The organism is Rhodococcus sp. IEGM 1409 (assembly GCF_030056735.1).
Taxonomy (GTDB): Bacteria; Actinomycetota; Actinomycetes; order Mycobacteriales; family Mycobacteriaceae; genus Rhodococcus_F.
The window spans coordinates 344104-401774 of sequence record NZ_JASHKN010000002.1 but is presented as its reverse complement, the minus strand read 5'-3'; the positions used below and the strand labels follow the sequence as shown (position 1 = coordinate 401774).

The window sequence follows — 57671 nt, the reverse complement described above, 5'->3', positions numbered from 1 at the left end:
TGCGAGGACCTGTGATTCGCGCTCGGTCAGCGGAACCTGCTCCGTCACAGCAGTATCGGCGTCTGCGCCGACCACCGCCCGATCCACGACGCGGCGAAGCAGTTCCGGGGAGAACACGAGTTCACCCTCGGCGATCCGTCGAATGGCGCTGAGCAACTCGGTCGGTTCGGTGTCTTTCACCAGAAAACCCGAAGCCCCGGCGGCGAGCGCGGGATACAGGTGATCGTCGTCGTCGAAGGTTGTCAGCACGAGAATGCGTGCTCGCCGACCGGCCTTGACGATCTGCTGTGTGGCACCGATCCCGTCGAGCCCGGGCATCCGCAAGTCCATAAGAATCACGTCGGGATCCAGTTCGGCAGCGAGCGCTACCGCCTCGACCCCGTTCGACGCCTCACCCGCTACGGTCATGTCCTCGGCTGCCGTGCATAACATCCGCAAACCAGCGCGCACCAGTCGCTGGTCGTCCACGATCAGCACGCTGATCACGAGTCACCGCCTGAGGTAACGAGTGGAATACTCACGTGGACTTCCCATTTCCCGTCGCTGTTGGTGCCGGCAGTCATCTCGCCGCCGACCAATTCTGCACGCTCACGCATTCCCACCAGTCCGTGACCAGCATTCCGGGGAGACCCCCCGCCATCGTTGACCACCCTGACATCCACCCGGTTGTCATCACGACCGACCGAGACCGAGACGGAGCCCTTCCGATCGCCGTGTTTCATGACGTTGGTCAGCGACTCCTGAATCACCCGCAACAACGTCAGCCTGCCGATCGCATCGAGATCAGCTGCGCCCGACTCGACGTTCCCCTGAACATCGAAGTCCGCCTGCACCTCGAAACCCGCCGCACGCACACGATCGACCGCCGCCTCGATTTCAGCGTCGACGGCATCCGGCTCGACCAGAGCGACCTCGCCGAGCGAGGGATCACGAAGTGCGACCAGAAGGCGACGAATATCGGTCAGCGCATCCGACGCCGTCGCACGCACATCCGCGAGGACCTCACGCACGGCCTCGTCCTGGGGCGCCAAGACATGCTGAGCCACGCCGATTCTCAGGACGATCGACGCCATGTGGTGCGCAACCAGGTCGTGCAGTTCGCGGGCGAGGGCGCTCCGCTCCGCAGCGCGGGTCCGCGCAAGATTGTTCGCAGCCAATTCACGCTGCGAGCGCAGATACAGTCCGAGCAGCAGCGGCAATCCCACGTACGCAAGCACTTTCACAGCAGTGGTGACCGACCAGAGCGCTTCGTGAGATTCGAACCAGATCCCCGCGAGCACCGAACCGCACCAGCCTGCTGCCGAAACGGCGACCAACTCTCTGCGATCGGCCCGCATCGTGACATCGACAACGGCTACCGCGCCGAGATACGGGACAAGTTCCGACAGCCCCCAGGCGTCGGCGACGAACATCGGAATGGCCAGCGCCGAGATAGCCAGGGAGGCGAGGACCGGCCATCGACGGCCGGCGACGAAGACGAGCGCCGACAGGATCGAGAAGATCCAGTAGGTGAGCGGGACTCGATACTCCCCGGGATACGTGCTGGCGATCAACAGGCAAGGAACCACCACCAGCGGCACGTAGCGCTGTATCCGATCTGGCACCTCTGTCCGGTTCACCCGTCGAGCCTATGACGCGCATCATTTTGCTGTTTCTCGACAACAGACCTTACTGATGAGTAAGATAAGGATCGTCCAACGCCCCAACACCGAGAAACAGCTGGTGATCATGACCAAGCAAGACAGTGTTGCCCCCGACAAGAGCGCTCAGCGCAGCGAATCGGGCGCGCAGCGCGGCGGCGCCAAGGGTGCGCCCCGCGACACGTCCGCCGTCGGCCTGAACCCGATCAAACGCGACGCCATGGGCGCAGCCATGCGTGTGCTTACCAAGATCACCGGTTCGGAACTGGCCGAGAAGTTCAATCTGCGTCAGACCATCGATCGCGTGACCTACGAGGGCACCAAGACAGGCTTCAAAACCCTGGGCGCCGCTACTCGTGGATTCCAGAAGGTCTCGGGCAACGGTGCACCCAAGCGCCTCCCTGACAACCCGAGCAAGAATGCCGACTACTTCGACCTCACCCCGGACGACGATCAGAAGATGATCGTCGAGACCGTGCGCGAGTTCGCGGCCGAAATTCTGCGTCCCGCGGCCTACGACGCCGACGGTGCAGCTCAGGCACCCGCCGATCTCTCCAAGCGTGCGGCCGAGCTCGGTATCACGCTGATCAACGTTCCCGAAGAACTCGACGGAGCGGCCGCCGATCGTGGCGCGGTCACCAACTCTCTTGTTGCCGAGGCACTTGCGCACGGAGACATGGGCCTGGCACTGCCGATCCTCGCACCCAGTGGTGTCGCAGTCGCACTGACGCAGTGGGGCACCGACGCGCAGCAGAAGACCTACCTCCCGGCGTTCACCGGCGAGCAGGTCCCCGGCGCAGCAGTGGTGGTCAACGAGCCTCGCGCACTGTTCGATCCGTTTGCCCTGCAGACCAAGGCAGTTCGCTCCCCCAGCGGCTACAAGCTCAACGGCGTCAAGAGCCTGGTGCCGGCAGCGGCCACATCCGAGCTCTTCGTCATCGCTGCAGAACTCGACGGCAAGCCGTCCTTCTTCATCGTCGAGTCCGACACCAAGGGACTCGTCGTCGAAGCAGATCCCAGCATGGGTCTGCGCGCCGCCGGTCTGGGTCGCCTGATCCTCACCGACGTCGCGGTGTCGGAGTCCGCACTGCTCGGTGACGGTGACGCCGATCAGCGCAAGGCCGAATACGCCGACGCCATTCGCCTGGCCCGCCTCGGTTGGGCGTCCATGGCCGTCGGCACCAGCCAGGCAGTTCTCGACTACGTGATTCCGTACGTCAACGAGCGCGAAGCGTTCGGCGAGCCGATCAGCCACCGCCAGGCGGTTGCCTTCATGGTCGCCAACATCGGCATCGAACTCGACGGACTTCGTCTGGTCACGCTTCGCGGCGCTTCACGCGCCGAGCAGGGCTTGTCCTTCGCCCGCGAATCCGCTCTGGCCCGGAAGCTGGCTTCCGAGAAGGGCATGCAGATCGGCCTCGACGGTGTGCAACTCCTCGGTGGACACGGGTTCACCAAGGAACACCCGGTCGAGCGCTGGTACCGCGACCTCCGTGCCATCGGCGTTGCCGAGGGCATCGTCCTCATCTGACGCCGCTGAACTTCCAGGAGAACCACGATGATCAACCTCGAACTTCCCAAGAAGCTCAAAGCATCAGCGAACCAGGCACATCAGGTCGCGGCGCAGATCTTCCGACCCATTTCCCGTAAGTACGATCTGGCCGAGCACGAGTACCCCGTCGAGCTCGACACCATGGCCGCCATGGTCGAAGGCCTCTCCGATTCCGGTGGAGACATCGGCGGTGCCAGCGGCGGACGTTCCGACGCGAGCGCCAAGGGCGGCAACGCCAACGGCGGCAACATGTCCGCGCTCCTCAACTCGCTCGAAACATCGTGGGGCGACGTCGGACTCATGCTCTCGATCCCCTACCAGGGACTCGGCAACGCAGCGATCGCCGCAGTGTCCACCGACGAGCAGCTCGAACGTTTCGGCAAGGTGTGGGCCTCGATGGCCATCACCGAACCAAGTTTCGGTTCCGACTCCGCCGCCGTGACCACCACCGCGGTTCTCGACGGCGACGAGTGGGTCCTCAACGGCGAGAAGATCTTCGTCACCGCCGGTGAGCGTTCGACGCACATCGTCGTGTGGGCGTCGGTCGACAAGTCGAAGGGCCGCGCGGCCATCAAGTCGTTCGTCGTACCGCGTGACGCCCCGGGCCTGAGCGTCGCTCGTCTCGAGCACAAGCTGGGCATCAAGGCTTCGGACACCGCCGTCCTCCTGCTCCAGGATTGCCGCATTCCGGCAGACAACATCCTCGGCAGCCCGGAGGTCAACGTGGAGCAGGGCTTTGCCGGCGTCATGCAGACGTTCGACAACACCCGGCCCCTCGTTGCAGCCATGGCCGTCGGCGTCGGACGCGCAGCTCTCGAAGAACTGCGCGCCGTCCTGACCGAAGCCGGAGTCGAGATCTCCTACGACACACCGGTCTACAACCAACATGCAGCTGCAGCCGAGTTCATCCGTTTGGAAGCCGATTGGGAGGCCGCGTACCTGCTGTCTCTGCGCGCGGCGTGGATGGCCGACAACAAGAAGCCGAACTCGCTCGAAGCTTCGATGTCCAAGGCGAAGGCCGGCCGCACTGGCACCGACGTGACGCTCAAGGCCGTGGAGTTGGCCGGCACTTACGGTTACTCGCAGCGCCCGTTGCTCGAAAAGTGGGGCCGCGACTCGAAGATTCTCGATATCTTCGAGGGCACCCAGCAGATCCAGCAGCTGATCGTCGCACGCCGCCTGCTCGGAAAGTCGTCCGCCGAACTGAAGTGACGGTCCCGTAGGTCGGACACCAGAAAAACAACATCGCACACGCTCCGCCCCGCCACCTTCCGAGATGGCGGGGCGGAGTGCTCGGTCGCCATCCGGAAACTCCACCACCGAGCCGCGTTTGCGCATTAGTGTGTAATCAGTCCTACAACGACGCTCGGAAGAGGTTCACGTATGCCCGGATTGGTCACCAAGGTCACTGACACCATCGGCGCGGCGGGGGTCATGTTCCGAGCCGGACTCGTCCCATTTCCCCGCCTCGACCGCGGACTCAAATCCATTGCAGCGGTGGACAAATACGGACCCTTTGCCGGACCGGTTCACGCCCACGCCGAGAACGGCTACGACGCGGTTGCCATCGTCGACGAGCGCGGGCCCATCACCTACGCCGAACTCGAACGTCAGAGCAACGCACTGGTCCGTGCATGGCAGGCGGACGGCATCACGTCCGACTCCGTCATGGGCGCGATGTGCCGCAACCATCGTGGCTTGGTGCTGACCATGCTGGCTGCGGCAAAGAACGGAACCAAGCTCGTCCTCATGAACACGGGCTTCGCTCGGCCCCAACTCGTGGACGTCGCCGCGCGCGAGAAGGTGGTCGCCTTCGTCTACGACGACGAGTTCGCGAACATCGCCGATGCCTTGCCAGGCGACGTCGTCCGGTATCGCTCGTGGCCGGAGACGGACGCGTCCGCCGAAAGCTCCTCAGCGACGACTCTCGACGAGGCCATCGCCGGACGCACCACGTCCTCGGTGCAGGCTCCCGAGAAAAACGGTGGCTTCGTCCTCCTCACCAGCGGTACGACTGGAACTCCCAAGGGTGCGCCGCGTGGCCACACCTCGCCGCTCGCTTCGGCGCAGTTCCTCGACCGTGTCCCGTTGCGCCGTGGACAGACCATGATGATGGCCGCCCCGGCCTTCCACGGAACCGGTGTCTCGCAGTTCGCTCTCGCGTTGGCGCTCGGGCAGACCGTGATCATGCATCGAAAGTTCGACCCGGAGAACACGATCAGACTTGTCGCCCAATACAAGTGCGACAGTCTGGTAGTGGTCCCGACGATGCTCACTCGCATCATCGACCTCGGTCCCGCGGTGCTGTCCAAGTACGACACGTCGAACCTGAAGATCATCTTCTCGGCAGGTTCGTCGCTCTCGCCCGACCTGTGTAAGCGAGTCACTGCCTCGTTCGGATACGTCCTCTACAACCTGTACGGATCCACCGAGGTCGCCGTGGCCACGGTCGCGACTCCCGAGGATCTGACCATCGCTCCGGGAACCGCGGGCCGGGCTCCAGTGACGTGCCACGTCGAACTCTTCGACGAAAACAACAGGAAAATCACCACTCCCCACACGATCGGCCGAATCTTCGTCGCGAGCGGACTGAGCTTCGAGGGCTACACCGACGGGCGGGACAAGGAACGTATCGACGGACTTCTCTCCACCGGCGACGTCGGACACTTCGACGCCAACGGCCTCCTCTTCGTCGACGGCCGCGACGACGACATGATCGTTTCCGGCGGCGAGAACGTCTACCCGCTCGAGGTCGAGAACCTCCTCGCCGACCGGGAGGACGTCCTGGAAGCCGCCGTGATCGGAGTCGAAGACGCCGACTTCGGCCACCGCCTACGAGCCTTTGTCGTCGCCGCTCACGGCGCCGAGCAGAACTCCGACGAATTGAAAGACCACGTTCGGTCCAACCTGGCCCGTTACAAGGTTCCCCGCGAGATCATCTTCATCGACGAACTTCCCCGCAACGCCACGGGAAAGCTGTTGCGCCGCGTCCTCATCGAGATGGAGGTCAGCGAGGACTGATCGCAGTCACAAAGCGCTGAGTGTCCGGATCAATTCCGCCTCGTCGACGCGAGTGGAATGCCCGTCACGAATCACGACCTCGCCTGCAACCAACACCGTGTCGACGATCTGACGACTGCCCGTCGTGAGAATGGACGCACCCGGATCTCGTACCGGGAGGCAACCGAAGTCTCGTTCGAACCGAATCATGGTGAGGTCAGCGGGATCACCGACGGAGATTCCGCCGGACCTGGCGGGTAGACCGAGCGCTGCGTTCGCACCGCCGGACGCGATGTCGATCATGGCTCCGAAGCCGAACAGGTCGGCGCGGCCGCGCGCGGCTCGCTGCACGTAGGCGCCCGTGCGCAGCGTCTCCAGCATGTCCTGGGTGTCGTTGCTGGCCGCACCGTCCACGCCCAACCCCACCGCGATTCCCGCGTCGAGGAAGCTCGGGACCGGTGCGATTCCGCTGCCGAGGCGCATGTTGCTGACCGGGTTGTACGACACTCCGACGCCGCGCTCCGCCAACACTTTCTGGCCACGATCGTCGAGTTCCACACAATGGACCGCCAGCACCCGATCCCACAGAAATCCGTGGGAATCGAGGTAGTCGACAGCGTTCATGCCTGCATGTTCAGTACACATGGTGTTATCCGTCTGCGTCTCGAGCAGGTGGATCGAGACCGTCATGTCGCGAGACTGCGCGAACTCACGCACTGCCGACATCCCCTCCGTGGTCAGCGATCGCGGATTCGGTACCGCCACTGCCACGTCGACGCGGGAACCGGCCACGTCGTGCATCATCTGATCTGTATGTGCGAGAACATCTCCGAGTGGCTGCATCAGCCGTGGATCAAACCCCCACTTCCTCGTCGTGTCCGCCCTGTCTGCGGCCCCACGCCCCAACACGGCTCGAATCCCGGTGTCGCGCAACGCCCGGATCACGGCGTCGTGAACTTCACTGGACGGGTGCGGCCACATGTGTTCGACCAGGGTGGTCGTACCGCTGCGCAACGCTTCCAACGATGCTGCGACGGCGGCCGCGTATGCGCGCTCCGGCGTGATCTGGACGGACTCTTCCGCGACCGCGAGCAACCATTCGAGAAGCGGTGTCCCTTCGGCGATCCCACGCATCAGTGACTGTTGAAGGTGCGTGTGGGTGTTGACGAACCCCGGGATCAGATACGCCCCCGATCCGTCTACACTGCCCGCGCCGGCGCTCCCGGCGGAAACCTCGATCGATTCGACAACGCCGTTCGAGACGACAACATCGCGGCCGCTCAGCCATTGGCCGCCGCTGTAGAGCGTGACGTCCGTGACGATCGTGTCGGCCAAGTTCCGGTGTGCGGTAGTCATCGACAATTCTCCTGAAAGTGTGAGACGGAACGGGTGCGGATCAACGGGCGAAGTTCGCGCGCACTCGCTGGTCGATGTAGTCCTCAGCGGTGATCGGAGGGTACTTGCCCGCAGGGCCCTCGATGGTCACGTCACGGTTCGCCTGAGCGAAGAACGCGAGGCTGTAGCGAGGTCCCCGGTAGTCGGTCACTCCGGGGCTCTTCACTCGATGAAAGTTCGACGGCAGGACATCATCACTCCATCTCATCAGCATGTCGCCGATATTGCAGGTGATCGCTTCCTCGGCCGGCACCACCGTCGTCCATTCCTGGGTGTCCATCTCCTTGCCTGGGCACAGTTGCAAACCACCCTGACCGTCACGCTGGAATAGCAATGTCAGGCAATCGAAATCGGTGTGTGCACCGGCACGCCACATCCCTTCGACATCCGCGTCGGCGGCAAGGGGAAAGTAATGCAGCAATCGCAGTGTGCTTTGGTAACTCTCCACCGACGGATCGTGCGCCTTGGTGAAGAAGTCTCGTTCGAATCCCAGCTTCTCGGCGAAGCACGAGAGCAGGTCCATTGCAATGCCCCAGCACTTGGCTTCGAAGTCCAGGATCGTCTCGCGGAATCCGGCCAATTCGTCCGCTGTGGGCCACAGGTCTCCCATGTGTGGCCGGGTCACCTGGTAGGACTCTTTCTGATCAGGTGTTCCGATAGACGGACGCACCTGCGTCATACTCTCCCAGCCCGAGTTGAAACCCTTCTCGAGCGGATACTGCGCTTTGACTTCCGCGGGGAGCGCAAAGAATCCCTCGGCCGCCGCAAACGCCTCGCGAACCTGGTCCAGATCGATTCCGTGATTGACGATTTGGAAGAACCCGATGTCGGTCGCTGCCGACCACAACTCCTCGGCGATCTCGCTGCGCCGGTTCTCGAAGTCCGCGAGATCGATTCTCCGGACCTCGCGGTCCGTGGTCTCGGTGCCCAGGCCACCCATGCGGGTCTCGCGGTTGAGTTCTGTCATGTCGTAAGTCATTTACTGTCAGCTCCTTCAGCGGATTCCGATGGACGGATCGGTGAACTTGTCGGTGTAGATCTCTTCCGCGGTCAGTGACTGCGGTATCGCCGCACCCCCGGCGATCAGGATGGGCTTCAGTTCTTCGACGGTGTGGGCGACTCGGGTCATGTCGAACGTCCCGACGGAGCCGTCCGCCTCATTCGCGATCAGGCCCTTCTCTTTAAGGAGCTGGGCACTGAACGCTGCCTCACCCTCGGTGTACGGCGAGAACGACACGTCCTGCGAGACGACGTCGACAATGGCGGCATTCGCAGCATCCGGCGCGGTGATGTAGTCGGCCGTGGCCTGCTGAATGATCGGAACCAGCTTGCTCAAGCACGGCGAGAGTGTCTCGACCTTGTCGGCACGGACGGAAACATTGGACGCATAGATGTCGAAACCCGAATCTTTCAGCAGGTCATAGGAAACCGGCTTGTCCCACGCCGGCGTCTCCTTCTCATACGTGTAGGGTTCCGAATTCGCGAATCCTTGCTGAGCAATGGTCGGGTCACCGACGAATCGCGAGGGAGCTCCGTCGTAGCTCGTGTCGAGCTGGGACTGCTTCAGTAATCCTTTTGCCACGAGCCACTGCGGGAAGAGCTGCTCCTTGGAAACGACGACGCTCGCGTCGGACCTGCCGATATCGGCAACACTCGTCCAGTCCGGATGAGAATCTTTGTCCCACATGAGGATTGCCGGACTGTATTTGAGCAGTGGAGTGACGGCCACGACGGGCTGACTTGCTGCTGCCGCGATCACCTGATCGCCGTGCACGAGGCCGAGGGTGATCGAATCGTCGACGTACATCTGGGAGCTCACGGACTGGAACCCGATTGCCGGTCCCCCTGCTCGCAATGTCAGGTCAACTCCGGTGTCCTTCCCTTCTGCGACGAGAGTTCCACTGACGGACTTGTCATCGGTGTCGACCGAGTACCCGGGACCCAGCATCTCGAACAGTGCTCCCATGTCCGACTGCGGCTGCCATTGAAGTTGAACCACAACGTTTTCCGGACAGAGTCCCGTCAGGTTCTGAGCCTCAGCAGCCGGTTCGAGCGATTCGGCCTTGGCCGTTTCGGCTTCGCTGGAGCTGCAAGCAGTCAATCCGATGGCCGCACACATGGCCAGTGCCACGCCGGCCGCTCCCACACTCTTGCGATTGGAATTCACCTTGCGATTCGAATACACAGCGTCTCCTTCGTGAAAACAATTGGGATGTGGGCGAACCAAGAAGGGTGATCCGATGAGCACACTCTGCAGCACTTGGATTACATGCAATCGTCTGGTTGTTTCCATCAGGTAACGCACGCCCAGAGCCTCCCCTTACCTGCAATGTCACCTCACATTTACATTCAGCAATCTCGACGACATACATGCAATCCAAGATGTGTCTTACATCTTGAAGAACTTTTGCATGCATTATCAAACCGGAGGCTCAGATGGAACTCGCGAACACGATGCAGGATGCCGACGCTCGCAAGCTCACCGCGCCGATGCAGATGGTCTTTTCCGACGTCGTCAAGAAGTTCGACACCGGCACAGTTGCGCTGGACGGCATCGATCTGGACGTGGAGCGGGGAGAATTCGTCGCCGTGGTCGGACCCTCCGGCTGTGGCAAGTCGACTTTGTTGCGCATGGCCGCCGGCCTCGAGCGACCGACCAGCGGTGCGGTTGCCCTCGACACCGAATCAGTTGGCTTCATCTTCCAGGAGCCGACTCTCCTGCCCTGGCGAACCGTGCAGGCCAACGTCGAATTATCGGCCGAACTCGGCGGCGGCGACAAAGCAGCGCGAAAGTTGCGCGCCGACGAGGCAATCCGCGCGGTGGGCCTTGCAGACTTTGCGCAGCAACTGCCCAACGCGTTGTCCGGCGGAATGAAGATGCGCGTGTCGTTGGCTCGCGCCCTCACGCTCGCACCTGCTGTGATGCTGCTCGACGAACCTTTCGGCGCACTCGACGAGATGACCCGACTGGAGATGCAGGTGGAGCTTCAAAGGTTGTACACCGACAAGGGATTCACCTCGCTGTTCATCACGCACTCGGTATCCGAGGCCGTGTACCTCGCAAGCAAGGTGGTTGTCATGACCGCCAGGCCCGGACGAATACATTCGGTCGTCGACATCAATTTCCCTTACCCACGTAGCCCGGAACTGCGCTACGACGCCCGCTACACCGAATACGTCGCCGATATCTCGGCCAGTCTGCACGGGAGCCTACGATGACCGAAGTTCTTGCAGTTGGGCGAGGCAACACCACACGCAATACCGCTGTTCGCTCTGATTCTGCGACCACCACACAAGCAGAGGCACAGACCGGACGGCCCTCTCGAATGAGAGCGCTCGGTGCCCTCGTCCTCTATCCGCTGCTCTCACTTGCCGGCGCGGTCGCTGCCTGGTCGATCGTCAGCTACCTCGTCCTCTCCCCCGAACGTCGGTTTCTCCTCCCACCACCGAGTCAGGTGCTGACCAAGTCGCTGCTCGACTGGAAACACCTCTCTCCCATGCTCGAAGCCCTCGCAGTGACGGCGCAGGTTGCGCTGGTCGGCTTCGTTGTCGCGGTAGCAGTCGGCGTCGGAACCGGCGTGCTGATGAGCCAAGCCAAGTGGATCGAGCGGATCGTCTATCCGTACGCCGTTGTGCTGCAGGTCATTCCCATCCTTGCCATAGTGCCCCTCATCGGCCTCTGGTTCGGCTACGGCATGACCGCTCGTACCCTGGTGTGTGTTCTCATCGCAGCCTTCCCGATCATCACCAACACACACTTCGGATTACAGTCGGTCGATCGCGGACTGCACGAACTCTTCACCCTCGGACGAGCTTCGCGTTGGGATCGACTGGTGAAACTCGAACTGCGAGCGGCAATGCCGGCCATTCTCACCGGTATCCGTACCGCGTCCGGCCTTGTTGTCGTCGGCGCCATCATCGGCGACATGTTCTTCGCCAAAGGACAACCCGGGATCGGAACTCTGCTCGACGTCTACCGAAGCCGCCTTCAGTCCGAGGACCTGATCGCCGCGATCGTGATCGCGTCGGTGTTCGGCGTCCTCGTCTTCTCTGCCTTTGGATTCCTCTCACGTGTGCTCGTCGGTAAATGGCACACGTCCGGCCGCAAGGACTTTAGATGACCTTCGAAATACCCACCATCGACATCAGCCCGTACCTCCACGGCGAGACAACTCTTGCGAACGCCACTGACAGCACTGCCTGTGCAGAGGTCGCGGCTCAACTCGATCGCGCGTGCCGGTACGTCGGCTTCATACAGATTGTCGGGCACAATATTCCACGATCAGCGACCGACGGACTGGCCGACGCTCTCGACGAGTTCTTTGCTCTCCCGCTTGCGGTGAAGAACAACTATCGCCGCCCCTCGTCCGAGAATCGTGGCTACTCACCACCGAAGTCGGAGTCACTCAGCATGAGCCTGGGCGTTGCGTCTGCGAACCAGATGAACGACTTCTACGAAGCGATAGTCGTCGGTACAGAGGTGAGCGACTATCCGGGCGTCGACCTACCCCAGTCCAGCTACGCCGCCAACACCTGGCCCGACGCTGCGCCCGGCTTCCGACCGGCAATCGAGGAGTATTTCCGCCAGGCACAGAGTTTGGCACGAATCCTGATGTGCGCCTTCACTGACGCACTCGGATTGCAGCCCGGGCACTTCGATTCGATGCTCGACCACTCGATCGACGCGATGAAGATGAACAACTACGCACTGCCCGAGGGCGAGATCCGGATCTCCGGCGACATGACGGGAATGGGCGCTCGCACCGACTTCGGAATCTTGACCATCCTGTGGGCAGATCAGGTTCCCGGCCTTCAAGTTCTGAGTACCGAAGGCGTGTGGCACGACGTCCAACCTGCCGACGGCGCACTCTTGATCAACCTCGGTGACGCGATGGCGCGCTGGACGAACGACCGATGGCGCTCGACAGTGCACCGAGTCGACCCGCCGATCGTCGACGGTCAGATCATCCGACGTCGCTCTGCCGCATTCTTTTTCGACGGAAACTACGACGCCGTCATCGAAGCACTGCCAGGAACACTCGCACCGGGCGAAGTGGGATACCCGCCGATCACGATCGCTGAGAACATCGCGGCCAAAGTGGCCGGACTGAAAGGCGCGACGGCGCCCGAGGTCGACCGTCGCAGCGCTGACCGGGTGCGCGCCGCCGGGTAACGGTGCCGGGTAGCGCTCCCGGGTACCGTCAATACCGTGCAGGATCGAAGTGAGGACAAGATGACCACCACCGAACGAGCTTTGCTCACCGAGTCCGTGCACGAGACGCTTCGCGAACTGATCTTCTCGGGAGAGCTGGCGCCGGGGACACCACTGAGTGTTCCCGCGCTGGCGAGCAAACTCAATGTCAGTCGAACGCCGGTCCGCGAGGCCGTGCAGCAGTTGATCTACGAGGGCATCGCCGTCCATACCCGAAATGCGGGTGCAAAAGTCGATTCGCTGGACGCGGAGTCGCTGCGCGCTGTTTTCGAGGTGCGTGAGGTGCTCGACGGTCTCGCAGCGTTCAACGCTACGGCGAATGCCACTCACGAAACCGTGTCGCAGCTCAGCAAGATGGTGCAGGTGCAACGCGAACTTCTCGAGAGTCCGCCGGACCAGCGACGGGATTCGAAGCTGGACCTCGAGTTCCACACGTTGATTCGTGAGACTGCATGTAATCACCCGCTCAGTGAAGCATTACACCGTCTGGATGGGCAGTCACATCTTTACCGTTCGGACATGTGGAGCCTCGAGCTCAATCGCCGGATCGCAGTCACCGAACACGCTCGTATAGTCGCGGCGATCGAATCGGGTGACGCCTTGGGAGCGAGAACAGCCGCGAGCGCGCACGTAGCCGGGCTACTCGTCCGAACGACCCGAGTCTGATGCCGAGACCCTGAAACGCGGACCTGAAGCACGGACCCCGAAGCGCTACCGGAAGGACGGGAACAACGTGTCCGGCCAGGTGATGTCGCCCTCGTTCTCGTCCACGAACGTACCGACACAGTCGCGGCCCAACGCACTGATCGCTCCCGAGATCACCTCCGGGTGCTCGAGCTCGGCAAGGTGGTCTGCTCCGGTTCCGGCACCGGGAACGCCATCGATGTACACCCGGCACTGGCCCCCGGCCAGCCGACCGTCCGCCCACTCACCCGAGCTCTGTACCACCGAATAGTAGGCGGAACCAGGAGTGTCCTCACCCGCATTGAGCTTGGTGAGAACTTCGGAGAACATGCAGGTGTCGTAGCCGTCGGCGGGGCCTTGCACGCAGCCACCGGGGCTGCTGTACTGCGGTGCGCCAACAGCGACGAACGAATCCACGATGTCCGAGCCACCAAGGAACTTCGCGTAGTACCGGGAGCTCAATCCTCCCGCACTGTGCGCGAGCACTCCGACGGAATCAGCGTCATCAGCGTAGGTGCGAATCGACTTGGCGATCAGTTCAGCGTCGGCCGCAATCACTTTGCCGGGTGCATCAACGAAATGCGTCTCGTAGCCCGCATCCTTCAGTGCCTCGTCGAGGGCGCGGTAAGGCGCCTGATGGGCTTCACCTGAGCTGTACAGCTGCTGGCCCGGAACGATGAGAACCACGCGTTTCCCAGTCGTGCCCCATCCACCGGCTGCGGCATTGCCCGCAGGGAGCACCAGTGCAGCAATCGCCAGCGAAGTAAGCACCGTCATCGCCAAGAGGATCTTCGAAAGTCGCACGACGCAACACTACGACGGACGCATGCAAAAAGGACCGCCGCACTGGAATCCAGTGCGGCGGTCCTTTTCTAGTAGCGGGGACAGGATTTGAACCTGCGACCTCTGGGTTATGAGCCCAGCGAGCTACCGAGCTGCTCCACCCCGCGATGCATGGACAAAGTTACACGAGCAGATGAACGGAACGCAAATCGCCTGCGCTGGAGTGAAATACACGCCTGAAAGTCCCAAATCCGAGTGACTGGCTTCACAAAATTCCCGTGAGCATCAACACATAACAAGCATGTAACGAACGTACCTCGAAACCGCATCGAAAAGGCTCTACCAGCGTAAACGCCGAAGTTTGCCGACGAGAGCAGACCAGGAAGTCCGGAAAATCGCGAATCGACCCTCGTTCGGCGCTCCCGTACGGTCGGTCCCGGCCCGAATCAACCGGGCGAACGCCGACCCGCCGCTGCTCGACTCTGCCCCGCGGGATCGCAACCCCCGAAACCTTCGAGGGGCAGAGACACGGAGAGACAAGCGCCCGGGAAAGTCAGCACCACCGCCGACCCGCAGGCCCGCCGATGTCAGCAAGCGCGGAGAGGATTTACCCCGACATGACGTACACCAGCATCAGCAAGCGTGCACTCGGCACATTGGCAGTAGCCGGCGCACTTGTCGCAGTGCCCCTCACTATCAGCACCGGCACCGCTTCCGCAGCCACCCACAACTGGGACGGCGTAGCACAGTGCGAAAGCGGTGGCGACTGGAACATCAACACCGGCAACGGCTACTACGGCGGCCTGCAGTTCTCGCAGAGCACCTGGACCGCCAACGGTGGCAGCGGCTCGCCCGCCAACGCTTCCAAGGAAGAGCAGATCCGCGTCGCCGAGAACACCCTGCAGAGCCAGGGCCCCGGCGCATGGCCCGTCTGCGGCCAGCGTCTGGCCGTCGCGAGCGAGCCCGCAGTCGAAGAAGCTCCGGCAGCAGCACCAGCTCCCGTCGCCGAGGCACCCGCAGTTTCACCCGCTCTCGAGATCCCGGCCGAGCTCGAGCCCGCAGCACAGCAGGCCTACGACACCGCTCGTGACCTCGCCGGCCAGTACGGCTTTGCCGCACAGTTCCAGCAGCTCTCCGATGCCAACGCACCGATCGTTGCAGCACTGCGCTGATTCAGCTCATACAGCTTCACCTGAGCACACAAGAAGGCCCACCATCCGATCGGATGGTGGGCCTTCTGTGACACACGAGCGAGGTCGACTAGCTGGGCGGCAGCGCCTGGTAAGCGTCAACGGCCTTCTGCAGGCGATCCAGCGCGGCTCCGTAACCACTGAAGTCACCGCTCTGTTGCGCCGACTTCAATGCCGCCATTGCCGAATTGACCTCGGCCAGAGCCTTCGACACGTCCCCCGATGATGCCGGACCTGCAGGCGTCGTCGGCGCTGTCGGTGCGGGGGTGGTCTCGGTTCCCGCCGGCGGTTCCGTCGTGGCAGTTCCACCCGGTGCCGTGGCAGCGCCCGCGGCTCCACCATTGTCGAAGACCTGATCAAGTGCCTCGGCCAACGTGGATGCGTATCCGACACGAACCCTGCTGCCCGCCTTCGCAGACTCCTGGTAACTCACCAGAACTCGGGAGAGCTGCGGGAACGAGGTCGTCGTGTTACTTCGCTCGGTATACATAGGTTCGACGTAGAGAATTCCACCCTCTGCGATCGGCAAGGCCAACTGGTTGCCGTATCGGATCGTGTTTGTTCTCTCCAGCAGTGCCTTCTCCGAGCCCACGCGAGCATCCGAGATCATCGAGTTCTGCGACTGTGACGGACCCTGCGTCTGTTTGTTGACGGGCAACTGCAGAACAGTGATCTTGCCGTAGTCCTTCGGATCCGAATTCACTGTGATGTAGGCCGACAGGAAGTCTCGCTGGAATCCCACCATCGGACTTGTGAGCCGGAACGACGGCGCGCCGGTTTCCTGGTCCCCCACCATCACGTAGTACGGCGGTTCATTTTCCTTCGAATTCTCCACCGTCGGCTCGTTGGGCACCGACCAGAAAGCGTTGTTGGTGAAGAACTCGGTCGGATTGTCGACGTGGTACTTCGCCAACATTTCTCGCTGGACCTTGAACAGGTCTTCAGGGTAGCGGAAGTGCGCCCTCAGATCGTCCGAGATGTCACTCTGCGGCTTGACCGTGTCCGGAAACACGCCCTTCCACGCATTGAGAACCGGGTCGTTGTCGTCGACCTGATAGAGCGTCACGGTGCCGTCGTAGGCATCGACGGTTGCCTTGACCGAGTTGCGGATGTACGACACTTCCTTCTTCGGCAGCAAGCGGCCGGTCGTTGCATCCACACTGTCCGCGACCAGTCCGTCCAGTGAACTGCGCTGTGCGTACGGATAGTTCTCCAGCGTGGTGTACGCATCGACGATCCAGACGATCTTGCCGTCGACTGCGGCCGGGTACGCATCTCCGTCAGTGGTCAACCACGGAGCAACCTGACCGACGCGATCGCGAGGATCACGGTTGTAGATGATCTTTGAGTCCGAACCGACGGCACCCGAGAAGAGAATGTTTCTCTCCGTGTACTTCGCCGCGAATGCCAGGCGATTGACCCAGTTTCCGATCGAGACGCCGCCGGAACCGGTGTAGGTGTACTTGGTCTGCTCCGTGTCGTACTCGCGAGCTTCCGAACCACCGGCACCACCGACGATTGCGTAATCGTCAGCGCCTTGACCGATGACCTCGCCGTAGTAGATGCGCGGCTGATCGACCTTGATGACCTGTGTTCCTGCGTCCTGCGAGGCAATGTCGCTGACCGTGTAGATCGGGTAGCCCGCATTGTTGTTGTTCGCGTTGTCCTTCGTCGGGTCGAGGACCGGCGCAGTGATCTTGTTCGCCGGAGCGGCCACCAAGCCGTCACCGTGGGTGTAGACGGTGTGCTTGTTGATCCAGTCCGTCTGGTTTCCCTGCAGGTTGTTCGGTGAGATCTCACGCGCCGCCACGATGTAGTCGCGCATCTCTCCGTCGATGTCGTAACGATCGATGTCGAGCGAGGGCGGGAACCCGTAGAAGTTCTGGCGCTGCTGCTGCTGAGTGAAGGTTGGCGACAGAATGTTCGGATCGAGGAGACGAGCATTGGCAATAGTCGTGACATCTGCCGGCACTTCGCGCGGAACTGCGTCACCGTCACCTGAGTAAGGCTGATATGTGACCTTGTCGTCCGTGATTCCGTAGGCCTGCCTGGTGGCTGCGATGTTCCGCTCGATGTACGTACTCTCCTTGTCCGCCGCGTTGGGCTTGACCGAGAACTGCTCGACGATCATCGGCCAGACTGCGCCGACGAGTACTGACGAGAGAACCAGCAGAGCAACGGCCATGGCCGGGATACGGAGGTCGCGGGTGAAGATCGCAGCGAAGAAAGCCAAGGCACAGATGATCGCGATGGACATCAATATCAGCTTTGCCGGGAGCACAGCCATGATGTCCGTGTAACCCGGGCCGGTGAACGTGGGCTCTTTACGGCCGCTCGAAAGCAACGAGTAGCGATCGAGCCAGTAGGCGACGGCCTTCAGCAGTACGAAAGTTCCCGCCAGGATGGCTAACTGCACACGAGCGGCGGTAGTGAACGTCCCCGCCCGTCCGGCCAATTTGATTCCACCGAAAACGTAGTGGGTTATCAGATTTGCCACGAAGGCCAGCAGGATCGAGACGAACAACCAGTTCAACACGAAACGGTAGAACGGCAGATCGAACGTGTAGAAGCTGACGTCCATGTTGAACTGCGGATCGGTGATACCGAAAGCCTGGCCGTTGAGGAACAACTGGATGGTGACCCAGTTGGACTGCGCGATGAGACCGGACAGGATGCCGATCGCAATCGGAATGATCACGCCGAACAGACGCAGTCGCGACATGACGGTCGTCCGGTAGCGCGCGATCGGATCATTGGGTCCGGAGACCGGGACGAAGACGGGACGCGCACGGTAGGCGAGAAGCATCGCGAGCCACACGATGGCTCCGACGACAATTCCGACTACGAGGAACAGAATGAATCGCGTCAGCAGAACCTTGGTGAAGACACCACGGAAGCCGACTTCGCCGAACCACAACCAGTCCGTGTACATGCCGATCAGTCGCGGCCCCACGAGCAGCAAGGCCGCCACAACGACAGCCACCACCAACAAGATTCGACTGCGTCTGGACAGAGAGGGTAAACCTGCGGGGGGCCGCATGCCCACGTGCCACGCTCCAAGATTTGGCGACGCCGTGGCGTCGCAACCGATTGCATCGATCACTGCGGCCACGCCCGAGTGGACTTGGCCGTTCCCGACCACTCTACGTAACAACGGTCACGGGTTGACAACACGGAGAGCGGGAAGCCAGGCAGAAGGTGCGAGGATGAACGTGTGAGTGAAGAGAATATGAGCAGATCACCGAGTGCCCTCGCCCGGTGCGTTCATGAAGTAGTCGACCACATCGACGCCGAAGGCTGGGATCAACCGCCGAAGCTGTACGCGTTGGTACCCACCGAGATGCTCGCCGCGGCCGAACCCGGACTGCTGGACCAACTCGCCGAGGGCGCCGAATACACACCGATCGAGCAGGAATCGCTCCCCGAGGACATCATCGGCGGTTCACGGGCACTCGACGAGTTCCTGGCAACGACGCATTGGCCCGAGTCGGTGCAGGGTTGCATCCTGGTGCAGGAAATCGTCGTCCTACCGCCCGAGGCGGAATCGGATCTCGATCACGCCACAGCGCCGGTGTTGACCGATCAGCACGCGGCGGACGAGGTCGCTCGGCTGACTGCCAACGCGCATCCCGATCGACGCGAAGCTCGACTGTTCGTCGGCGTGCTGCGTGACGGTCCGTCACTGTCGCTGTTGCAGATGCGTCCCGACGAGGATGCGGATCCGTACGGCGACTTGGAACTGCTCACCTACGACGGTCTTGCACCTCACCTCGTGCACGCGCTGTACGCGACGCTCGACGAGGTCGAAGAAGACTGACAGAGACAGCTTTCAGCAGCGGGGTGCGTCGCCGCCCGTGTTGAGGCTCTCGAGTGAATCCACTGCGCCGGGCAGGTTGTCGACCTTGACGAGTCGAAGCCCGTCCGGCGCATTCTGTTTCGCCTCGTCACAATTCTGGGCTGGCACGAGGAATGTCTCCGCACCTGCTTCGGACGCGGCGATCAACTTGTACCTGATGCCGCCGATCGGACCCACTTCACCGGCGGAGTCGATCGTGCCCGTTCCAGCCACGAACTTTCCGCCATTGAGCTCCCCCGGAGTCAGCTTGTCCACCAAGGCCAGTGTGAACATCAGTCCGGCAGAAGGACCACCGATGTCGGCAAGGTTGAACTGCACGGTGAAGGGGACATCCGGGACCTCGTCCGGCGTGACGCCGAGGTAACCCGATTCGGGCTTGTTGGGCCGCGCCCCGACCGTGACCGGCACAACGGTCTCCACACCCGCGCGAACGACGGTGACGTTGATCGGAGTGCCGGGTGTAATCGCCCCGACCGTGTCCTGAACGCCGCTGATGGTGGTCACCGGAGTGTCACCGATCTTGACCAGGACATCACCCTCTTGCAGCGCACCCGCAGCGGGACCGTCGGGGGTCACCTTCGAAACAGTGAGTGCCACCGGCTTGCCGAGAAAGTGGAGTGCGGCCAACTCGGCACTGTCCTCGGACTGCTGGAAGTCGGCGGTGTTGGCCTGCTGGATCTCTTCCTTCGACTTCTCGGGCGGATAGATCTCCGAGCGTGGGACGAGTCCGTTGCTGCCACTCGCCCACAGCCCGAATGCTTCGAAGATGTTGAGGCCGTCGCGAACAGACACCGTTGTCATGTTGAGGTTGCCGTCGGTGGGATCGACCTCGGCCCCCTGGATGTCGACAACGGGCTTACCGTCGACGTCGCCGAGCGTGTTGAAGGTGGGGCCCGGACCGAGCGCGACATAAGGAACAGTGACCATTGTTCCGACGACTCCCAACACGACGATGGGTGCGAGTGCGGCCAAGAGCGTCACTATCCGTCGATTCACCTGATCCAGAGTAAAGCGCGAAGGCGCCGGAGCACCGATCGCACCGCCTGAGCGCCGTGCGTGTTCGCCGTCAGCGTGACTCGGAGGGCGACTCCGACCCCTCAACCCTTGTACCGTTGAGGTATGAGCAATATGCCGTTCGGCTTCTCCAACTCCGACGACGATCCCGATCGCGACAAGAACGCGGCGGGTGGCAATCCGTTCGGGGGTGGTGACACGCCGTTCGGGTTCGGCGCGGGCGGTGAGGGATTCGATCCGGCTCAACTCGGCCAGATGCTCACCCAGTTCGGTCAGATGCTGAGCGGAATGGGCTCGTCGATGGGCCAGGGCGGAACGTCCGGCCCAGTGAACTACGACATCGCCAAGAAGCTGGCACGCCAACAGATCGGATCGGTCGCACCGATCACCGAGGGCAATGTCAAGGCGATCGCCGACGCCGCACACCTGGCGGAGATGTGGCTGGACGCCGCGACAACGCTTCCCGCCGGAGCGAGCCGCACCCTCGCCTGGACTCCGAACGACTGGCTCGACAACACGATCGACACGTGGAAGCGACTCTGTGATCCGGTGGCCGAGAAGGTATCGGGCATGTGGGTCCAGGGACTTCCGGCCGAAGCACAGCAGATGGCGGGCCCGATGCTGGGCATACTCGGCCAGATGGGCGGACTCGCCTTCGGGTCGCAGTTGGGCCAGGCACTGGGCCAACTGTCCACCGAGGTGCTCTCCTCCACGGACATCGGCTTGCCCCTCGGACCCGAAGGCACCGCGGCCCTTCTCCCCGCCGCGGTTCAGGCTTTCAGTGAGGGGCTCGAACAGCCGCATCAGGAAGTTCTGGTGTTCCTCGCCGCGAGGGAAGCAGCTCATCAGCGCCTTTACAGTCACGTTCCGTGGCTGCGGCAGCGTGTTCTCGCCACAGTTGAGGAGTACGCCCGCGGGATCACGATGGACTTCTCGGCGATGGAAGAATTTGCCAAGGACCTCGACCCGTCCGCTCTCACCGATCCGAGCAAGCTCGAAGCGCTGATGCAGCAGGGCACGTTCGAGCCGCAGAACACACCCGAGCAGAAAGCCGCTCTCGAGCGTCTCGAGACACTGCTTGCGCTGGTCGAGGGTTGGGTGGAGACGGTCGTCACCGCCGCACTCGGCGAGCGACTGCCCGGTGTCGCCGCGATGAGCGAGACGCTGCGGCGTCGCCGTGCCACCGGCGGCCCTGCCGAACAGACCTTTGCGACGCTGGTCGGACTGGAACTTCGTCCTCGCAAGGTCCGTGAAGCGGCCGGATTGTGGCAGAAGCTCACCGCGGAAGCCGGTATGGATACTCGTGACGGCGTCTGGTCGCATCCCGACCTGATGCCCGATGCGAGCGATCTCGACGCACCGGAGGGATTTGTCGTCCGTGTCCTCGGCGGCGGCGAAGCCGGCAACTTCGACGACCCGATCGCCCAGCTCGAAGCCGTCGAGGCAAAAGAGCGCGCGGCTGAGGCAGCGATGGACAAGACCCGCGAGGACGACGAAGAGAAGTAATTCTTCTTCGACACATTTTCGCAGTTCAGCCAAGCTGACGGCCTGTGGATAACTGCCGCTGATGCGGACTCGCCGGCAGCGCGTCATGCCAGCATCGAGCGATGACCGGTGACACGCAGAACAGCACGACACAGAACACACAGCGATCCGTGGGACCCCGATGGGATCCACGGATCGCTGTTCTGTCGCGCCCGGACGGTCGACTGCAGCTGGGATGGACACCCGGACGCGCCGTCCTGCTGACGCTGCCTGTCGGGGTCGATGCGCGGGCGGTGAAGTCGATCCTGCGCACGATGGACGGCTCGAGATCCCGCGCGACCATCCTCTGGGAAGCGTCGAAGCGCGGGATTTCGACGTCGGTGACGGAGGAGTTGCTCGAGCAACTCGCCGATTCCGGATTCGTCCACACTGCCGGCACAAGCACCGCGTCCGTCCGGATCCACGGCGTCGGTCCACTCTCGGACGCCGTCGAGCGCGCACTGGTCACCGGCGGGATCACGACGCGACGCTCGCGGGGCTATCGCAACACCGACGTCGTGCGCACGTGGAACGAACAACTGGTGGTCTTGGCCGACGACGTCGTCACAGATCCTCGCTTGGTCAGCGATCTCGTTCGATGCGGGCTCCCCCACCTTTCCGTCCGCATCCGGGACGGCAACGGTGTTGTCGGCCCTCTTGTCCTACCGGGTCAGTCGAGTTGCCTGCGGTGCGCCGACATCATCCGATCCGAACTCGACCCTCACTGGCTTCATCTGTCCGCGCAGCTACTCGGCAGCGCGGGCCACGCGGAATCGGCGATGATCCATGCAAGTGTCGCGCTGGCCCTGGCCGAGATCGACGCGGCACTTGGTGTGGTGGACCGGCGCGGTGCCGCATCCGCGGCCAGTCTGTCGTCGACGCTCGAGATCGCGCTCCGTCCGTATCGAATCACAACGAGGCGCTGGCCTCGGCAAATATCCTGCAGTTGCCAATACCTGGCACCTGTTTCGGGCAAAGGACGCCCCAGTCAGACATGATGGTGTGGTGTCCGAGATCCCACGCAAGAGTTCTGCCCGTACTGCCAAACTCGCGAGCATCCCCCTGGGGATGGCCGGTCGCGCCGCCATGGGCTTCGGACGCAAGCTCGCCGGCGGCGACAAAGGCGAGATCGACGCACAGTTGAGCGCGAAGGCCGCCGAGCAATTGTTCGCGGTGCTGGGCGAACTCAAGGGCGGCGCGATGAAGCTGGGGCAAGCGCTCAGCGTCATGGAGGCGGCTATTCCGGAGGAATTCGCGGAGCCGTACCGTGAGTCGTTGAACAAGCTGCAGGCCGCCGCACCGCCGCTGCCGACCAAGCAAGTACACAAGATGCTCGACCATCAACTCGGAACCAAGTGGCGCGACCGATTCCAGTCGTTCGACGACGAACCGACCGCGTCGGCAAGCATCGGGCAGGTTCACCGAGCGGTCTGGGCGGACGGCCGCGACGTGGCCGTCAAAGTTCAGTACCCCGGCGCCGACGAAGCTCTTCGCGCCGATCTCAAAACCTTGGGCAGATTTGCCGGCCTGTTCGGTTCGGTCATGCCCGGTGTCGACGTGCGACCCGTGATCGAGGAGTTCACCGCGCGCACGGAGGAAGAACTCGACTATCGGATCGAGGCGAACAATCAGCGAGCTTTTGCGAAAGAATTCGACGGGGATGCGCAATTCGTGATCCCGCACGTCGTGGCGAGCGCGCCGAAAGTGGTCGTGACCGAATGGATGACGGCTACCCCGTTGACCAGAATCATCGAAAGTGGGACGCCGGATCAGCGCAATGCTGCCGGTGCACTACTCGCCGAATTCCACTTCGCGTCTCCGGCCCGTGTCGGGTTGCTCCACTGTGACCCGCACCCCGGCAACTTCATGCTTCTCGAGGACGGGCGACTCGGCGTCATCGACTTCGGTGCTGCTGCGCCGTTCCCGAACGGACTGCCACGGGTTCTCGGCACGATGGTGCGCTTGGCGGTCGAAGAGCAATTCGACGAGTTGACGGAGTTGTTGCGCGCCAACGGTTTCGTGATTCCGGGGCGCACGGTGACCGACAAGGAGATCGCAGATTACCTGCGGCCGTTCACCGACCCGATCCAGACCGAGTCATTTCACTTCACTCGGTCATGGCTGCAAAAGGCCGCCGGAACCGCCACTGACTTCAACAGTGCGCAGTTCCGAACGGCCCGTGCACTCAACCTTCCGGCCGAGTATTTGATGATCTTCCGTGTTCTTCTCGGTTCGGTCGGCATATGCGCCCAGTTGGACGCATATGCCCCGTACATGGAAATCCTGACTCGTTGGTTGCCAGGGTTCGCGGAGCCGGCTCTCGATGACACCGGCCCCGCCGAATAAGACACCGGCCCCGCCGAATACGACACCGGCCCCGCCGAATAGGGCTCTCACGCGCACACGAGTTGCTTGCGTGGGCGCCCCCTCGGTCTCTTGCGCGCTATGACGGCCCCCTGATCAAGGATCTCGCCTCCCCATACCCCCCAAGGCTCGGCGCGGTCGAGAGCCGCACTGAGACAACGGGAACGGATGGGGCACTGCGCGCACAGTGCCTTGGCCTGCTCGAGTTCGGCCGGAGATTCGGCGAACCAGAGATCGGGGTTGGATGCCCGGCACGGCAGGTCGCGGCGGGTGGACGCGACCTCGATGAACGTCACTGCAGCCGAAGTGACGTCGGTGGATGTTACTGCAGTGGTGGAGTTTTCGGATTCCACGCGGATTGTCTGGGCAGACAACTCGGTCTCCTAGTGCTCGGATGCGAAACTGTGTCGCACGATATGGGTTCGATGGGTGCGAACCTGAGCCGAGTCGGAAACCAGATCAAGAGGGGTATCCAACACAAAGGCCACGGTCCGCAGGGGCTGCGGGTCCGTGGCCGTAAGTGAACGGATGTGTCCTACCGAGAAATACCTCGATGGCTTAAGAACACGGACTCGACAGCTGCTTTCTTTGCTGCTGCTTGAGGGCGCAGGCGGAACGCATGCTGCGCCCATCCCGCTGCACGCGGCAGCATGGGGGCGGCAACTGCGAACTTTGCGCTTGCGCACGCTTCGTAAGAGATCAAGTTCGTCATTTATTTGCCACCTCCATTTCGTGTCGGTCCGGATAGTTTCTGCGCACAGGTTGCCCCGTAACACTGAAAACCAGAGTAGAGAATCTGTCGAATCTGCACAACCTATTTTTGACCTGCGGTTATGTAACTCACGGTTGTCGATTCAGATGTGTTGTCAGATATCGAGTGTTGCCGCTCGCAGTTCGCCGCGAATGACAGCAAGTACGTCTTCGCCGAAATTGTCGAGTTTCTTCGGCCCGATTCCGGGAATCGAGACCAGTCCGCGATTGTCTTGTGGTCGTTGTTCGGCAATAGCCATCAGTGTGTTGTCGCTGAAGACGACATAGGCCGGAACTTTGAGTTCACGGGATTTGTCCAGTCGCCAAGCCTTGAGATGTTCGAGCAATTCCAGGTCGACATTCGACGGGCACTTCTCGCAGCGCCCGAGCATTGTCGCCGACGTCCCGATCAACGGTTTACCGCACACGCGACAGCGCGGACGCTTCTTGTTCCCCGACGACGGCGCGGCGACGCGCGAGGCCGGCGAGTCCTCCGGGATGAGCCCGTTGAGGAACCTCGACCGGCGACGGGACTTGCGTCCACCCTCATTGCGAGCCAATGCCCACGAAAGCTGCAGATGCTCGCGAGCGCGGGTCACCCCCACGTAGAGAAGCCGACGCTCTTCTTCCACCGCGACGTCGTCGGCGCCCGAATTGGCGTCGCCGAGAACGTGTTGGATCGGCAGGGTGCCGTCGTTGAGGCCGACCAGGAACACCGCATCCCATTCGAGTCCCTTGGCCGCGTGGAGCGAAGCCAGCGTCACGCCCTGCACTGTCGGTGGGTGCCGCGCCTCGGCTCGGGCCGTGAGCTCTTGCAGGAGCCCGGTGAGCGTCAGTTCGGGTTCGTGGACGAGTTGTTCTTCGGTCAGCGCCACGAGAGCCGAGAGCGACGCCCAGCGCTCGCGTGCCTGCGTACCCGAAGGTTCTTCGTTGGTCAGGCCGAGCGGCGCGAGTACAGCGCGAACGAGTGAGACCAGCGCTTCGCCGTTGTCTGCGCCTTCGGGGAGGTCGTCGCGTCCAGCGGACTGGCGCAGCGCTGCCACTGCCTGACGGACCTCGGTGCGGGTGAAGAAGCCCTCTCCACCGCGCACCTGGAACGGGATGCCGAGCTTGGTAAGCGCCTGCTCGTGCGCCTCGGACTGGGCATTGATCCGGTACAGAACAGCGATCTCGGCGGCGGGGGTGCCTGCCGCGATCAGCCGTTTGATCGCCCGCGCAACGCCGAGCGCCTCGGCCGGCTCGTCGTCGAACTCCATGAACTCCGGCTCGGGCCCCGGTGCGCGTTGCCCGATCAGCTGCAGACGCGTCCCGGCGATCCGCCCGCGCGCCGCACCGATCACGCGGTTCGCCAACGACACGACCTCAGGCGTGGAGCGGTAGTCGCGTTCGAGCCGGACGACAGTCGCCTCGGGGAACTTGCGGGAGAAGTCCAACAGATAGTTCGGGGTGGCGCCGGTGAAGGAGTAGATGGTCTGATTCGCATCGCCCACCACGGTCAGATCGTCGCGGTCGCCGAGCCAGGCGTCGAGCACGCGCTGTTGAAGCGGGGTGACGTCCTGATACTCGTCGACCACGAAGCAGCGGTACCGCTCGCGGAACTCGTCGGCAACCGTCGAATGCTCTTCGAGCGCAGCCGCGGTGTGAAGTAGTAGATCGTCGAAATCCAGGAGCATACCGTCCTGGCCACGTGCCTTCAGCTCTTCGTATGCCGCGTAGACCTGGGCAACCTTGGTGGCATCGACCGGCGCCTCGCGACGAATCTTGGCTATCGCGCGTGGGTAGTCCTCCGGCGCGATCAGTGAGGCCTTGGACCACTCGATTTCGCTGGCGAGGTCCCGGACGCTTTCAGTGCTGGTGGACAATCCCACACGAGCTGCGGCACTGCTGACAACCGCAAACTTTCGGTCGAGCAGACGCCACGGCGTGTCACCGATCACCTGCGGCCAGAAGTACTTCAGTTGACGAAGAGCTGCGGCGTGAAAGGTGCGAGCCTGTACCTGCGGCCCAGTCCCACCAACCCCCAGCTCACGAAGCCGTCCACGCATTTCGCCGGCCGCACGAGCTGTGAATGTCACGGCAAGCACCTGCCCGGCCGAGACATGACCGTCGGCAACCAGATGCGCGATCCGGCGCGTGATGGTGCGGGTTTTGCCTGTTCCAGCGCCCGCGAGGACACACACCGGGCCGCGTGGCGCGAGCACGGCGGCCGATTGTTCTGGATCCAGTCCGGTGTCCGCAGGCATGGGCACCATCATGGCAGGAGGTTCCGACACGCCATTCGCCGCGCCCGACGGTATGTGGGCAAGAGAACACGGGCCGATACGGAACAACGCTCGGCGTCGTGGTGTTATATCGGCCGTGACTTCTACCGAAAACGCGCCTGCCCTGACCATCTACTCGACTACGTGGTGTGGCTACTGCCGCCGCCTCAAGACGCAGCTCAACGCGTCGGGGATCGAGTACACCGAGATCGACATCGAGAACGATCCAGCAGCAGCCGACTTCGTCGGCAGCGTCAACGGTGGCAATCACGTCGTTCCGACCGTGAAGTACGGCGACGGCAGCGTCGCGACCAACCCGTCGCTCAACCAGGTCAAGCAGGCCCTCGGTCTGTAGCTCTGTTCAGGCTGCTATTTGACCCAGCCCTTATTTGACCCAGCTCTCGAGCATTCCGCGGGCGATGGAGATCGATCCGGGTAGCAGCAGTGGTGCGTCCGCTTCCGAACCCCAGTCGCCGAGTTCGAGAGCGGCGCGCACCTCGTCCTTGGTGAACCAGGTGCCCTCGGCGATCTCGCCGTCTGCGAACAGCAGCGGAGCGGCGGGATCCCCGATTGCGGCGAAGCCCAACATCACCGAGCGGGGGAACGGCCAGGGCTGGCTGCCGAGGTATCGGACGCTGTGCACGTCGATACCGACCTCTTCCTTGATCTCGCGTACAACACACGTTTCGAGCGACTCCCCGGCCTCGACGAATCCCGCGAGAATCGAGAAGCGCCGCTGCGGCCAGGTCGGCTGACGCGCGAGCAGAACTCGATCGCCGCCGTCATGCACCAGGCAGATGACCGCCGGATCGGTTCGGGGAAACTCCTCGTGGCCAGTGGACGTGGAGATGCGTGACCAGCCGGACATGGTGGGCTCACTCGGTGCGCCGTCGATAGCGCTGAATCCGGCACTGTCGTGCCAGTTGAGAATCGCGACGGCACCGGTCAACAGGCCGGCGTCCGCGTCGTCGAGTGTTCCGCCAAGCATCCGCAATTCGGACAACGTGCCTGTCAGCAGCGACACCCGCACCGCCCATACGTGGCGATTCTCGCGAATTCCCAGGAACACCGCACCGCGCACCGGTGCGGGACCCAGTTCGGTTGCCTCGGCGAAGACCAATTGACCTTCCGGCGACACCCTGACCTGACCCCGTGAATTCACACGTAGGAGCAGCGCATCCGCCCAACCCGTGGTCAGCGCGGCGGCATCCGACCGCAATTCCTCGGCGCGGCCGACGCTCGAACGTGAGAGCAGAGGTGTTTCGGTCAGCTGGAAGTCGTTCACGCTCACGACATTACTGCGCGCACGAAGCTCGGTAGCACTCAGTTCGTGACGCGCCGGATGTACAGCAGGCGATCGTTCTCTTCGACGGCGTCCACCTCGGGCGAACCGACGCGAACCAGACGGCCGTCGCGAACGACTCCGAGCACGATGTCGGAGAGATGACGCGGAGAGCCACCGACCTCGTCACGCTCGACGGCACGCTCGGCGATCGCGAATCCGGCTTCCGGAGTCAGCAGGTCTTCGATCATCTCCACGACGGTCGGCGTCGTGGTCGCGATGCCGAGGAGTCGGCCGGCTGTCTCCGACGAGACGACCACCGAGTCTGCGCCGGACTGACGGAGGAGATGCGCATTGTCAGCTTCACGGATGGCTGCGGCGATCTTGGCCTTCGGCGCAATTTCCCGAGCTGTCAGCGTCACGAGCACTGCGGTGTCGTCGCGGTTGGTTGCCACGATGATCGACGACGCATTCTGTGCGCCTGCCAACCGAAGTACGTCCGATTTCGTAGCCGAACCGAATACCGTCACCAACCCCTTGCTGGCAGCGGAATCCAGTACGGCCTGATCTGTGTCGACGACCACGATCTCCGACGCCGGCACACCGTCCCCGAGCATGGCTTCGATTGCCGTACGTCCCTTGGTGCCGTATCCGACGACGACGGTGTGATTACGCACGTGCTGCCTCCAACGCTGAATTTTGAACGCCTGACGCGAACTCTCGGTCAGAGCTGAAAGTGTGGTGCCGACCAACACGATCAAGAAGAAGATTCGAAGTGGCGTGATCAACAGGACGTTGACCAGGCGCGCGGACGGCGTGAACGGGGTGATGTCGCCGTAGCCGGTGGTCGAGAGCGAAACCGTCGCATAGTAGATGCAATCGAGCAGGGAAAGTTCGTTGTCCTGAGCGTCACGGTAGCCCGCACGATCGATGTACACGATCAACACGGCGGCGCCGAGAGCACTCAACGCGATGAGAACTCGCTTGTAGATGGCCCGAGCTGGACTGGTCTGCAGCTGGGGTATTCGCAGCACCCCGACTAGGGCGAAGTCAGGCTGATCGGTCAATGCTTCCGACCTGGTCAAACGCGCCCGGAGCTTACCGGCCATACATCGACTCTCTCACTCGAACTTACGAAATACCTACACGGACATCGGCAGGCAGCGTAACCCTCGAAGATCGACTTCGGAACTCGGGCGCCGAATAGCGCGCCGGTAGTGGCGCCGATACCGGCACCGGCACTGGCAAGTGGAGCCACCGTCAGGCAGGCTGGGCAAATGCCTTTCACCAGTTCGACGTCCACTCCCAGCCAAGCAGCCGCTCTTCGTTTGTCGGCCATCCTTCTCGGCGCCGGAACCATGCATTTTGTAGCGCCCTCGTTCTTCGACAGCACCGTTCCCCGCCAGCTTCCCGGCCAAGCACGCACCTACACGCAGGTGTCGGGTGTCGCGGAATTGGCGATCGGCGCGGCCTTGGCAGTGCCGAAGACTCGCAAGCTCGGCGCGGGCCTTGCCGCCGCGCTCTTTGTTGCCGTGTTCCCCGCCAACATCCAGATGGCGATCGACTGGTGCCGAAGCCCGAAGACGTCCACACCGCAGAAGATCGGTTCGATCGCACGTCTCCCCCTGCAGGTTCCACTGGTGACCGAAGCGCTCAAGGCTCGTCGAAACGCTAGCTAGTCCTGCGCCCCCGCCGTTCGGATGAGGTGCGCGAGGGCCTCACCGTCCGGCAGGTTCTCGGGGGCGATGGTGCGACCCGATCGCACGTAGTGAAACGCCGCGCGCACCTTGTCTGCCGGGAACTGTTCGTTGCGCCCCGCCGAACGAGCTCTGGCCGACATCAACTCGGCCCAGGCCACTCGATACGCGGCCAGCTGCATGACAACCGCGTCCTCGTTGGCGGCCGAAGGTTCGGCACCGGTCTTCCAGTCGATCACCGTCCACCCGCCGTCGGGATCGGCGAACACGGCATCGATCCGGCCCCGCAGAACCGTTCCCGCGATAGAAGTCTCAAAGGGAACCTCCACTTCGATCGGGCTGCGATTGGCCCACGGGGACCGCAGGAATGCATCCTGAAGTTTCACCAGATCGGTCTCGGGGCCCGCCCCGGTATCCGCGGCACCTGGTAGTTCGTCGAGATCCAACAGCCGGGTCGCACCGAACCTTCGCTCGATCCAGGCGTGAAAAGCCGTGCCGCGCCGAGCGAGCGGATTCGGTGGGTACGGCAGTGGTCTACGCAGACGTGCCGCGAGTTCGTCCGGATCGGCTTTGAGGTCGACGAGCTGAGTCACCGAAAGCTGCGCCGGGAGAATCACTTCGGCACGCGCGTTTGCCCGGGCTTCGCGCTCGGCCAAGAGAACGTCGACGTCCGAAGCCCAGTTTTCCGGATCGTCCTCCGGTTCTTCCGTCTCTTCAGTGCCTTGCGGCAGCGATGCGAGAGCGGACAGGACGCTCGCGGCTCCCGCCTCGACGGCCCCGCGGCGCGCACCCAGCGGATCGGGTGGCCACTGCGCCGTGCGGGGCGTGGAGGCCAACGGGTTGTCGGAGTCGGGTTCCGGTGCCGGCGCCCATTCCTCCACGACGCCGATCGCACCGTGTGAGCCTTCTTCGCCGGCGTCGTTTTCGGCCGTGACCATCTGATGCAGCTCGTCCAGGAACTCCGAAGGCCCCTTCGGTTCCGAACCGGATTCTGCCCAGTGATGAGCCGAGATGAACAGTGCCCGTTCGGTTCTGGTCAGCGCGACGTAGAACAACCGCCGGTCCTCGTCGAGTCGACGGTTGGACAGTGCCTTCTTGTGTGCCGTTATCGCGTTCTCGAGGTCTTTGCGGTTGTACAACTCCTCGAGGTCGAGCACGGGCACACCGTCCGCCGAATCCGCGTCGACGGCCCGGTCACCGCGCAACGACGGTGGCAGTTCGGCGAGAGCACCGAGCCAGGACCCGGACGCGGTGGACGAGGGGAACACCCCGTCGCTGACATGCGGGATCGCCACCACTTCCCATTCCAGACCCTTCGCCGAGTGCACGGTCAAGATCTGCACGCGATCCGGCGCCACCTCCACTTCGCCCGGAGTGAGGCCCTTTTCGATCTGTTCGGCGGCCGCGAAGAATGCGAGCATCCCGGTCAGATTGGCCGTCGGACGGGTCGCGTAGTTGGCGACGACGTCGGCAAACGCGTCGAGATGCTCGCGACCTGCGGTCCCGACGACACCGACTCGGGTCCGCGCGCCCGCCTCGATTCCGATACCGAGCACCCGCTCGACCTCCGCCACCAATTCGGTGAGCGGCTGGCCGATACGTTCACGCAATGACGCCAACTCTGCCGCTATCGCGTTGATGCGCGTGTACCCGAGGGCTGAATAGCGTTCTGCCGGACCTGGATCGGAGATCGAGTCGACCAAACCTGCTTGCTCGGCGTTCTCCCCCGGCAATGCATCGTGGACCGCAGAGGTGAGCGCCTCGGCGTCGGTGACCGCACCTGCCGTTCCGTATCCCGCGGAAATGGCGAGCTCGCGGGAGCGTTGTGCGAGCGCGGCGAGGTCCTTCGCCCCGATTTGCCATCTCGCGCCGGTGAGTAGCCGAACCGCTGCGCTGCCTGCCAGTGGATCGGCGACCACCCGGAGCATCGCGATCACGTCCGCCACCTCGGGTGTGTGCAGAAGCCCACCGAGTCCGACCACTTCGACCGGCAAACCTTTGGACCGCAGAGCTTCGGCCAGCGGGGCAGCATCCGCGTTTCGGCGGATCAACACCGCTGCCGTGGGCGTCGGGCGGTCTTCGGTACGTGCCGCCTCGTATTCTTCGGCGATCTTCTCCGCCACCCACTGACGTTCCTGTTCGACTTCACCGAGCAACGCCAGTCGAACATCTCCGGCGACGGCTCCCGGCCGAGCACGAAGAGTGCTGACGGCCACACCGCGTCGACGCAACGGCGCCGAAGACAGGTTTGCCAACTCGAGAGCCTCCGGCGGATTGCGCCAACTGGTGAGCAGTTCGAGTGTCGGAGCCGGCTTTCCGTTGGCGAGCGGGAAATCGGTTGCGAACCGTGGCAGGTTGGCCGCCGACGCGCCGCGCCAACCGTAGATCGACTGCATCGGATCGCCGACGGCCGTCAACGCCAACCGGCCGTCAGCTCCCCCACCGAACAACGACGACAACAACACTCGTTGAGCGTGACCGGTGTCCTGGTACTCGTCGAGAAGAACTACCCGAAAGCGCTCACGCTCGGTCTGTCCGACCTCGGGATGTTCGGAAGCGACCCGCGCCGACAGCGACATCTGACTTCCGAAGTCCAGTGCTCCTTCACGCCGCAGCGTCTCCCCCAGCCGGGCCACGAGGGGCAGCAGTTCGATCCGTTTATGTTGCACATCAAGGTAGTTCAGTAATTCCTTGCTCGGTCCACCTCGCTGTTTCGGACCGGCAGGCAGAGTGTGAATCAGCTTGTCCAACTCGGTGTGCGCCTCGAGCAGCTGCTCGGGATCGACCAGATGCTCCGCCAACTGACCGGCAAGGGCCAGAACGGTTTCGGTGATCGACCCCGGATTCTTGTCGGTGTCCAGATCGCTGTCCCAGCCGCTCACCACGCGGTGCGCAATCTGCCACAGTTCGGTCTCGGACAACAACGTCGCCGAAGGTTCGATGGGCAACAGCAGTCCGTGCTCGGACAGCAACCGTCCCGCGTACGCGTGGTAGGTACTGACTTCGGGTTCCCCGGCCAGAATCCGGGAACGCACTCCGCCGGTCGGGTCGAGTGCCCGCAGAACGTCCGAACCCGCCAGCCGCGCCAAGCGCTTGCGGATTCGCGACGTGAGCTGTTGCGCCGCTTTGCGCGTGAAGGTCAATCCGAGGACGGCCTCGGGATCGACGAAGCCGTTGGCCACCAGCCACACGACGCGAGCAGCCATCGTCTCGGTCTTACCGGCACCGGCGCCGGCGACCACCAATGTCGGACCGAGCGGTGCGGCGATCACTGCCGACTGCTCCGGCGTCGGCGGGTGCTGACCGAGCGCGACCGCGAGGTCGACAGGGTCGATCTTCGGTCGGCGTGCCTTCTGCGTCGCGGCAGCCACTTAGTTACTCACCTGTCGTCCCTCGTCGTGTGCCGGGCAACTCGAACGCACCGGGCAATGTCTACATCCGTCGTTGACCCGGGCCAGGTACTCGGGTCCTTGGGTCGCTGCCGCAGCATTGTGAATGACATCTCGCCACATCTCGACTGCTTCGGCAGTCAACGGCGGCTGAACTCGCTGCGCCGCACCGTCCTTCTTGTTGGACTTGGCCACGAATACCAGGCGTGCGCCGCCGGGTTGTGTCGCCGGTTCGCCTGCTATCGCACCTTCGGCCGCTGCGACCTGGTACGCCGCCAACTGAGCGTGAGATTGCACGGCCTCGTTGCTGACGGGATTTCGCGCAGTCTTCACGTCGACGACCACCGGGCGTCCTTCGGCGTCACGCTCGAGCCGGTCGATCCGGCCGCGAAGCTTGACCGCAGGCGCTCCTTCTTCGCGCGGTTCGAGGACCCCCTCCACCGCGACCTCGACGCCGACTTCGGTCAGTTCACCGCGAGTTGCGTTCATCCAGGCGGTGAACGTCGCCAGCATTTCGCGCGTTCGATTGAGTTCGCGGCGCGAGTACCACTGCGAACCCAGATCGATCGACTCCCAGGCATTTTCGAGTGCCTTCTCGACCTGGTCCGGTGGAATCCGGCCGGCCAGTGCCTGCACCAAAGTATGGACCAGGGTGCCGGCGATCGCGTGAGTGTTGTCTCCGTCGCTGCCACCATGACGCTCGAACACCCATCGGAGAGGGCATGTTTCGAGAAGCTCGATGGTGGACGGCGAGAGTGATACCGGTCCGTCCTCGGGTTGCCACATGGGAGCAGCGGTGCTCGGCTCGGCTGTGCCGTACCACTGATCCGGATGCGCGCCTCGTACTCCGGCAGCAGCGAGACGCGCCAACTGGCGGGCGGCACGGGAATGCTTCTCGGGGTCGAAATGCGCGATGTCGGGATCACACACCACACTGCGAAGCTGTGCGACCAGTGCCGGCAGCGACAGAACACGGGTATCTCCGGTCTCCGGTGCAACGACGTCGAGATCGGAGGTCGGGTCGTCCGAGTACACATCACCACGGATCAATTCGTCCACGAACCGCGAAGGCACCAGATCGGTGTCCCCCGAAGCCGATTCGACTGCGGTGATCAGCAGACGGCGGCGAGCACGGCTACAGGCGACCAAGAACAACCGGCGTTCTTCGGCCAGCAGCGGCGCGGTTCGGGAGAGTCGTTCGGCGGCCGAGTCACTGCCGTCGGAGACTCCGTTGACCAGGTCGATCAGCGCTTCGGTACGCAGCAGCGATCCGCGTGCCCGCAAACTCGGCCAGAGCCCCTCCTGCACACCCGCCACCGCCACCACCGCCCATTCGCGACCCGCTGCGGCGTGAGCGCTGACCACGGTGACGGCGTCGGGAGCGATGACCGATCGGCTCCGCGAGTCGGTCGGTATCTCCTGGCTGGTCAAGTAGTCGACAAAGCCGGCAAGTTGCGAACGCGGCAGCCGGTCGACGTAGCTGGCGGCCGCGTCGAACAGTGCGACGACGGCGTCCAGGTCGCGATCGGCTTGTGAGCCGATAGGTCCCCCGCGCGCCGACGCAGCCGCCCAGCGCCGTTCCAGTCCCGTCGCCTGCCAGGCCGCCCACAGAACTTCCTCGACCCCGAGACCACGCTCGAGAGGTACCCGGGCCTTGCGAAGGACCGACAGCACTCGATTCAGGGCGGCAGCCTCGACGTCCGTCAGTTTGCCCATGAGCCGCTTGGACTGCGCACGATCCTCGTCGATCAGGATCAGCCGCAACAACTCCGACGAGTCCCGATCACTTCCCGACGCCAACTCGACGCGGCGCAGACCACGACGCAACCGGCGCAAGGTGACCGGTTCGGCGCCGCCGACGGGGCCGGCCATCAGGGCCAGAGCGTCGTCGCCGGTGAACTGATCGCCGCCGAGCGCCCGAAGGACCAGCAGCAGGCCGGACACTCCGTGTTGCCTGGCGAGCGGCAATTCGGTGGCAGCAGTGGTGACGGGCACCCCCGCTGCGAGCAGCGCCCGACGGAGTGGCGCAAGGGTGCGCGGGACCGACCGCACGATGACGGCCATGTCGGACCACGCAATCCCGTCCAGCAGATGCGCCCGGCGCAAGGTATCTGCAACAACTGCCGCTTCTTTGGCCGTCGTGCCGAGAACACGCACCGATGCCCGTCCTGGGTCCTCATCGGTGAGATCGGACGGAACCGCGATGCGGTGAGCAAGGTTGCCGGGCAGCCGCGCAGCGATCTTGGCCGAGATCGACGCGACGTCGGCATTGTTTCGAAACGTGGTGGGCAGGATGATTTGACGCTCGTCTCCGCGCTCGGCGAGTCCGAGCAGGAACGCCGAATCCGCACCGCGGAACCCGAAGACGGACTGATCGGGATCGCCGGCGACGACAGTGCCTGCGGTTCCGGTTCCGATCAGTCGAACCAGTTGCGCTGCCTGAGGATCCAGGTGTTGCGCGTCGTCGACCAGGAGGTGCCGGATGCGGGCGCGCTCGGAACGGAGCAGCTCGGGGTCGGTGGCAAACGCGGTCAGCGCGGCGCCGATCAACTCAGCTGCGTCCAGTGCCGGCGCCGTGGCCTCCGGAGCCTCGACGCCGACGCTTCCGCGCAACAGCACACCCTGTTCGTAGGCCTCGGCGAACCGGCCCGCCGCCACCCACTCGGGTCGGCCGCGCTTCTTGCCGAGCTTGACCAGATCTTCGGGGCCGAGTCCGCGTTCGTTGGCTCGCAGCATCAGGTCTCTGAGTTCGACGGCAAAGCCGTTCAAGCCCAGAGCCGGTCGCAGGCGCTCCGGCCACCGCAGTGCACCGTCTTCGATGTCGCCACGCAACATCTCTCGCAGCACCGAATCCTGCTCGGCGCCGGTGATCAGGCGTGGCGGCGCGTTGCCGTGTGCTGCGGCTTGAAGCCGAAGAACGGCAAAGGCGTAGGAGTGAACGGTGCGGACCAACGGCTCACGAGTTGCCTGCGGTCCGCGTTCTTGTTCGTACCCGAGCAATCCGGCTGTGATCTGCTCTCGGACCTGCGTCGCTGCCCGGCGTGACTGGGTGAGCACCAGGACCGACTCAGGATCTTCGCCACCGGAGATCTTCTGTACTGCCAGATCCACGAGAAGGGACGTCTTGCCGGTTCCAGGGCTGCCGAGTACCTGCCAGGGATTCCAGGCAGCCGCCGAGCCGAATGACGCCGAGCCGAACGCGAGCTGGAACGGATCCTCCGACGGCGGAGCGAACAGCCGTGCCGTCCCTTCGTCCCACGTTCGAGGTAGCGGAGACGGCGCAGTTCGGTGCACCAACCGCGCCCGCGGAATGGTGACCTTGCTGCGTGTTGCCGTCTCACTCACCCAGGCATTCCACCAGAGCGCACCGACAACTCATGCATCGCCTGCATCCGGCATGATTGCTCGTGTGTCTGCCCTCCATACGTATCTCTACGGACCCGTCGGGGCGCCGGAGATCCTTTCGCTGCACGGCCTGACCGGTCACGGCCGGCGTTGGCAGTCGATGGCCGAGAACCAACTGCCCGAAGCGCGCTGGATCTCGCCAGATCTGCGCGGTCACGGGCGCTCGACCTGGGCTCCCCCGTGGAACATCGAATCCCACGTGGCGAGCCTGCTGGAGACACTCGACGAACATGCCACCGGACCGGTGGTGATCGTCGCGCATTCGTTCGGCGGAATGCTGGCGCTGCACCTCGCGGCCACCGCACCGGAACGCGTTCGTGGGCTCGTCCTGCTCGACCCGGCGATCGGTTTGGATCCGACTTTCATGCAGGAAGTGGCCGAACTCACAATCGGCTCACCGGATTACACCGATGCGGCAGAGGCTTACTCCGAGAAGATTCACGGCTCGTGGGGTGAGGTTCCCACCCCGGATCTCGACATCGAGATGGCCGAGCACCTGATCCAACTGGGCAACGGACGCGTCAACTGGCGCCTGTCCACCCCCGCGATCGTGACCGGGTGGGGTGAACTCGCTCGCCCGATCGTGCTGCCACCGTCATCGATGCCGACCGTGCTGGTTCAGGCAATGAAAGTCCACCCTCCGTACGTCACCGACGAGTTCCGCTCAGCGCTCACCGAACGCCTCGGCGAAAATCTGACCAGTGTCGCATTCGACTGTGACCACATGGTCCCGCACGTGCGGGCCGACGAAGTCGCCGCCCTCGTTCGCAGCGTGCTCTGAAGGAACCGACATGGCGGCCACCACCGAAGAGCAGATCGAAGAGGTAAGGCGACTCATCGCGTCGATTCCCGCCGGCTTCGTGGCGACGTACGGCGACATCGCCGACGCCGCAGGACTTTCCAGCGCTCGCACGGTCGGCTGGATCATGCGGACCGACTCTGCCGACCTGCCGTGGCATCGGGTTCTCGGTGCCTCCGGCAAACCGTCGGCGCACTTGGCTCATCGTCAGATCGCCAAGCTCGAACTCGAAGGTGTGCCGATCAAGGACGGTCGGATCGACCTGAAGAAAGCTCGGTATCACTTCTGATTCACGTGTCACCGGTCGCCGTCACCCCGGCGATGGGGCAGCATGGAGGCATGACCACCACGCCGCCGACCGCCGCCGTCATTCTGGCGGGTGGTCGCGGGACCCGAATGGGTGGTGTCGACAAACCTGGCCTGCTCGTGCACGGCCGCAGACTCCTCGACATCGCGCTTTCAGCGACGGCGCATCTGGACACCGTCGTCGTTGTCGGTCCACATCGACCCGAACTGGATGCGCGCATCACCCAGTCCCAGGAATCTCCGGTCGGAGCTGGACCTGTTGCGGCGATCTGGGCGGGGTTGTCCGCGACCGGGTTAGCTGAAGACGCCCTGGTGGTCGTGCTGGCATCCGATCTACCACACATCGAGGCCGAATCAGTCGACGCGTTGATCGCTGCGACGTCGACGGACAATCCGGTGACGTGCGCGGTGGACGAGAACAACCGAACCCAATTCCTGTTCTCCGCGTGGACCGTTCGTGAACTCCGAGAGCGCCTCTCAGCACTGCGCGATGGCGCAGGGCTCGAGAATCAACCGATGAAAGCGATTGTCACCGAACCGTTCTCGACCCTGCGTGTGGCTGGTACCACCGACTGCGACTCACCGGCGGACATCGATCGCGCGCGAAGCCATCCGCGCCTGACGATCGAGCAAGCCCGCACCGCCATCACGAACGCATTGACACCGCTGTCCCCGCACCGGGCCGACCTCGCCGACAGTCTCGGAGCGACCCTCGCGCAGCCTCTCGTCGCCCTGGGTGATCTTCCTCGATCCGATGTCTCGGCGATGGACGGGTACGCCGTCTCCGGCGAGGGCCCGTGGCGGGTGCGCACCGAGATCCGCATCGCGGGCGCCGACGGGCAACTCGAACTCGGCGAAGGCGAAGCGATCCGCATTGCCACGGGAGCGCACCTGCCCACCGGTGCCAACTCGGTGATTCGGGACGAGTACCTGTCCCTCGACGAGCCATCTCGTATACTGCGACGACTGCCGGATGCACCGTACCGCAACGACGCTCGCCCGCGAGGGGAAGACTGGACCACCGGATTCACGATCGCCCCGACTGGCACCGCGGTGACCCCGTCGGTAATCTCGGCGGCTGCCAGCGGAGAAGTCTTCGACGCCCTCGTCCGTGGTCCGGTCCGGGCACGCCTGATAGTCACCGGCGACGAGATCCGGCGAACCGGTCCACTGCGTGAAGGTCAGACCCGCGACTCCGTCGGCGGAATTCTTCCCTACCTGCTCGAACGCAACGGCGCACGGTGCGAGTCGAATTCGCACCTGCGCGACACCGCAGACAGTTTCGAGCGTGTGCTCGCGGATGCGACTGAACTGGACCTGCTTGTTGTCATCGGTGCGACGGGTGGCGGCGCTGCCGACGAAATGCGCAGTGCGCTCGATCGACTCGGCGCTCGCACGATCGTCGGCCGAGTTGCCTCGCGCCCGGGTGGATCTCAGATAACGGCGGTCCTGCCCAACGGTCGGGTGGTTCTCGGCCTCCCCGGCAACCCCTACGCCGCAGTGACCACCCTGTTGACGATGCTGCCTACCGTCGTGGCCGCCCTGACCGGGCGGGAGCCGCCACCGCCTCTGCTCGGCATCATCGAGAACGCTGCTGCGGTGAGTTCCGATGCGGTACGCCTACTTCCGGTCACACAATCCCCCGACGGTCGCTGGCGAGCCGATCCGTCCGTGCGTACCGCGCACCTTGCAGGGTTGATCGGACGCTCGGCGTTTGCACTCGTGCCGGCACACGCACAGAACGGCGCCGCCGCCGAATTGGTTTTCCTCCCAGGCTGATCGGGACAAGCACCCAACGGTCAGAACTCCTGGTAGGACGACGCAACTGGGGCATGACTGCCCCCGAGACTGTTCCGGCGCCTACGCCGGCCGGCGTCCGCCAGCACGATCACGGCGACAACGACCGCGAGCACCAGCGAATACACGCCCCACAGCACCACGAACGGCAGCAGCCAACCGGCATCGACGGTCTGACCGCGCGGTCCGACGCAATACAGGGTGAAATTGGTGGACGTACCGTCGTCGTCGGCAAAGGTATCCGAGACGACCATTGCGCTCGGTGTCGGATCGTCACAGAAGATCGGCGCCAACTGGGCAACCTGACCGGGCCAGATCACCGAAGACAACAGTGCGGCAAAGATTCCCACGACCACGATCACCACTACCGAGATGACCAACGGAACGATACGGCGGCTCACAGCGGCTGCACCAGAAAGGGAATTCCGTCAGGGCCGAAGACCACCAGTACCCGCGATCGTGAGGATTTCACCATCACGGAGGCGTGTATCGCCTCGGTGCGACTGACCGAGATCCCGGTGACTTCACCCTCGTCGATGCCGCTGCTCGCCAGCGCATCGTCGACCAACTTCTCGACGTTCGCCAATGCCGGCACTTGATCCAACGTGAACGATCGTGCATCAAGATTTTCGGTGACGCTCACTTGCACGGGGCTCGGCTCACCGAGAATCACGCCGTCGAAAGAGAACCTGTCGAGCTGCGACGGCTTCCCCGGGTCTCGAACGGTGACGCCGAGCGTCTCGACCGGACTGATGTCGACGCTGGTCACCGTCACCGCGTCGACGCCGTATCGCTCTGCGAGGCTGTCGAACCCGTTCCGCACCAGATCCGACGTCATCCCACCGCCACGTTCACGCATCTGATCTTCGAAATCCATCCGGTCGACGGCACCGATGCATCCGCTCAGACTCGTGGTTGTCAGGGCGAGGGCCGCAATCCACAGCACCGGCCGCACCGGCGAGGACGCCAATTTCATGAGCGGAGCGTACCGCGAGTGTCCGGTTCGATCAGGTCGACCGTGTTTCTGTCGGCGACTCGTGGGATCATCGCGCCATGAATCGTGTCGACGAAGGATTCGAACCGCCGGACGCATTGGTCGAGTGGTGCCGCTCCCGCACCTTTCCACTGCACGTCCTCGACGACGAAGCCACCGTCGACCTGGACTGGTGGAACGCACACCTGAAGGATGCCGGCCACACGATCAGCCTGCGCGGGCGCGATCTGGACGGCAAAGTGATCACCGAAGGCCGAGCCATCGTTCAACGCAACGACCTTCGCCCGGCGAGCGACCTCGTCGTCGCCCAGCACGACGGTCTCGGACTGCTGTTCCTCTGCGCCGCCTGGCAAGGCTCGCACGAGAGCAGACGGTTCACGCGGCGGTTCCCCAACGTCTTCAATCCGCATCACCGCGAGGACGAGGATCCGCTGACCCAGATCACGGCCATTCTCGATCACTGTTCGAAAAACAAGTCCATGCCGGTCGTTCGGCGCGACACCTGGTCGGGGTGGCCACTCACCCCCGGCGTCGGGGTATCGCTGATGGCCGCATTCATGTGGGCGGTGGGCGTACAGGACGAAGGCCGACGCGCTCAGATGATCGACCAATACGGCGTCTCGACGCTCATCCACGAGGGCTGGCTCGAGGATCCTTCCGTCACCGGATTCACGACGCGTCGCTACCGCCGGTACTGCGAACTGCTCGACAGTTGGGCCTATGCCGCCGGCACCCAACCCGAAATCGTCGAGATGTGGTTGGTGAAGCGGTGGAGTGCGCGACTGGCCCAAGCACGCAACGACGTCAGCGCCCCCACCCTCTTCTAACTCTCAGAACGGCTGTATCTCAGAACGGCTGTATCTCAGAACGGCCAGGCGGGGAGGGTAGGCAGCCCCACTCTCGTCGGCCTCCCGACCAACCAGGCCAAGGTCTCCGCGTCGGACAGTGACGGCACTCGTACACCAGGAACAGCCGTCTCGAGTGCGCCCAACTGACTGGCGAGCGTGAATTCCACGAACTCGGCCGGCCAATCGTGGCAGGTGTAACCGATGTCGAGGTCGAGCAAGTGAATCTCGATCTCGTTCCAGCGCAGGATCGGTAGATCGAATGCCGTGACAGGTTTGCGCCACGGAACCGGCGTGTCCAGTCGATCTGTCGGGAGGTCAGCCAATGCGTCGACCAGTCTCGTTCCCGAGAAGCGATAGTCGAGTGCCAACAACTCGGCCGGGCGATCGGCACCTTCGTCGATTGCAGCGTTGCGCGCGTCCGGTCCCCCGGGGTACATCTCCCCCGACTCGCCGCTGCGCACTCCGGCAACAAATCTGCCCAGCGCGTCAGCGTTGCGCGAGAGGTGGGTGACGACGTGCCCGCGGCTCCATCCGGGTAGCCCGGACGGCTCACGTACCTGATCTTCGGTCAGTTCACCGATGAGAGCCTGTGCCTTGACGTCGGATTCACGAACCGCTGCGACCAGGTCGGCATACGTCGGTGTTACGGAGTGAGACGTCATGCAGCGATACTAGTTCCCCTCGCGCACTCTCATACCGATTCACGACAAGGTCCACCACTCCTTGGTCGACTCCGAGCGGTTCGGTGACACCGTCAGCTCCTGCAACGTGCAACCTCTCGTGAAACAGTCCGTGAGCGAGGAGGTACGAGGCGACAAAAACTCGCTTCGCGCCGCGAACGCGTGCTGCTGCAACAACATCGGCTACCTTCGGTTCTCCAGTTGCGATGTATCCGATATCCACGCGATTTCCCGCCACTTCGGCGAGCATCAGCGCAGCGCGCTCGACGTCTCTCAGCGCGCGGGCATCGGAGGACCCGGCAGCAGCAAGCACTATCGCGTCACCCGGATTCCACCCCACTTCGGCCAATCGTCGAAGCAGTACCCGCGCCAGAGCCGGATCGGGTCCGAGAGCAGGCGTCACGGTCACGGCCGCGTGCTCACTTATCGCAACTTCGCGTCGAACGTCGGTGTGGACGTGATAACCCGACGCCAGGAAAGCGGGTACGAGAATCGCTCGCCCTGGAGTGTCCCGGAGAACTTCCGAAGGTGACGGACCGAGCACATCGACGAATGCAACGCGAGTACGCCCGACGCGCTTGCCGACGGCTTCAGCAAGCGCGGCAACCATTTCCACGCCGCGTGCACTACGCGTGCCGTGAGCTACCAGTACGAGTACATCGTCATCGCGTTGCATAGTCACCTGAATTCTGTGCATAGTCACCGGGGTCGAGGGCAAGTCGGTAGCCTCGTTTGACCACGGTCTGAACGGCTTTGGGGGCACCGAGGCACGCGCGCAACCGGGCGACGGCGGTCTCGACGGCGTGGGTGTCGCCGCCACCACCGGGAAGTGAAGCGAGAAGCTCGTCGCGGGAGACGACTCGCCCAGGGCTGGCCCCGAGCGTGCGGATCAGAGACATCGCGGCGGGCGGCAACTGCTTCACTTCGCCGTCGACGACCACGCATCCTCCGCGAATACTGATTTCGTGTTCACCGGCTTGAATCTTGTTGGCTCGCTGCGGGAGTTCGTCGACAATGTGACGCGCGAGCGCCCCCAGACGCGCTCGCGAGGGAGCCGTGGTCGGCACGTTCAATGCCTCGAGCGGCGCCGACGTCACCGGACCGACGCACATTGCTGCTACCGGGCCCCTCATCGCGTCGAGCATGTCGCCGAGATCCCCGGTTTGGTCGGCTCGCATCAACATCGAGGCTACGGCCGGTGCACTGGTGAAACTGACCGCATCGATTCCGGCTGAAGCGATGGCGTCGATCATCCGGTCGAGCAGCGTCGGATCCTCCGGCTGTTCCCATCGATAGACGGGCACCGCGATGACCTCCGCACCGGCCTCGCGCAGCACCTGACAGAAATCGGGAATCGGCTCCCATTCAGTGGTTGCACCGTGCAGTTGTACAGCGATTCTCTTGCCCGAGACTCCTTCTGCAAGAAGATGTTCGAGCACTTCGGCGGACGACTCGGACGCCGGCGACCATTCTTCACGCAGGTCGGCTGCGCGGATTGCGCCTTTGGCTTTGGGGCCGCGTGCAAGCAGACGAGCCGAGCCCAACGCGGATCCGAGATTTTCGGCCTCACCCCACCCGTCGGCGGCTTCCAGCCAACCCCGGAATCCGATCCCGGTAGTCGCGACAACCACCTCGGGGGGATCCGAGATGATCTGCTGTGTCACCCTTTCGAGCTCGCGGTCGTCGGCGAGTGGAATGATTCGAATCGCCGGAGCGTGAACGACATCCGCTCCCCGACGAGTCAGCAACGTCGCGAATTCCTCGGCGCGGCGCGAAGCGGTGATACCTACCGTGAATCCAGCCAACGGCATGTCGTCACTCACGAGACTGCATCGGGGACAGTCGAGCGAACGCCCTGCATTTGTAGGCTGTGTACCTGAACCACACCGGCCCAGACGCGGACCCCGTACACCGGTAGCGCGACCGACGAGTCGTCCAGCGCTCGGCCGTCGACCAGCGAGAACGCCTGCTTGAGCAGCGGCGAGACGACGATCGGTTCACCGTCACGGTCGCCGACGAGTCCGCGCGACATCACCGCGGCGCGGCCGTACGGATCAAAGTTGCTGACGGCTCTCAGCGTGCCGTCCTCGAGCAGGAACAGTGCCACCTGCTCGCCACCTCGAAGAAGCACGGCGACCCCGCGTCCAGGGATCAGATGGCTCAGCGGGCAGGCCGACGTCCATTCGAGTCGATCCGAATCCAGCTTGGCGATCTGCGCATCGATGACACTCATCGAAGTCCTCCTGTCGATCCGGCGACAACGTCGCGCGGGTTCTTGTCTACGTTTCTACGGACCCCGTGTTTCCCACGGGTTACGCGACTATTACCGGCGCGTAGGGATGCGCGGCATACCCATCAGGACTGGAACCTTGCGCACTCCGGTCTCGTCGAACACAACCGTCGGGTCGGCTTCTTCCGGTGCGTTGACAAACGAGACGAACCTCGACAACTTCTCCGGATCACCCAGCACACCAGCCCATTCGTCCTGGTAGCCCTCGACGTGCTTGGCCATCAGAGCCTCGAGTTCTTCGCCGATTCCCAGGCTGTCTTCACAAATCACGGCCTTGAGGTGATCGAGTCCGCCGTCGAGTGATTCGACCCACGGCGCAGTGCGCTGCAGGCGATCGGCGGTGCGGATGTAGAACATGAGGTAGCGGTCGATGTACTTGACCAAGGTCGCGTCGTCGAGGCCTCCGGCAAGCAATTGAGCGTGTTTGGGCGACTGTCCGCCGTTACCGCCCACGTACAGATTCCAACCGTTCTCCGTCGCGATGACGCCAACGTCCTTGCCACGCGCTTCGGCACATTCACGGGCGCAACCCGAGACGCCGAACTTGATCTTGTGCGGCGAACGCAGGCCGCGGTAGCGGTTCTCGAGATCGACGGCCATGCCCACCGAGTCCTGGACGCCGTAGCGGCACCAACTCGAACCGACACAACTCTTGACGGTACGAAGAGATTTGCCGTATGCCTGGCCCGATTCCATCCCGGCGTCGACCAGACGCTTCCAGATCGCCGGCAACTGTTCGACGCGGGCGCCGAACAAGTCGATGCGCTGACCGCCTGTCACCTTCGTGTACAGGCCGAAGTCGCGCGCCACCTCGCCGATGACGATGAGCTGTTCGCCGGTGACCTCACCGCCGGGCATCCGCGGGACCACCGAGTACGTACCGTTCTTCTGGATGTTCGCCAGGAAGTGATCGTTCGTGTCCTGCAGCGACGCCTGCTGACGGTGCAGAATGTGATCGGAATCCGTCGACGCCAGAATCGAGGCGACAACCGGCTTGCAGATATCGCAGCCGGCTCCCTTGCCGTACTTGGCGATCAGCGCCGAGAAGGTTCTGGTCTGCGTCGACTGCACGATCTGGAACAGCTCGGCACGTGACTGTGCGAAGTGCTCGCACAACGCCTTCGACATCACGACGCCGGAATCGGCCAGCAGTTGCTTGACAGTGGGAAGGCAACCACCACAGGTGGTTCCGGCGCTCGTGCACGCTTTCACCGAAGCGATGTCGCAAGCACCGGCTGCGATAGCACCGCAGATGGCGCCCTTGGTCACCGCGTTGCACGAGCACACCTCGGCGTCGTCGGGCAGCGATCCTGCACCCGGCTTCTCCCCCGCGGGCGAGATCAACGCCGCCGGGTCACCGGGTAGTTCACGACCGACCAGCGGGCGCAGCGATGCATAGGCTGACGCGTCACCGACAAGAATGCCGCCGAGCAGGATCTTCGCATCGTCGGAGACGACGAGCTTCGCGTACGTCCCCTTGGACGCGTCGCTGAGGACAACTTCGAGAGCGCCCGGCGAAGTCGCCATCGCGTCACCGAAGCTGGCGACGTCGACACCCATGAGCTTGAGCTTGGTGGACATGTCGGCGCCCGGGAAATCCGCGGCGCCGCCGAGCAGGCGGTCCGCAACGATCTCGGCCGTCGTGTAACCGGGAGCGACCAGTCCGTAGCAACGACCCTCCACCGCAGCACATTCGCCGACTGCGTAGACGTTCTCATCCGACGTCACACAGCCGAGGTCAGTCAGGATACCGCCGCGCTCACCCACCGCGATGCCGGCGTCGCGGGCCAGCTGATCGCGCGGCCGGACTCCGGCCGAGAAGACGAGCAACGACGCGTCGATGGTGGAACCGTCGGACAGCTCGACCACAATTCCGTTGTCGGCCTGAGAGATTCCTGCTGTGCCGACACCGGTGTGGACGGTGAGCCCCAGCTCGGTGACAAGCCGGGCGAGCAGCGCGCCGCCGCCTTCGTCGACCTGCATCGGCATCAGTCGCGCATTGTGTTCGACAACGTGTGCCGTCATTCCCATGAGCGAGAGCGCATTTGCCGCCTCGAGTCCGAGAAGACCGCCACCCACCACGACGCCGACAGCGCCAGGGCCCGCCTTGTCGGCGGCAGCCCGGATACCGTCGAGGTCGTCGAGAGTGCGGTAGACAAAACATCCGTCACCGTCGTGCCCCGGTACGGGAGGCACGAACGGATACGAACCGGTCGCCATCACCAGAGCGTCGTAGGAGATCGTGTTGCCGGTGGTTGTCGTGACTGTGCGGGCGTCTTTGTCGATCGAGAGCGCGCCCTCCCCCACCCGGAGATCGACCAGGCTGTCGCCGACGTAGTCGTTTCCGGCCAGTGCCAATTCCTTGGGGTCCCACGCTCCGACGTACGAGGACAGCCCGACTCGGTCGTACGCTGCGTACTGCTCGTCGCAGAGCACGGTCACCGACCAGTTGTTCGCTTCGTCGCGCGAACGCAGTGCCTCGACGAATCGGTGTCCGACCATTCCGTGTCCGATGACAACAACCGACTTGCTCATGACGCCTACTTCCTGAGGTACGAGAGTGTTCTGAGATTCTGCGGAGCGGTCGTCATACCGTGACGGCGACCTTCGTGTCGTCGACGTCCGTGGTCAGCGTCGACGGCTTGCGCAGGAAGACGAACCAGGTGACCGCGATGCAGGCGATGTAGAAGGCCAGGAAGACCCAGAAGGCCATGGTCGCCGACTTCGCGGGGCTGCTGTACGACGCGCGCAGGACCAGGTTGATGCCGACACCGCCCAAACCGCCTACCGCACCGGCGAATCCGATGAGCGCGCCGGAAATGCTGCGCGACCATGTTGCCTTTTCGCCGCGATCCATGTGGTCGAAGCTCTGAGCCTTCGCTTCGAAGATTGCCGGGATCATCTTGTAGACGGATCCGTTTCCGATGCCCGAGAGCAGGAACAGGGCGATGAACCCGAGAACGAACGTCACCATGATCCCGGCGCTCGCGACACCCGCAGTGTTGTCGTCCATTGTTCCGGCCGTCACGAGGATCGATGCCGCGAACGCCATGGCGACAAACGTCCACATGGTGATCTTGCCGCCGCCGATCCGGTCGGCCAGTTTGCCGCCGAGAGGGCGAGCGATCGAGCCGAGGAGCGGTCCGATGAAGGCGATCTGTGCTGCATGCAGGGCCGCCGCTGCCGGAGTGGCACCGCCGGCGAGAAAGTTGATCTGCAGAACCTGACCGAAGGCGAAGCTGAATCCGATGAAGGAACCGAACGTACCGATGTACAGGAAGCTGATCACCCAGGACTCGGAGAACTTCAGCGCCTTGGCCATCGAGCGCAGGTCCGACTTCTGGTTGCCCAGGTTGTCCATGAACAGTGCAGCGCCGACGGCAGCGGCCGCGATGAACACGAGATAGACGGCGCACACGATCCACGGAGCACGGTTACCGACGGTGGCGATCACCAGCAGGCCGATCAGCTGGATCATCGGTACACCGATGTTGCCGCCGCCTGCGTTGAGTCCGAGCGCCCACCCCTTGAGGCGCTGCGGGTAGAAGGCATTGATGTTGGTCATCGACGACGCGAAGTTGCCGCCACCGATGCCGGCTGTGGCCGCCACCAACATGAACGTGGTGTAGGACGCTCCCGGATTCATCATCAGGTAGAGCGTGAGAAGTGTTGGTACGAAGAGGAACAGCGCACTCATGACCGTCCAGTTGCGACCACCGAAGCGTGCGGTGGCAACCGTGTACGGAATGCGGAGGACCGACCCGACGAGTGTGGGCACTGCGACGAGGAAGAACTTTCCGGCCGCGTCGATGCCGTAGATATCCGTCGGCATGAACAACACCATCACGGACCAGATCGACCAGATCGAGAAGCCGACGTGTTCGGCCACCACTGACCAGATCAGGTTTCGCTTCGCGATGTCCTTGCCGCCGGATTCCCAGGCGTCGACGTCCTCTGCATCCCAATGCTCGATGTAATGACTCACCAGGGCCTCCTGAATATGTTGGAGACCCAAAGATAGAAAACGGTTATTGCGCCGGTGCTGCGCGCGATGACCGCGAAGTCAATTGATCCTCACCCGGTAACAAGGCCGGATGTGAGCTAGTTTTTCGCGGGCGCGTGCCAGGAGTCCTCGAGCATCCGAGGCTTGCACGCCTGGTAGGCACCCAGAAGCACCACGATCACCGCGACGACGAGCAAGCCGAACGGCGCAGCGTATCCACCGGACACGTCATGGAAAACGCCGAACAGGAGCGGACCGAGGCAGGCAACGGAGTAGCCGATGCCCTGGGTGAAACCGGACAGGGCGGAGGAGCCGATGTGCGAACGTGTGCGCAGATTGATCAGTGTGAGTGACATCGGGAACGTACTCGGGCCGAGGCCCAGGACGACAACCCACACGATCGGTGCCGCCATCGGGGCGAAGTAGAGTCCGCCCATTCCGACGAGGTAACAGACGGCACACGCGATCACGACGGGGAACGGATTGGCCATGCGGGCGCACAGCGTCGGTGCTCCGAAGGCTGCGACGAGCCCGATCACCGAGAACATACCGACCATGGTTCCGCCGAAGGCGTCACTGGCGCCGGCATCACGAAGGATCGAGGGAATCCACGTGAACATCGAATAGGTGATCAGCGAAGTCATGCCGAACATGCCGGCCATCCCCCAGGCCACGGGCGAACGCCAGACCTGCCCGCGTGGCTGTTCCGTCACTGCCGCAACAGAATCCGATGCATTCTCGACGGACTCGGCGTTCGCGCGAGCCTTACGCGAGCGAGCGAGGGTGATCAACCAGGGTACTGCGGCGGCGAATCCGAAGGCGGACCACCAGCCGATCGAGAATCGCCACCCGAAGGCGTCGGCAACCGGAACTGCGACGAACGCCGGAACGATGGTGCCGATCTGCACGGCCACGATGTAGACCGAACTCATGGTGGCGAGGCGATCGGAGAAGTACCGCTTGACCAACGGCGGGATCACGACATTGCCGATTCCCATGCCGGCCAGCGCCAGAGCCGACAGAGCCAGCAACGACCACGTCTGAGACATCATGGCGCGCAACAGCATTCCGACGCCCGCCATCAGCATCGCAACGAGGGCCGTGCGTTCGAGCCCGATGCGTTTCGCGATGGCCGGGGTGATGAGCCCGAAGATGGCGAACATAGCGGTCGGAACCATGCCGAAGACGCCGACGATCGAGGCGGAGAAGCCGATCTCGTCACGAATCTCTGCCGCCAACGGCGAGAACGAGGTCACCGCAAGTCGAAGTACGAGCGCAGACATCGCAATCGCTGCGAAGACGAGCACACGGCCTTGTATCAACGAGCGGGTTTCGGTTCTCTCCAGTTGAGCAGTCACCGGCAAATCATAGGATGACCGGACGAACTCGCACAAGCGCGGTACTCTAACGTCACATTCACACCACTACCCAGAGTCACAACCCGGACCCGAGGAAACACCACGTGCAACCCGTTCGACGCGCAAGCCTCATCTCGCAGGTCACCGAACAACTCCGCAACGAGATCCGGAGCGGAACCTGGTCGATCGGCTCCAAGATCCCCACCGAACCGGAACTGTCGGAGCTGACCGGCACCGGCCGTAACACGGTGCGCGAGGCGGTCCAGGCGCTCGTTCACGCTGGCATGCTGGAACGTCGTCAGGGATCGGGCACCTACGTCGTTGCCCTTTCCGACCTCGGTGGCACTCTCGGCAACTACTTTGCCGGCGCCCACCAGCGGGATGTGCTCGAACTAAGGCGCGCGCTCGACATCACTGCGGCCACTCTCGCTGCCGCACGCCGAACCGAGAACGACATCGCCGAACTGACGCGGTTACTAACGCTTCGCACCGCATCGTGGGAAGGCCAGGACATCGACGCCGCCACAACTGCGGACGTCGCCCTGCACCGGGCGATCGTCGCGGCCAGCCACAACGAGGTCTACCTGGAGTTTTACGACTCCCTGCTCCCGGTCATCGAAACCACGATTCAACAGCACATCGATGCGACCGGCGAGGGATTCCACTCGCAGCACGCGAAGCTCGTCAACGCTGTCGTCGACGGGGACACGGTGGCCGCTTCGAACGCCGCACGCGAATTGTTCGAGGGCCTGGTCTCGGACTTCGGTGCAGGCGCGGCGCTCTAGAGCAGCAGGCGCACGATGTCCGACGTGCGGGCCAGTCCCGGGAACGCGTCCGCCGTCGAGCGAGGATGCAGAACATGAACGGCCAAGCGGAACATCACCGCACGTAGAAGCATCTGCGGCCACTCGGGAAGGTCTTCCCAACGGCCGACCAGTGCCTCGTCGGCACCGCCCCACGAGATCGCGTCGACCACCGCGACGGCGGCCGCCCACGCTGCCGGACGCCAATACGGCGTGATGTCGGTGATTCCGGGCGCCATACTGCCCGAGAAAAGAACTGTCCCGAACAAATCGCCGTGCACGAGCTGATCGGGACTCTGCACCGGCTTACGCAAAGTCGCGAGCCCGGCAATCAGTTCCAAACTCTTGCGGCCGTCCGGCGTAGGCGTCTCGAGCTGCTCGACGCCCTTCGCGATCCTCAGCGGGACCGTCTCCCACGCCGCGCGATCAGCCGCGACGAATACGTCGACCTCGGCCCACGGCGGCACCGGCGGTTGCGCAAGGAAGCGCGGGCGCTCGAGCGAGGCCGTTGCAGCATGCAGTCGGCAGGACATCGAGACCACTTCGTCGTGACGCGGTTCCGGCGATCCGACGATGAATGTGTCGGCGCGCCAGCCCGAGACGACGTAACGACCGTCGGTCGAACGCACCGGTCGAGCCAACCGAACACCGTCGACTTCGAGGTTCTCTCGCACCTTCGCCGACCACGCTGCGCGGGCATGATCCGCGACTGCTGAAAGGACGACGTCTCCACACAGCCAACCGCCGTCCCAATCCGCACCGAGTGGGATGGGATCGACTTCACGGAGACCGAAGGTGGAGCACACGTGCTGGGGAGGTTGTCCTGTGCTCACACCACAACGCTACCGGTGCGCAGCGCCGCCTCCCGCGAGGCGCGCCTAATAGACCGGCAGACTCGCATCCACTTGGTTCGCCCAGGCGATCGCGCCGCCTTGAACGTGAACTGCGTCGGCGAAGCCGGCGTTCTTGAGAAAGGCAAGTGCCTCGGCCGAACGAATTCCGGTCTTGCAGTACAGGACTATCTGCTTGTTCTGCGGCAAGGTCGCCAGGGCCTCACCGGACAGAATGCGGTCCTTCGGGATCAGCACCGCCCCCGGCAGATGCATGATGTCCCATTCGACCGGTTCTCGTACGTCGACCAATTCGATCGATCGACCCTCGCCGATCATGGCCTCCAGTTCCGGCGCCGTGATCGTCGAGCCGGCAGCGGCAGCGCTCGCCTCTTCGGACACGACACCGCAGAACGCGTCGTAGTCGATCAAGGCGGTGACCGGAACGCGGGTCGGATCACGCTGAAGGCGGATCGTCCGGAACGTCATCGCAAGTGCGTCGTAGATCATCAGGCGTCCGAGAAGAGGTTCACCGATTCCGGTGATGAGCTTGACCGCCTCGGTCGCCATGATCGAACCGATGGTCGCCGGCAAGACTCCGAGAACACCGCCCTCGGCACACGAGGGGACCATGCCCGGCGGCGGCGCCTCCGGGTAGAGGTCGCGATAGTTCAGTCCCGCGCCGTCCGGGGCGTCTTCCCAGAAGACCGAGACCTGCCCTTCGAAGCGGTAGATCGAGCCCCACACGTACGGCTTTCCGGCGATCACGGCGGCATCGTTGACGAGGTACCGCGTCGCGAAGTTGTCCGTGCCGTCGAGGATCAGGTCGTACTCGGAGAACAACTCGACCGCGTTGGAGTTGTCCAGGCGGAACTCGTGCAGTCGGACGTCGACGTGTTCGTTGATCTCGAGAATCGACTCTTTCGCGCTGACCGCCTTCGGGCGTCCGACGTCGGAACGTCCGTGAATCACCTGACGCTGCAGGTTCGACATGTCGACCTCGTCGAACTCGACGATTCCGATCGTGCCCACTCCTGCGGCCGCGAGATAGAGCAGTGCAGGCGAACCCAATCCACCGGCGCCGATGAAGAGGACTCGTGCATTCTTGAGCCGCTTCTGGCCGGTCATGCCGACGTTCGGAATGATCAGGTGCCTGCTGTATCGGGCAACTTCCTCCCGGCTCAACTCGGCTGCCGGCTCCACCAGTGGTGGCAATACGACGGGTGTTGCAGACACCGCGAAACACTCCTAGTTCAAGACGAGATCAGGGGTTCTCGATCCGGTCACGCTCGGGGGTACGGCCATGGATTGAAGCGGCACGTGAGTCCGTTCATCGGAACGACGCCCTCGGGATCAAGCCTAGCGATGTCGTTGTTCGCGGTTCCGAAGGTCTGCTGCATCATGATCGGTGCGAGGCCGCCTTCGGTCTCGCACGGCTGATGAGCGGCGTATCCGATGGCATGGCCGACCTCGTGATTGATCTGGTACTGCCGATACGAGCCGATGTCACCCTGGAACGAGATGGCGCCTCGCACCCACCGCGGTTCGTTGAGCAGGACTCGGTCCATGCTCGGGTTGTAGCAGGATCCTTCGAGTTCGATTTCGTAGCCGCAGCCTTCGCGGATCGTCATCTGCGAGGTCAGAGAGATCCGGAAGTCCGGCTCGCCCGCGTCGACGCGCCGGAACGCGACCTTGGGATCATTGGTCCAACTCTTCGGATTGGCCAGTGTCTGATCGACCATGCGTCCGTACGATTCGTCACCGCCGAAGCCGGTCGTGTCGACGCCGTCCTCGATCTCGACCGTGTACGTGAACTCGCGTTCGGTTCCCTGTCCGACCTTGCCCGTCGTTCCCGGTACGACGTGCCACGTTCCGCCGCCCGCGGCGGTGAACGGACCACCGTCGGGAAGTGCGCCGGACGGTATCGACGACGCAAAAGTTCCGTCTCCCGCCGGTGGCGCGCCGATGACGTCGGTTCCGTCGGTGCTGTGGGCGAGGTCGGCGGTGGCCGACGTCTTACTCGCAGAGTCGGTGGTGTCCGGACGTACTGCATCGACGATCACAAGAATGGTGAGCACCACGAGAACCGGAATCGCGTAGGCCCGCCAGCCGTACGTCGAGACGAAGCGCCCGAGCTTGCTCTGCTTCCGCGCTGCCCGGTCCGGCCGCGGATTGCGCGGGGTTCGGCCCACTTCCCGTTTGGTCGGATCCCATTGGGCACGCAAAGGTTGATGGGAGGAAATGCCTCGATAGTCGCGTTCGCCGTAGGCACGATCGTCCGGCACCTCCGGCCGACGTTCGTCGCGGGGCGCTCCAGTTCCGCTACGCATTCGAAGTTCCTCACGATCAGGGTTCTGCGTAGTTCGTCCACGCATGCGCGGTCCCCCTGGGTCAGTCACGTCGTCCAGAATCTCACACACGGCAAGTCGCTCGCCCAGGCTGACCGAAACCTGCTGGTCCTGGCGTGTCATGGCGACCCGTCGTGTAACGAGAAAGACCGCTGGTCTCGCTCACCGAGGCACACGCGACTCGCCCGGGCGACACACGGTATCGTTCATTCGGCTACGACCGGTGTGACGGAGGATACTGGCGGGTACGCACACGCGACTCGCGGATCCGCGCGCCGACCGAATTTTACTTTTGCTCAGATTGGAAGCGACATGACAGAACTCGCGGATCGGACAGACTCCGATCGCGGTACAACGGCTGGCAAGCCTGCCGGAACACGTCGCAGCACCCGCCTCCCCCGCGATGCGCGCCGCCTCCAGCTCCTCGCAGCTGCAAGCGAGGTCTTCGTCGCGAACGGGTACCACTCGGCCGGTATGGACGAGATCGCCGAATGCGCCGGTGTCAGCAAACCAGTCTTGTACCAACATTTCCCAGGCAAGCTCGAGCTGTACGTAGCGGTTCTCCAGAGCTATGTCGACAGTCTCATCTCAGGAGTGCGCCAAGCTCTGCGGTCGACGACGGACAACAAACAGCGTGTCCGCGCCGCAGTCCAGGCGTTCTTCGACTTCGTCGACAACGACTCGCAGGGTTTCCGCCTGGTGTTCGAGTCCGACATCATGGGCGAGCCCCAGGTGCAGACGCGCGTCGAACAGGCCACCGAAGCCTGCGTCGACGCCGTGTTCGACCTGGTCAGCCAGGATTCCGGACTTGATCCCTATCGTGCACGCATCCTTGCCGTCGGGCTTGTCGGTGCCAGCCAGTTCACCGCGCGGTACTGGCTCGAAGCTGCACGGCCCATCCCCAAGGAAGAAGCCGTCGAGATCACGGTGGCACTGGCGTGGGGCGGTCTCTCTCACGTACCGCTGCAGGCCGAAACCAAGTAACTCGTCACACACACACACACACACACACACGAATGGGCGGGCAGTCGTGAGACTGCCCGCCCATTCTGTTTCTTACAGCTGCGCGTCAGACGGTAGGCGCGAACCCGACCTTGCGGATATCGGACGGGCCGATCTCCACGTACGCCACGCGAGAGGCCTGCACCAGGAACTTGCGGCCCTTGTCGTCGACGAGTGCCAGAACAGGCTCGCGCCCACCGAGGACCGCCGCGACCAGTGTCTCGACCTCGTCAGGGGTCTGTTCGCTGTTGACGATGAGCTCACGCGGGCTGTCGATTACACCGATCTTGACCTCCACGGTCAACCTCCGAACTGTTCGTGAATTACATCCGTTGTCGACGCAAGGCTAATGCAGCAGAGACCGCGCACGCTCCTCCGCACGCTGTGCCCAGAGCGAACACAGCGCCTAGACGAGTCCGAGAATCGCCATCCGCTCGGCGTGCTTGGCCTGCATACCGTCGAACAACGCAACAACTCCGTTGAGGTCACCGGAGGCCGAGATCACCAGATCCGTGAGGTCCTCACGCTGCGCCAGCACGAACTGTGCCTGCGTGATCGCCTCACCGAGGAGTCGGCGTCCCCACAGCATCAACCGGTCCTTGGCGCGGGTGCTGGCCTCTACTGCGGCCTTCACCTCGAGCACCACGAACTCCGAGTGGCCCGTCTGAGACAGCACGTCCTCCACGATCTCGGCCACATCCGCAGGGAGGGAGTGTCCGATCTCGCGGTAGAAATCGGCAGCGATTCCGTCTCCGACATACGCCTTCACGAGCGATTCCAGCCACGTCGAGGGCGTCGTCGACGCGTGATAATTGTCGAGCGCGCGAACGAACGGGTCCATGACGGCAAAGATCTCGTGGCCACGTTCCGTGAGGGCTGTTTCCAGAGTCTCGAAGTGGTCCATCTCGGCGGCGGCCATGCTGGCGAACGCCACCTTGCCTCGCAGGTCCGGTGCCATTTGTGCGTCTTCCGCCAAACGGTAGAACGCCGAAATCTCGCCATACGCGAGAACGCCGAACAAATCGATCACGCCGGGGTGATCGGAAGCGACTCGGCCTCCGGTTCCAGCGTCCGTCGAAGCATCAAGATCGTGTGCGCCCATAGCTACGAACTGTAGTGCTTCGGCGGCCGACGCGACCGCCAAGGACCGCATGTCCGATTCGGTGATCTTCGACATGTCCTCGCGAGGGACGGACAACGTGCAGCTACAATGGTCTTGGGAGTTCGCCAGTTCCCCCGGCCCTTTTGGTTAGCCGGGACGGCTGCGCTAGATCAGCCGACACGACTGTGCTCACGCGAACCCCACCGATAATGTGCGCGCACCTGCATAGAAGGTCGTTGCCCGCTTCGCCGAGATCACCGGACGGTTCGAATCCATCCGAGGTGAATTCAGTGCTGAGGCGTAGGCATGACCGACGAAAAAGAGGGCATCGACATCGGCCGACTTACGGCCTGGCCCCTTACCTTGTGCGTGCGTACCGCCACGAGGAAAGGCTAGTCCCCTGAGCAAGATCACTGTCGACCACGAAGACGAAGCAACCGAGAACACCGTTTCCGTCCAGCTCGACGACACCCATGTACCTCCGACCTTTGCCGAGCTCGGTGTCCGCGACGAAATCGTCCGCGCACTGAACGAGATCGGCATCGAGCGCACCTTCGCCATCCAGGAACTCACCCTTCCGTTGGCGCTCGCCGGTGACGACCTCATCGGTCAGGCACGAACCGGAATGGGCAAGACCTTCGGTTTCGGCGTTCCGCTCCTGCATCGCATCGTCACCGCCGAGAACGGCACGGCTGTCCTCGACGGCACGCCTCGCGCCCTGATCATCGTTCCCACCCGCGAACTGTGCGTCCAGGTCGCCCGCGACCTCGAGAACGCCAGCAAGTACCTCCGCGTCGGCGATCGCGGTCTTCAGGTTCTGCCCATCTACGGTGGCCGGCCCTACGAGGCGCAGATCTCGGCACTCCAGAAGGGCGTCGACGTCGTCGTCGGCACCCCGGGCCGCCTGCTCGACCTTGCAAACCAGTCACACCTGATCCTGGGCAAGGTCGGCGTCCTCGTCCTCGACGAGGCCGACGAAATGCTCGACCTCGGCTTCCTGCCCGACATCGAACGCCTCATGGGCATGGTTCCCGACAAGCGTCAGACGATGCTCTTCTCCGCGACGATGCCCGGCCCGATCATCACCCTGGCGCGCACCTTCCTGACGCAGCCGACGCACATCCGCGCCGAAGAGGCTGAATCCTCCGCAGTGCACGACCGCACGAGCCAGCACATCTACCGTGCGCACGCGCTCGACAAAGCCGAGATGGTCGCCCGCGTTCTGCAGGCCGAAGGCCGCGGCGCGACGATGGTCTTCACCCGTACCAAGCGCACCGCCCAGAAGGTTGCCGACGATCTTGCCGAGCGCGGCTTCTCCGTCGGTGCCGTCCACGGTGACCTCGGACAGATCGCCCGTGAAAAGGCACTGAAGGGCTTCCGTAACGGCAAGGTCGACGTTTTGGTCGCCACCGACGTCGCTGCCCGCGGTATCGACATCGACGACGTCACCCACGTCATCAACTACCAGTGCCCCGAGGACGAGAAGACCTACGTGCACCGCATCGGTCGTACC

Annotated in this window: 49 protein-coding genes and 1 tRNA gene (2 of these 50 only partly in view); 21 read left to right on the top strand and 29 right to left on the bottom strand. The window is 63.4% G+C overall.

All coding sequences use genetic code 11. From position 1 onward, the window contains the following. On the bottom strand, window positions 1-486 hold the 5' portion of the coding sequence (locus tag QM716_RS07835) for a response regulator (RefSeq protein WP_283303628.1). 153 nt of this gene lie to the left of the window's left edge; 486 of the gene's 639 nt are visible here — the first part of the coding sequence; the start codon lies at window positions 484-486; its stop codon lies off the left edge, out of view. Further along, window positions 483-1619 (bottom strand): sensor histidine kinase, encoded by a 1137-nt coding sequence (locus QM716_RS07830; RefSeq protein WP_283303627.1) that lies wholly within the window; start codon window positions 1617-1619, stop codon window positions 483-485. Before QM716_RS07830 ends, QM716_RS07835 begins: the two co-directional genes overlap by 4 nt. A 103-nt stretch (window positions 1620-1722) precedes the next feature. Here QM716_RS07830 and QM716_RS07825 point away from each other — a divergent pair, with 103 nt between their 5' ends. The 3 genes from QM716_RS07825 (at window position 1723) to QM716_RS07815 (ending at window position 6213) form a co-directional block, all read left to right on the top strand. Beyond that, entirely contained in the window at window positions 1723-3171 is a 1449-nt protein-coding gene (locus tag QM716_RS07825) for an acyl-CoA dehydrogenase family protein (protein ID WP_095969288.1), read from the top strand. Between the two features lie 27 nt (window positions 3172-3198). Beyond that, window positions 3199-4404 (top strand): acyl-CoA dehydrogenase family protein, encoded by a 1206-nt coding sequence (locus QM716_RS07820; RefSeq protein ID WP_283303626.1) that lies wholly within the window; start codon window positions 3199-3201, stop codon window positions 4402-4404. Window positions 4405-4575: 171 nt separating this feature from the next. Continuing rightward, on the top strand, window positions 4576-6213 hold the full coding sequence (locus tag QM716_RS07815) for an acyl-CoA synthetase (RefSeq protein ID WP_283303625.1): 1638 nt from the start codon (window positions 4576-4578) through the stop codon (window positions 6211-6213). 6 nt (window positions 6214-6219) lie between these two features. Here QM716_RS07815 and QM716_RS07810 read toward each other — a convergent pair whose 3' ends face one another. The 3 genes from QM716_RS07810 to QM716_RS07800 are packed head-to-tail and all read right to left on the bottom strand — an operon-like array spanning window position 6220 to window position 9706. Continuing rightward, window positions 6220-7548: an amidohydrolase family protein gene (locus QM716_RS07810; RefSeq protein WP_283303624.1), complete on the bottom strand. Its 1329-nt coding sequence runs from the start codon at window positions 7546-7548 to the stop codon at window positions 6220-6222. Between the two features lie 40 nt (window positions 7549-7588). Then, window positions 7589-8566, bottom strand: a complete 978-nt coding sequence (locus QM716_RS07805; RefSeq protein ID WP_283303623.1) for an isopenicillin N synthase family dioxygenase — start codon at window positions 8564-8566, stop codon at window positions 7589-7591. A 15-nt stretch (window positions 8567-8581) separates the two neighbouring features. Next, the gene (locus tag QM716_RS07800) at window positions 8582-9706 is read right to left on the bottom strand and encodes an ABC transporter substrate-binding protein (protein ID WP_502941996.1); all 1125 of its coding nucleotides are present in this window, start codon (window positions 9704-9706) and stop codon (window positions 8582-8584) included. Between the two features lie 317 nt (window positions 9707-10023). Here QM716_RS07800 and QM716_RS07795 point away from each other — a divergent pair, with 317 nt between their 5' ends. From QM716_RS07795 to QM716_RS07780, 4 genes are read left to right on the top strand one after another with little or no spacing between them, the layout of a single operon-like run. Then, on the top strand, window positions 10024-10806 hold the full coding sequence (locus QM716_RS07795) for an ABC transporter ATP-binding protein (RefSeq protein ID WP_283303621.1): 783 nt from the start codon (window positions 10024-10026) through the stop codon (window positions 10804-10806). Continuing rightward, window positions 10803-11708, top strand: a complete 906-nt coding sequence (locus QM716_RS07790; RefSeq protein ID WP_283303620.1) for an ABC transporter permease — start codon at window positions 10803-10805, stop codon at window positions 11706-11708. The genes QM716_RS07795 and QM716_RS07790 overlap by 4 nt, the downstream gene beginning before the upstream one ends. Then, window positions 11705-12760 carry an isopenicillin N synthase family dioxygenase gene (locus QM716_RS07785; RefSeq protein WP_283303619.1) on the top strand — a complete coding sequence of 352 codons (1056 nt, stop codon included), beginning with the start codon at window positions 11705-11707 and terminating at the stop codon, window positions 12758-12760. The genes QM716_RS07790 and QM716_RS07785 overlap by 4 nt, the downstream gene beginning before the upstream one ends. Before the next feature lie 60 nt (window positions 12761-12820). After that, the gene (locus tag QM716_RS07780; protein WP_283303975.1) at window positions 12821-13465 is read left to right on the top strand and encodes a GntR family transcriptional regulator; all 645 of its coding nucleotides are present in this window, start codon (window positions 12821-12823) and stop codon (window positions 13463-13465) included. Between the two features lie 45 nt (window positions 13466-13510). Here QM716_RS07780 and QM716_RS07775 read toward each other — a convergent pair whose 3' ends face one another. Both QM716_RS07775 and QM716_RS07770 read right to left on the bottom strand, forming a co-directional pair. Further along, window positions 13511-14287, bottom strand: a complete 777-nt coding sequence (locus tag QM716_RS07775) for an esterase/lipase family protein (RefSeq protein ID WP_283303618.1) — start codon at window positions 14285-14287, stop codon at window positions 13511-13513. A gap of 72 nt (window positions 14288-14359) precedes the next feature. Further along, a tRNA-Met gene (locus tag QM716_RS07770) sits at window positions 14360-14433 on the bottom strand. Between the two features lie 450 nt (window positions 14434-14883). Here QM716_RS07770 and QM716_RS07765 point away from each other — a divergent pair. Further along, complete coding sequence (locus QM716_RS07765) at window positions 14884-15438, top strand: transglycosylase family protein (protein WP_283303617.1); 555 nt, start codon at window positions 14884-14886, stop codon at window positions 15436-15438. A gap of 88 nt (window positions 15439-15526) precedes the next feature. Here the strand turns inward: QM716_RS07765 and QM716_RS07760 are convergent, their stop codons facing one another. Further along, window positions 15527-18502 carry a UPF0182 family protein gene (locus QM716_RS07760; RefSeq protein ID WP_283303616.1) on the bottom strand — a complete coding sequence of 992 codons (2976 nt, stop codon included), beginning with the start codon at window positions 18500-18502 and terminating at the stop codon, window positions 15527-15529. A gap of 168 nt (window positions 18503-18670) precedes the next feature. On the opposite strand from QM716_RS07760, the gene QM716_RS07755 reads away from it, so the two are divergent. Next, the gene (locus QM716_RS07755) at window positions 18671-19273 is read left to right on the top strand and encodes a PPA1309 family protein (protein ID WP_019747831.1); all 603 of its coding nucleotides are present in this window, start codon (window positions 18671-18673) and stop codon (window positions 19271-19273) included. Window positions 19274-19285: 12 nt separating this feature from the next. On the opposite strand, the gene QM716_RS07750 is transcribed toward QM716_RS07755, so the two are convergent. After that, window positions 19286-20308, bottom strand: a complete 1023-nt coding sequence (locus QM716_RS07750) for a YlbL family protein (protein WP_283303615.1) — start codon at window positions 20306-20308, stop codon at window positions 19286-19288. Between the two features lie 123 nt (window positions 20309-20431). Here QM716_RS07750 and QM716_RS07745 point away from each other — a divergent pair, with 123 nt between their 5' ends. From QM716_RS07745 to QM716_RS07735, 3 genes are all read left to right on the top strand, one after another. Further along, window positions 20432-21832, top strand: a complete 1401-nt coding sequence (locus tag QM716_RS07745; protein WP_283303614.1) for a zinc-dependent metalloprotease — start codon at window positions 20432-20434, stop codon at window positions 21830-21832. Between the two features lie 101 nt (window positions 21833-21933). After that, on the top strand, window positions 21934-22848 hold the full coding sequence (locus QM716_RS07740; protein ID WP_283303613.1) for a hypothetical protein: 915 nt from the start codon (window positions 21934-21936) through the stop codon (window positions 22846-22848). A 4-nt stretch (window positions 22849-22852) separates the two neighbouring features. Further along, window positions 22853-24196: an ABC1 kinase family protein gene (locus QM716_RS07735; RefSeq protein WP_283303612.1), complete on the top strand. Its 1344-nt coding sequence runs from the start codon at window positions 22853-22855 to the stop codon at window positions 24194-24196. Between the two features lie 47 nt (window positions 24197-24243). Here the strand turns inward: QM716_RS07735 and QM716_RS07730 are convergent, their stop codons facing one another. Then, window positions 24244-24510: a WhiB family transcriptional regulator gene (locus QM716_RS07730; RefSeq protein WP_283303974.1), complete on the bottom strand. Its 267-nt coding sequence runs from the start codon at window positions 24508-24510 to the stop codon at window positions 24244-24246. A gap of 570 nt (window positions 24511-25080) precedes the next feature. Next, entirely contained in the window at window positions 25081-27219 is a 2139-nt protein-coding gene (locus QM716_RS07725; protein ID WP_283303611.1) for an ATP-dependent DNA helicase UvrD2, read from the bottom strand. A 103-nt stretch (window positions 27220-27322) separates the two neighbouring features. Here QM716_RS07725 and QM716_RS07720 point away from each other — a divergent pair, with 103 nt between their 5' ends. Beyond that, entirely contained in the window at window positions 27323-27580 is a 258-nt protein-coding gene (locus QM716_RS07720) for a mycoredoxin (RefSeq protein ID WP_003942350.1), read from the top strand. A 30-nt stretch (window positions 27581-27610) separates the two neighbouring features. On the opposite strand, the gene nudC is transcribed toward QM716_RS07720, so the two are convergent. Both nudC and QM716_RS07710 read right to left on the bottom strand, forming a co-directional pair. Further along, the gene (gene nudC, locus QM716_RS07715) at window positions 27611-28510 is read right to left on the bottom strand and encodes an NAD(+) diphosphatase (protein ID WP_283303610.1); all 900 of its coding nucleotides are present in this window, start codon (window positions 28508-28510) and stop codon (window positions 27611-27613) included. Window positions 28511-28548: 38 nt separating this feature from the next. Continuing rightward, entirely contained in the window at window positions 28549-29616 is a 1068-nt protein-coding gene (locus tag QM716_RS07710; protein ID WP_230812664.1) for a potassium channel family protein, read from the bottom strand. Between the two features lie 168 nt (window positions 29617-29784). On the opposite strand from QM716_RS07710, the gene QM716_RS07705 reads away from it, so the two are divergent. Next, a complete protein-coding gene (locus QM716_RS07705; RefSeq protein ID WP_230812662.1) occupies window positions 29785-30186 on the top strand; it encodes a DoxX family protein in 402 nt (133 codons plus the stop codon). On the opposite strand, the gene QM716_RS07700 is transcribed toward QM716_RS07705, so the two are convergent. Further along, window positions 30183-33575: an ATP-dependent helicase gene (locus QM716_RS07700; protein WP_283303608.1), complete on the bottom strand. Its 3393-nt coding sequence runs from the start codon at window positions 33573-33575 to the stop codon at window positions 30183-30185. The two genes, QM716_RS07705 and QM716_RS07700, sit on opposite strands and share 4 nt — an antisense overlap. Beyond that, entirely contained in the window at window positions 33576-36938 is a 3363-nt protein-coding gene (locus tag QM716_RS07695) for an ATP-dependent helicase (RefSeq protein WP_283303607.1), read from the bottom strand. It lies immediately after the preceding gene. 52 nt (window positions 36939-36990) lie between these two features. Here QM716_RS07695 and QM716_RS07690 point away from each other — a divergent pair, with 52 nt between their 5' ends. From QM716_RS07690 to QM716_RS07680, 3 genes are read left to right on the top strand one after another with little or no spacing between them, the layout of a single operon-like run. Continuing rightward, on the top strand, window positions 36991-37779 hold the full coding sequence (locus QM716_RS07690; RefSeq protein WP_283303606.1) for an alpha/beta hydrolase: 789 nt from the start codon (window positions 36991-36993) through the stop codon (window positions 37777-37779). Between the two features lie 10 nt (window positions 37780-37789). Next, entirely contained in the window at window positions 37790-38086 is a 297-nt protein-coding gene (locus QM716_RS07685) for an MGMT family protein (RefSeq protein ID WP_003942322.1), read from the top strand. 50 nt (window positions 38087-38136) lie between these two features. Next, window positions 38137-39882 (top strand): NTP transferase domain-containing protein, encoded by a 1746-nt coding sequence (locus tag QM716_RS07680; RefSeq protein ID WP_283303605.1) that lies wholly within the window; start codon window positions 38137-38139, stop codon window positions 39880-39882. 20 nt (window positions 39883-39902) lie between these two features. Here the strand turns inward: QM716_RS07680 and QM716_RS07675 are convergent, their stop codons facing one another. Together QM716_RS07675 and QM716_RS07670 are read right to left on the bottom strand one after the other, a co-directional pair. Next, entirely contained in the window at window positions 39903-40301 is a 399-nt protein-coding gene (locus QM716_RS07675) for a hypothetical protein (protein ID WP_283303604.1), read from the bottom strand. After that, window positions 40298-40876, bottom strand: a complete 579-nt coding sequence (locus QM716_RS07670) for a hypothetical protein (protein WP_283303603.1) — start codon at window positions 40874-40876, stop codon at window positions 40298-40300. Before QM716_RS07670 ends, QM716_RS07675 begins: the two co-directional genes overlap by 4 nt. A 77-nt stretch (window positions 40877-40953) precedes the next feature. Between QM716_RS07670 and QM716_RS07665 the strand changes: the two genes are divergently transcribed. After that, window positions 40954-41721, top strand: a complete 768-nt coding sequence (locus QM716_RS07665) for an 8-oxoguanine DNA glycosylase OGG fold protein (RefSeq protein WP_283303602.1) — start codon at window positions 40954-40956, stop codon at window positions 41719-41721. 35 nt (window positions 41722-41756) lie between these two features. Here the strand turns inward: QM716_RS07665 and QM716_RS07660 are convergent, their stop codons facing one another. The 7 genes from QM716_RS07660 to QM716_RS07630 form a co-directional block, all read right to left on the bottom strand. Next, a complete protein-coding gene (locus QM716_RS07660) occupies window positions 41757-42404 on the bottom strand; it encodes a maleylpyruvate isomerase family mycothiol-dependent enzyme (protein ID WP_283303601.1) in 648 nt (215 codons plus the stop codon). Then, a complete protein-coding gene (locus QM716_RS07655; protein ID WP_283303973.1) occupies window positions 42349-43098 on the bottom strand; it encodes a sirohydrochlorin chelatase in 750 nt (249 codons plus the stop codon). The genes QM716_RS07660 and QM716_RS07655 overlap by 56 nt, the downstream gene beginning before the upstream one ends. Beyond that, the gene (locus tag QM716_RS07650; protein ID WP_283303600.1) at window positions 43085-44245 is read right to left on the bottom strand and encodes a uroporphyrinogen-III synthase; all 1161 of its coding nucleotides are present in this window, start codon (window positions 44243-44245) and stop codon (window positions 43085-43087) included. The genes QM716_RS07655 and QM716_RS07650 overlap by 14 nt, the downstream gene beginning before the upstream one ends. Continuing rightward, window positions 44242-44655, bottom strand: coding sequence for a nitrite reductase small subunit NirD (gene nirD, locus QM716_RS07645; protein WP_230812643.1), 414 nt, complete (start codon window positions 44653-44655; stop codon window positions 44242-44244). Before nirD ends, QM716_RS07650 begins: the two co-directional genes overlap by 4 nt. Before the next feature lie 90 nt (window positions 44656-44745). Then, window positions 44746-47247, bottom strand: a complete 2502-nt coding sequence (gene nirB, locus QM716_RS07640) for a nitrite reductase large subunit NirB (RefSeq protein ID WP_283303599.1) — start codon at window positions 47245-47247, stop codon at window positions 44746-44748. Window positions 47248-47299: 52 nt separating this feature from the next. Continuing rightward, window positions 47300-48700 carry an MFS transporter gene (locus tag QM716_RS07635; protein ID WP_283303972.1) on the bottom strand — a complete coding sequence of 467 codons (1401 nt, stop codon included), beginning with the start codon at window positions 48698-48700 and terminating at the stop codon, window positions 47300-47302. A gap of 113 nt (window positions 48701-48813) precedes the next feature. Beyond that, on the bottom strand, window positions 48814-50073 hold the full coding sequence (locus QM716_RS07630) for a CynX/NimT family MFS transporter (RefSeq protein WP_283303598.1): 1260 nt from the start codon (window positions 50071-50073) through the stop codon (window positions 48814-48816). A gap of 104 nt (window positions 50074-50177) precedes the next feature. On the opposite strand from QM716_RS07630, the gene QM716_RS07625 reads away from it, so the two are divergent. Continuing rightward, window positions 50178-50858: a FadR/GntR family transcriptional regulator gene (locus QM716_RS07625; protein ID WP_283303597.1), complete on the top strand. Its 681-nt coding sequence runs from the start codon at window positions 50178-50180 to the stop codon at window positions 50856-50858. Here the strand turns inward: QM716_RS07625 and QM716_RS07620 are convergent. The 3 genes from QM716_RS07620 to QM716_RS07610 are packed head-to-tail and all read right to left on the bottom strand — an operon-like array spanning window position 50855 to window position 54036. Further along, window positions 50855-51709, bottom strand: coding sequence for a TIGR02569 family protein (locus QM716_RS07620; protein ID WP_007731227.1), 855 nt, complete (start codon window positions 51707-51709; stop codon window positions 50855-50857). The two genes, QM716_RS07625 and QM716_RS07620, sit on opposite strands and share 4 nt — an antisense overlap. 45 nt (window positions 51710-51754) lie before the next feature. Continuing rightward, on the bottom strand, window positions 51755-52942 hold the full coding sequence (moeZ, locus tag QM716_RS07615) for an adenylyltransferase/sulfurtransferase MoeZ (protein WP_283303596.1): 1188 nt from the start codon (window positions 52940-52942) through the stop codon (window positions 51755-51757). 47 nt (window positions 52943-52989) lie between these two features. Beyond that, window positions 52990-54036 carry a DUF3152 domain-containing protein gene (locus QM716_RS07610; RefSeq protein WP_502941994.1) on the bottom strand — a complete coding sequence of 349 codons (1047 nt, stop codon included), beginning with the start codon at window positions 54034-54036 and terminating at the stop codon, window positions 52990-52992. A 330-nt stretch (window positions 54037-54366) separates the two neighbouring features. Between QM716_RS07610 and fasR the strand changes: the two genes are divergently transcribed. Then, a complete protein-coding gene (gene fasR, locus QM716_RS07605) occupies window positions 54367-55038 on the top strand; it encodes an HTH-type transcriptional activator FasR (RefSeq protein ID WP_230812633.1) in 672 nt (223 codons plus the stop codon). Between the two features lie 85 nt (window positions 55039-55123). Here fasR and QM716_RS07600 read toward each other — a convergent pair whose 3' ends face one another. Together QM716_RS07600 and QM716_RS07595 are read right to left on the bottom strand one after the other, a co-directional pair. After that, window positions 55124-55354 carry a DUF3107 domain-containing protein gene (locus QM716_RS07600; protein ID WP_003942312.1) on the bottom strand — a complete coding sequence of 77 codons (231 nt, stop codon included), beginning with the start codon at window positions 55352-55354 and terminating at the stop codon, window positions 55124-55126. Window positions 55355-55462: 108 nt separating this feature from the next. Next, a complete protein-coding gene (locus tag QM716_RS07595) occupies window positions 55463-56158 on the bottom strand; it encodes a ferritin-like fold-containing protein (protein WP_283303970.1) in 696 nt (231 codons plus the stop codon). A 400-nt stretch (window positions 56159-56558) separates the two neighbouring features. Between QM716_RS07595 and QM716_RS07590 the strand changes: the two genes are divergently transcribed. Further along, window positions 56559-57671 carry the 5' portion of a DEAD/DEAH box helicase gene (locus tag QM716_RS07590; protein WP_283303969.1) on the top strand. The gene runs 477 nt beyond the window's last position, so only the first 1113 of its 1590 coding nucleotides appear in the window; the start codon lies at window positions 56559-56561; its stop codon lies off the right edge, out of view.

Excerpts from the sequence above, each read along its gene's own strand:
- nirD (WP_230812643.1), bottom strand. The coding sequence starts at position 44,655 with ATGAGTGTCATCGATGCGCAGATCGCCAAGCTGGATTCGGATCGACTC.
- QM716_RS07660 (WP_283303601.1), bottom strand. The coding sequence starts at position 42,404 with ATGACGTCTCACTCCGTAACACCGACGTATGCCGACCTGGTCGCAGCG.
- QM716_RS07610 (WP_502941994.1), bottom strand. The coding sequence starts at position 54,036 with ATGCGTAGCGGAACTGGAGCGCCCCGCGACGAACGTCGGCCGGAGGTG.
- nirB (WP_283303599.1), bottom strand. The coding sequence starts at position 47,247 with ATGAGCAAGTCGGTTGTTGTCATCGGACACGGAATGGTCGGACACCGA.
- QM716_RS07710 (WP_230812664.1), bottom strand. The coding sequence starts at position 29,616 with ATGGCCGGTAAGCTCCGGGCGCGTTTGACCAGGTCGGAAGCATTGACC.
- QM716_RS07745 (WP_283303614.1), top strand. The coding sequence starts at position 20,432 with ATGAGCAATATGCCGTTCGGCTTCTCCAACTCCGACGACGATCCCGAT.
- QM716_RS07670 (WP_283303603.1), bottom strand. The coding sequence starts at position 40,876 with ATGAAATTGGCGTCCTCGCCGGTGCGGCCGGTGCTGTGGATTGCGGCC.
- QM716_RS07785 (WP_283303619.1), top strand. The coding sequence starts at position 11,705 with ATGACCTTCGAAATACCCACCATCGACATCAGCCCGTACCTCCACGGC.
- QM716_RS07795 (WP_283303621.1), top strand. The coding sequence starts at position 10,024 with ATGGAACTCGCGAACACGATGCAGGATGCCGACGCTCGCAAGCTCACC.
- QM716_RS07765 (WP_283303617.1), top strand. The coding sequence starts at position 14,884 with ATGACGTACACCAGCATCAGCAAGCGTGCACTCGGCACATTGGCAGTA.
- QM716_RS07655 (WP_283303973.1), bottom strand. The coding sequence starts at position 43,098 with ATGCAACGCGATGACGATGTACTCGTACTGGTAGCTCACGGCACGCGT.
- QM716_RS07705 (WP_230812662.1), top strand. The coding sequence starts at position 29,785 with ATGCCTTTCACCAGTTCGACGTCCACTCCCAGCCAAGCAGCCGCTCTT.
- QM716_RS07680 (WP_283303605.1), top strand. The coding sequence starts at position 38,137 with ATGACCACCACGCCGCCGACCGCCGCCGTCATTCTGGCGGGTGGTCGC.
- QM716_RS07740 (WP_283303613.1), top strand. The coding sequence starts at position 21,934 with ATGACCGGTGACACGCAGAACAGCACGACACAGAACACACAGCGATCC.
- QM716_RS07790 (WP_283303620.1), top strand. The coding sequence starts at position 10,803 with ATGACCGAAGTTCTTGCAGTTGGGCGAGGCAACACCACACGCAATACC.
- QM716_RS07815 (WP_283303625.1), top strand. The coding sequence starts at position 4,576 with ATGCCCGGATTGGTCACCAAGGTCACTGACACCATCGGCGCGGCGGGG.
- fasR (WP_230812633.1), top strand. The coding sequence starts at position 54,367 with ATGACAGAACTCGCGGATCGGACAGACTCCGATCGCGGTACAACGGCT.
- QM716_RS07595 (WP_283303970.1), bottom strand. The coding sequence starts at position 56,158 with ATGGGCGCACACGATCTTGATGCTTCGACGGACGCTGGAACCGGAGGC.
- QM716_RS07665 (WP_283303602.1), top strand. The coding sequence starts at position 40,954 with ATGAATCGTGTCGACGAAGGATTCGAACCGCCGGACGCATTGGTCGAG.
- QM716_RS07800 (WP_502941996.1), bottom strand. The coding sequence starts at position 9,706 with ATGTGTGCGGCCATCGGATTGACTGCTTGCAGCTCCAGCGAAGCCGAA.
- QM716_RS07690 (WP_283303606.1), top strand. The coding sequence starts at position 36,991 with ATGATTGCTCGTGTGTCTGCCCTCCATACGTATCTCTACGGACCCGTC.
- QM716_RS07685 (WP_003942322.1), top strand. The coding sequence starts at position 37,790 with ATGGCGGCCACCACCGAAGAGCAGATCGAAGAGGTAAGGCGACTCATC.
- QM716_RS07725 (WP_283303611.1), bottom strand. The coding sequence starts at position 27,219 with ATGATGGTGCCCATGCCTGCGGACACCGGACTGGATCCAGAACAATCG.
- QM716_RS07820 (WP_283303626.1), top strand. The coding sequence starts at position 3,199 with ATGATCAACCTCGAACTTCCCAAGAAGCTCAAAGCATCAGCGAACCAG.
- QM716_RS07780 (WP_283303975.1), top strand. The coding sequence starts at position 12,821 with ATGACCACCACCGAACGAGCTTTGCTCACCGAGTCCGTGCACGAGACG.
- QM716_RS07805 (WP_283303623.1), bottom strand. The coding sequence starts at position 8,566 with ATGACTTACGACATGACAGAACTCAACCGCGAGACCCGCATGGGTGGC.
- QM716_RS07810 (WP_283303624.1), bottom strand. The coding sequence starts at position 7,548 with ATGACTACCGCACACCGGAACTTGGCCGACACGATCGTCACGGACGTC.